Origin of the sequence: Streptosporangium sp. 'caverna', from assembly GCF_003203775.1 — a bacterium.
Taxonomy (GTDB): domain Bacteria; phylum Actinomycetota; class Actinomycetes; order Streptosporangiales; family Streptosporangiaceae; genus Streptosporangium; species Streptosporangium subroseum.
Genome location: NZ_CP029711.1, coordinates 856,824 through 914,494 on the forward strand (window position 1 = coordinate 856,824; position 57,671 = coordinate 914,494).

Sequence of the window (57,671 nt, forward strand, 5' to 3'; positions counted from 1 at the left end):
ACCTCGCCCTGCTCGCGCCGGAGTCGGCGCACTACTCGCTCACCCGCGCCGCCGCGATCCTCGGCCTGGGGGAGCGCGCGGTCATGCCGCTGGACGTGGACGGGCTGGGCAGGATCGACGTCGCGAGGCTGCCCGACGCCCTGGACCGCGTGCGCCGGGCGGGACGGCGGCCGATGGCCCTGGTGGCGAACGCCGGCTCGACCGGGACCGGGCTCCACGACGACCTGCGCGGGATCGGCGGGTTCTGCGCGGACAACGGCGTCTGGTTCCACGTGGACGGCGCTCACGGAGCCTCGGCGCTGCTGTCGGAGAAGCACCGGCACCTGCTCGACGGGATCGAGCTCGCCGACTCGCTGATCTGGGACGCGCACAAGATGCTGCGGACCTCCAGCCTGGCGGCGGCGGTCCTGACCAGGCGCGAGGGAGACCTGGACGCGGCCTTCCGGCAGCGGGCGAGCTACCTGTTCTACGGCGACCAGGGCTTCGACCTGATCGGCAGGACCGTGGAGTGCAGCAAGGCCGAGCTGGGTCTGAAGATCTTCCTCAACCTGGCCTGGCGGGGCGAGCGGGGCCTGGGCGACCACGTCGCGCGGCAGTACGCCACCGCGCACCGCTTCTGGGAGCTGGCTCGCGAACGACCCGGTTTCGAATGCCCGTACGAGCCGGAGAGCAACATCGTCTGCTTCCGGTACGGCACCGGCGACCAGGCCGGGATCCGCGAGCGCCTGATGGAGGACGGCGCGTTCCCCGTGGCCTCCACCGAGATCGGCGGCATCCGCCACCTGCGGGTCACCGTCATGGCTCCGGCCACGGACGACAAGACGCTGGAGGCCCTCCTCGACCGGATCGCGGATCGTGAACGCCCGGCCCGCAGGTGACGATCAACGGCACTTCCATCATCCAGATCAAGCTTGTCTGGTTTATGCCTATATATGTTTTTTAGTCCCTTTCTAGGGTATGTAGCCGCCGATTCAAGAGCGAGACATTCTCCGGCGTTCTCAGGCGGGCGAATGCCGACGCTCCCGCCCCGCACGGCCGATCGGCCGTAGCCGGGTGGTCGGCCTCAGGGCTGGGTGCTCGGGTGAGGAGTGATGAACGTGAATAGCAAAGCGCAGATGGCCCTGGCCGTCGCCGCGGGCTACGCCCTCGGCCGGCGTCAGAAGCTGCGGTTGGCCCTCGCGCTGGCGGTGGCCGGGGCGACAGGCCGGTTGGGATCTCGCCATCGCAGCCTGCTGCAGCAGGGGATCAAGGTGCTCGGTTCCTCTCCGGAGCTGGAGAAGATCACTAGCGGGGTTCGCGACGGCCTGATGGAGGCCGGCAAGGCCGCGGCCGTGGCGGCGGCGAGCAAGCAGATCAACTCGCTGAGCAACAGGCTCTCCGACCGCGCCGAGTCGCTGCGGAACCCCAGCCGGTCCGATGACGACGCGGAAGAGGAAGAGGCGGAAGGCGGGCGGGCGAACGGCAAGGCCAAGCCTCGGAAGGCGGCGAGCAAGTCTCGCAGCGCGGAACGGCCCAAGAGCACGAAGAAGCCCGCCGTCTCCGACGAGGACGAGGAGCCGTTGGACGACGAGGAGGATCTCCCCGACGAAGAGCCGCCGGCCCGGCGGGTGAAGGCCCGCAGCGGCGTGCGGCGCAAGAGCGCGGCCTCGTCCAGTTCCCGCGAGGAGGATTCGCAGGACGACGAGGAGCCGTTGGACGACGAGGAGGACCTCTCCGACGAAGAGCCGCCCGCCCGGCGGGCGAAGGCCCGTAGCGGCGTGCGGCGCGAGAGCGCGTCATCATCCACCCGGCCGGTTCGCCGGGTGCGGAGGTGAGTCGAATGACAGAGAAGCCGGAGAACGGGCCGGTCAATGGCCCGATAAAGGTAATCGTCCAGGAGTTGCCCCTGGACCAGCTCACCGAAGGGCTCCAGGACCTGGGCGCGGCCCTGGCCGAGCGGGCCCTGTCCTCGGTGACCGACAAGGTCGAGGGACTGACCGGCCGGCTGACCGACTACGTCGACGGCGACGGTTCGGGCCTGGTGAGCGCGCTGACAGGCGGCGGAGGCCTGGCGGGCCTGGCGGGCGCCTTGAAAGGCGGCGGAGGCCTGATGGACGCCCTGAAGGGCGGTTCGGGCCTGGTGAGCCAGCTTTCGGGATCGGAGGGGCTCATGGGCCGGGTGAAGGGGGTCGCCAAGCTGGCGAAAGGCTTCACGGGGCTGAAGTCCGCGCTGGGCGGCCAGGACGGAAAGGGCGGGAAGGGGGGCAAGGGCGGGAAGGTGAAGCTCATCAACATCGTCGAATCCCTCGACGTCGGTGCCCCGAGACGGGTCGTCTACAACCAGTGGACCCAGTTCCAGGACTTCCCGAGCTTCACGAAGAAGGTCAACAGCGTCGACCAGCAGACCGACGAGAAGGTCACGTGGAAGGCGCAGGTCTTCTGGTCGCATCGGACCTGGGAGTCGACGATCATCGAGCAGCTGCCGGACCAGCGGATCATCTGGCGGTCCAAGGGAGCCAAGGGCTACGTCGACGGTGCGGTGACCTTCCACGAGGTGACTCCTGATCTCACCCGCGTCCTGCTCGTGCTGGAGTACCACCCGCAGGGGCTGTTCGAGCGCACCGGCAACATCTGGCGTGCGCAGGGACGGAGGGCGCGTCTGGAGTTCAAGCACTTCCGGCGTCATGTCATGTCGCACGCCATCCTGCACCCCGATGACATCGAGGGCTGGCGCGGCGAGATACGCGACAGCAAGGTCGTCAAGGATCACGAGACCGCCCTCCGCGAGGAGAAGGAGCGTCAGGACCAGGAGGAGTCCCGGGAGCCCGAGGACGAGCTGGAAGAGGAAGAACTGCAGGACGAGGAGCCCGAGGAGGAAGAGCCGAGGGACGAGGAACGGGACGAGGACGAAGAGGAGCCCGAGGACGAGGAAGAGCTGGAGGAGGAGCGGGACGAGGACGAGCCCGAGGAAGAGGAGGAGCCCCGAGACGGGGAGCAGGACGAGGACGAGGAAGAGCCCGAAAGGCCGCAGCGGCGCGTGCGCCCGGTGCGGCGCCGGCGCGAGGACGCGGACGAGAGGCGTCGGCGTGACGACTCGGAGGAGAAGTCGCCTCCTCGCCGTCCTGCCCGCCGTACGGCCGCCGGCCGCAGCGCCTGACCCAGCGACCAACGGGCCCGCCGAATGAGAACTGGAGGACAGAGAGCCGATGACCATAGTGCAGCCTTCGGGGGGCGGAGCGGCAGGCCGCTCGTCGTCCTCGTCGTCGGGCCTGGCCGACGTCATCGACACGATTCTCGACAAGGGTCTCGTGATCGATGCCTTCGTCAGGGTCTCGCTCGTCGGCATCGAACTCCTGACGATCGACGTGCGTATCGTCGTGGCCAGCGTCGACACCTACCTGCGATTCGCGGAGGCCGCGAATCGCCTGGACCTCTCACAGACCGGCCAGAAGGGTCTTCCTGATCTCATCCAGGACATGACGGAGGGTGGGAGCAGGAAGAAGGTCAAGGGCGCGACCCAGGGAGCCCTGGACGCGGCGGGAGAGAAACTCCGTGATTTCATCGGCGGGTCCGACGAGGAGGAAGAGGAGTCGGTACCTCGCCGGAGGCGAAGGGGGGAGGACTGAGATGTCCAGCTCTACGGATAGGTCGAGGGCCGCCGGTCCCGAGCAGGCCGATCGGTCCGCGGTGAGCACCGGCTCCTACGTCTACGGAATCGTGCCGGTGGACGTCGAGCTCGACGACGCCCGCGGGGTGGGGGAGCCGCCCGGGCGGGTCAAGCTGATACGACACGGCGAGATCGCCGCCCTGGTGAGCGACGTCGCCACCAATCGCCCGCTGGGCAAGCCGCAGGACCTCATGGCGCATCAGCGACTGCTGGACTCCGCCGCGGCCGAGGTCCCCGTGCTCCCGCTCCGCTTCGGGGCGGTGATGACCGATGACGAATCGGTCGTCGACGAGCTGCTGACCCCTCACCACGACGCGTTCCTCGCCGGGCTGAAGGAGCTGGAGGGTCGGGCGGAGTACGTCATCAAGGGCCGCTACGCCGAGCGGGCGATCCTCGCAGAGGTGCTCGGGGAGAACGCCGAGGCCGCGAGGCTGCGCCAGGAGATCGCCGGTAAGCCGGAGGACGCGACGTGGGACGCGCGGATCCGGCTCGGAGAGGTGATCAACCAATCGGTCGAGGCCAAGCGCGACGCCGACACGCGCGCGATGGTCGAGGCCCTCGCTCCACTGTGCGTCGCCATCGCCGTGCGTGAGGCGACCCACGAGCAGGACGCCGTGCACCTGGCCGCCCTCGTGGAGACCGACCGGCAGGACGAGCTCGAACAGGCCCTGGACGAGTTCGCCCGTCGATGGGAGGGGCGGGTCGACCTGCGCCTGATCGGCCCGCTGGCGGCGTACGACTTCGTCATGACGCCACAGCAGGAGCAGGAGGGGGAATGACAGATGGACCTGATGAGTCTGACCTTCGGACTGCCGCTCATGCCGCTCCGCGGGCTCATCCGGCTCGCCGAGCTCATACAGGAACAGGTCGAGCTTGAGACCCGCAGCCCCGCGGCCGTCCGGCGCCACCTGGACGCGGTGGAGGAGGCCAGAGCGAGCGGTGAGATCTCCGATGAAGAGGCTGACCGGCAGGTGGAGCAGATCCTCGGCCAGATGATCGACCAGCCGGGCCCGCCAGGGTGACCATGCGGAGCCCGGACGGACCCGCCAGGGTGGCCACGCGGGACTCGGCCGGGCCCGCCGAGGTGATCATGCGGGTCCTGGCCAGGTTCGCCGGTGTGATCGTGCGCGGTTCGGCCGAGCCCGCCAGGGTGATCGTGCGGACCTCGGCCAGGCCTGTCGAGATGGTCGTACGGGCTTCGGCCGGGCCCGTCAGGGTGATCGCGAGGGTTTCGGCCGGATCCGCCGGATCTGCCGGAGTGATCGTGCGGGAAGGAAGCCGAGAGAGGAGATGATCTCGTGCCTGCCAAGCGCAGATCGACGGATGAGCGCGCCACAGGCGCGAACGTCTCCGATGATCTCTACGAGGAGATCGACGACGAGCCTTTCGACGAGGACGAAGAAGAATACGAAGACGAGGATGAGGTCGAGACGCCGAGGGCCAAGAGGTCCCGCGCCCTGTCGGCGATGTCGGCCGGCGAGTTCGGACAGCGTCACATCGCCGCTCTGACCGGGAGGCAGAGCGAGGGAGTCACGCAGGTGCAGCCGGCGGAAGACGGCTGGCTGGTCCAGGTGGAGGTCGTCGAAGACCGCCGGGTCCCGTCCTCGGGCGACATCCTGGCGCTCTACGAGGCCGAGATGGACATGGAGGGCAATCTCCTGTCCTACCGCAGGCTGCGGCGCTACAGGCGCGGCAGAGGCGACAGCAGTGAGGCGTCGTGAGATGACCAATCCAGCACGTTTCGGCCCCGGAACCTCTCCGGCCTACGGCGGGGGAGGCTCCGGGGGGCAGCGGTCGGGGTCGGGGTCGGCGAACCTCGGCGACATCCTGGAGCGGGTGCTCGACAGGGGCGTGGTGATCGCGGGAGACATCCGCGTGAACCTTCTGGACATCGAGCTGCTCACCATCAAGCTGCGACTGGTGATCGCCTCGGTGGACACGGCACGGGAGCTCGGCATCGACTGGTGGGAGCACGATCCGTGGCTCAGCTCCAAGAACCAGGACCTGATCGAGGAGAACCGCCGGCTCCGTCACCGGCTTGCCACTGTGGAGGGAGACGACGCCGTGGAAGAAGGCCACACCGTGCGGGAAGACCATGCCGTACGGGGAAACCACAGGGAGTATCGATCCCTCGATCCGGCGGAGGAGCGCGGGAGGAGACGCTCGTCCGGAGCGGAGAGACACCGTGACTGACTCGGGCACGTACGTCTACGCGGTCGCATGCGACGCGGGCCACGCCCGCCCGGCGAATCTGGTGGGTGTGGCCGGGGCGCCCGTGCACGCGATCACGCATGTCGGTCTCGTCGCGTACGTGAGCACCGTGTCGCTGGAACAGTTCGGAGAGGAGCCGCTCCGCCGCTCCCTGGAGGACCTGGACTGGGTCGGGGAGATGGCCCGCGCTCACCACCGCGTCGTGGAGGCGGTGGCGGAGAGGGTTCCGACGGCCCCGGTCCGCCTCGCGACCGTCTACAGCAGCGAGGAGCAGGTGCGCGATCTGCTGGAGCGGTGGCACGACGACTTCACGGAGGTGCTCTCCCACGTGTCCGGGCGCAGGGAGTGGGGAGTGAAGGCGTACGTGGATCCCGCCGCGGCCGCATCCGCACCCGCGCCGGCCGCGAACGGGGGTGGCGAGGGCGCCGCGGAGACGGCCAGGCCCGGGACCGCCTACCTGAAACGCCGCCAGGCGAACCTGCGCAACCGCGAGCAGAGGTGGCGCCAGGCGACGGCACGGGCCGAGCACATCCACGCGGCCCTGTCGGCCGTCGCCGTCGCGAGCCGGCTGCACCGGCCCCAGGACCCGCAGCTGTCCGGCCGGGACGAGTGGATGGTGCTCAACGGCGCCTACCTCGTCGACGAGGGCAGGGGCGAGGAGTTCGCGGCCGCCCTGGACGCCCTCCGCGGGCAGGACGTCGACCTGGAACTCACCGGCCCGTGGGCTCCCTACTCCTTCATCGCCCTGGAGTTCGACAGGGCAGATCTGGAGGTTTCCGGTGACGTATGAGACCTCGCGAGGTTCCGCACTGGCCGCCGAGGGTCGCCTTCCCGCCGAGCGCGTGGCCCTCGTCGACCTGCTGGACCGCCTGCTGGCGGGCGGAGTCGTCGTGAGCGGAGATCTTGTCCTCTCCATCGCCGACATCGACCTCGTACGGATCTCCCTGCGCGCGCTGATCATGTCCGTGCGGGGGGAGTCCGACACGCCAGACCAGGGAGACCGGTATGCGCCGACCTGGAAGTGAGCCGATCGTGAAGATCACCGGGCCGCTGGAGGACGCCCTGGAGATCGCCGAGCCGTCGGAGGACGCGGAGCGGCCGAACCGCTGGCGCCTCGGAACCGACCCCGAGACGGCCGAGCGCGATCTGTCCCGCCTCGTGCTGACCCTCGTCGAGCTCGTACGCCAGCTGGTGGAGCGTCAGTGCGTGCGGCGGATGGACCAGGGAGACCTGTCCGACGAGCAGGTCGAGACGCTGGGCCTGACGTTGATGCGCCTGGAAGACGCCATGAACGAACTGTGCGAGCGTTTCGGGCTGTCCCCCTCCGACCTCAACCTCGACCTCGGGCCGCTCGGCACCCTCCTGCCGTCCGACTGAGCTCCCTCCCCGCTGTCCGGCGCGCTAGGGGCAGGACGGAGCTCGATGCGTGAACCTGTAGGCCTACATCGGGCTAGTACCCGGTGTAGGCCTCAGCGATGGTGAGTAGGACACATATGGGCTCCCCCGACGTGATCAGCGATGAGAGGGACGACGCGTCAGTGATCGCGCAGTCCCTCGACGACCCCCGATGTTTCGGTGAACTGTTTCGCCGGCACGCCCCACCGTTGCACCGCTATGCCGCCCGTCGCCTCGGCAGCGATCTCGCCGACGACATCGTGGCGGAAACGTTCCACCTGGCCTTCCGGAAACGGGACGGCTACGACCCCGCTCGGGGCGACGCTCTGCCGTGGCTGTGGCGCATCGCCACCAACCTGATACGCCGCCATTACCGCTCGGAGGTGCGTCTGTACCGCGCGTTGGCCCGCACCGGCGTGGACCCGGTGCTGGAGAACCACGCCGACAGCGTCGCCGAGCGGGTCACCGCGGCCGCGGTGACCTCCCATCTGGCGGCCGCGCTGGCGGGCCTGCGCAAAGGAGATCGTGACGTCCTGCTGCTGACCGCCTGGGGCGAGCTCAGCTACCGACAGATCGCCGACGTACTGGAGATCCCCGTGGGCACCGTGCGCTCACGGCTGAACCGAGCCCGCACCAAGGTTCGAAACGCGCTTGGGGGAACCGCAGATGAATGAGAACGAACCACTGGAGGAGATGAGATCGCAGATCCCCCTGCGGGATCCCGATGAGCTGGCCCGAGCCATCGGCTGGCAGCCGGGGGAGCCGCGCGAAACGCAACGATCTCGTCGGGCATGGCGGGGGCTTCTTTTTCCGTCCGGCGCCGCGTCCGCGAGGATGACGCGGCGGCTGATCGCCGGCGCGGTGGTGACGGCGGGGTTCGTGACGGCCGCCGTGATCGGCCCGAGTCTGATGGCAGGCGGTATGGGCGGTGTGACGTCTTACGCCAGCTCGGCCATCGAGATCAAGCAGGAGGACGGTGAGTGGGTGGCCCGGATCAAGGATCCACTCGCCGAGTACGAGACGTATGCCAAGGCGTTCAGTGCTGTGGGGCTGAAGGTCCAACTGGAGCTCGTGCCGGTCTCACCAAGCCAGGTCGGAGACCTGGTCCTGACGCAAGAGGGCGGCATCAAACCGGCCGGAACGTTCGAAGGCGGACTCGAGCCGGAAGGCTGCAAGATCGGCGAGAAAGGTTGCCATCTGGCGTTTCGCGTCCCCATCGGCTTCGAAGGAGAGGTACGGGCCCAGCTGGGTAGGGCGGCGGAGCCCGGTGAGAGCTACCAGTCGGTCGGCCGTGCCGCCGCCGGGGGCGAGATGCTCGAGGGCTTCGAGGTGCACCACCAAGACCGTACGGTTGCCGAGGTGCTCGACGAGATGCACAAGCGCGGCCTGCGGGCCGTCTACCAGCTGGTGAAGAGCGATCCCAACGCCTCGGTGGCCGGTGACATCGACGGAAGGCTGGGCGTCTTCAGCCTGTCATACGAACCCATTTCCGCCGATGCGGTCGGCTCGGACTGGCTCGTATGGGAGGCACAGCCGCAGAGCGCGGGTGTGATCAGATTGGTGGTCACGCCGGAACCGCTGAAGCCCGTCGTCCCGGGGCCTCTCATCGGGGACGGCGCCCCCGGGTCCTGATCGGACGCGGCCCACCACAGGGTGCGGCTTGGGGTGCGTAGCCGCACGCGCCCCAAGCCTGTGAAGACGTCGTGGTGGAGTCCGGTGGTTTCGAGGTCGGCGTTCTGTCCTCCTTTTCAGATCGTCGTCGAGGCCGGCTGGACCGCCGCCCGGTACGGCGGGAGTTTCGACGCATGCCGAGTCGTTTTGGGTCTTGTAGGGGTCAGGGGCCGGGGTTACGATCCGCATAATTAATAGGAAACTTTCCTTTAGGAAAGAGTGTCCACATGCGCCGATTAGCCTCTGTACTGCTGATTCTCGCCATGGCGATGGCCATGGCCGCTCCGGCTGACGCCGCAACCCGTCTGACTGCGGCCTTTACCCTCACCGGAGGCCAGGGCAAGTTCGTGGTGAGCAACCCCGGCGCCACCCCGGTCACCGGCTGGTCGATCCAGTTCGACCTACCGGCCGGGGTCACCGTCAGCAACGCCCAGAACGCCACGACCACGCAGAGCGGCACGCGGGTCAAGCTCACCCCCGCCTTCTACATCAACACCGTGCGGGCGAACGGGAACACCGAGCCGTACAGTCCCACGGTCACCCTCAGCTCGCCGGTCCAGCCGACGAGCTGCTTGATCAACAACGCCAACTGCGACGGCAGCGGCGACCCGCCGCCGCCGGACGCGCCGGTGACCGCGACGTACGCGGGCAGCGGCACGCAGGGGAAGTTCGTGATCGCCAACAACACCGACACCGCGCTCGCGGGCTGGTCGATCCAGTTCGACCTGCCGGCCGGAGTCACCGCGAGCAACGCCCAGAACGGCTCGCTCAGCCAGAGCGGGCGTCAGGTCACGCTGAGCCCGGCCCACTACAACACGACGGTGGCGGCGCGCGGGACCACCGAGCCCTACAGCCCCACGTTCACGCTCAGCGCGTCCGCCGAGCCCGCGAACTGCCGGATCAACGACGTGAGGTGTGACGGTGCGGCGGACTCGCCGCCCGCCGCACCGGGGAACCTGCGCTCACCGGTCAAGACCACCAAAACCGTCTCGCTGGCCTGGGACGCCGCGACCGCGGGAAGCCTCCCGATCGTCGGCTACCAGGTCTACAACGGCGCGGGCCTCGCCGCGACGGTCACCGGCACGGGCGTGACCGTAACCGGCCTGACCTCGAACACCGGATACACGTTCACCGTCAGGGCCAAGGACCGCAAGGGAACCCTGTCCCCGGCCTCCGCCCCGCTCACGGTGACAACCAGCAACGCCGGTGACGACACCCAGCCGCCGACCGTACCGGCGAACCTGCGCAGCACCGGCAAAACCTCGGCGAGCGTCTCGCTGGCCTGGGACCCGTCGACCGACAACAAGGGCGTCGCCGGCTACGACGTCTACGCGGGAACGACCCTGAAGGCGACGGTGCCCGGCACCTCGGCCACGGTGAACGGGCTGTCGCCGTCCACCGAGTACACCTTCACCGTGAGGGCCCGCGACCTGTACGACAACACGTCGGCGCCCGGCAACGCGCTGAAGGTGAGCACCGCCGACATCATCGGCAGCGGATACGCCAGGATCGGCTACTTCGTCCAGTGGGGCATCTACGGCCGCCAGTACTTCGTGCGCAACCTCGACACGACCGGCGCCGCGGCGAAGCTGACCCACCTCAACTACGCCTTCGGCAACATCGACCCGGTGAACCTGACCTGTCTCCAGGGCGTCACCAAGGGCACCACCGCCAACCCCCAGGACCCAAACCAGGGAGACGGCTCGGGTGACGCGGACGCCGACTACGGCAGGCCGATGAGCGCCTCGCAGTCGGTGGACGGCGTCGCCGACACCGGCTGGGAGAAGCTGCGCGGCAACTACAACCAGCTCCGCAAGCTCAAGGCGAAGTACCCCAACCTGAAGGTGCTGATCTCGCTCGGGGGCTGGACCTATTCGAAGTACTTCTCCGATGTGGCGGCCACCGACGCGTCCCGGCGCAAGTTCGTGAGTTCCTGCATCGACACGTACATCAAGGGAAACCTGCCGCTGTACAACGCCGCGGGCGGGCCGGGCAGCGCCGCCGGGATCTTCGACGGCATCGACCTGGACTGGGAGTGGCCGGGCTCCGAGGGCCACCCGGGCAACCACATCGGCCCGAACGACAAGGCGAACAACACGCTGCTGATCGCCGAGTTCCGCAGGCAGCTCGACGCGCTGACCGAGGAGACCGGCAAGCGCTACCAGCTCACCGCCTTCACCCCGGCCGACCCGGCCAAGATCTCCTCGGGCTGGGACCTGCCCGAGGTCGCCAAGTCCCTGGACGTCTTCAACGTCCAGGGCTACGACTTCCACGGCTCGGGCAGCGACAACTCGTGGGAGCCGAACCGGGCTGGGCACCAGGCCAACCTGTACGCCGACACCGACGACCCCTACTCCTTCCACTTCAGCGTCGAGAACGCGGTCAACACCTACCTGCAGGCCGGAGTGAACCCGCGCAAGATCACCATCGGTCTCGCGTACTACGGCCGCGGCTGGCAGGGCGTCGCCGACGGCGGGAAGTCCGGGGAGTGGCAGTCGGCCACCGGCGCCGCGCCGGGCCAGTTCCCCGATGAGGCGGGCACCCGCGGCTACAGCAACCTGGTGGCCGGCGTGCCGGGATGCACGGTGCGGCACGACGAGCAGTCGGTGGCGACCTACTGCTTCACCGGCAACGGCGGCCAGTGGTGGAGCTTCGACGACGCGTGGTCGATCGCTCGCAAGACCGCCTGGCTGAAGAGCAAGGGCCTGCTCGGCGCGATGATCTGGGAGATGTCCGGTGACCCCGGCTCCCTGACCACCGCCCTGGACGCCGGACTGAAGTGATCCCCTCCCCGGCGGAGGGACCGGATTCCCCCGCCGGGGCGCAGGGCCGAGCCGTACGGCCGTAGCCCCGCCCGGCACCGAGACCTGTCGTGGCCCGCCTCCGTCCCCGGGGCGGGCCACGACAGCCTTTTTCTGTCTGATCGTCAGGAACTCGTCCTGATATAGCGTCACGTTCATGACCGAACTCGACAGCCGCCTCCGCGCGGTGTGTGATCTCTCCGTCGCAGACGTCCGTGAGATGGCCGGCAGGCACGAATACGACGGCATGATCCAGGATCTCTCGCCGGAAGGCGTCCGCTCGGGACTGGCCGCCCTGGGCGAGGGGCCGCTGCCCGACGACTCCTACGACGCGGCGCACCTGCAGATCTTCGAGGAGACCGTACGGGTCCAGTTCGGCGAGCTGGAGCTGTATCGCCGCAGCCCGCTCGATCACCTGAACAATCTCGATCTCGCCACCTACGACCGCGACTACGCCCCCGAGGCCGAGCGGACCGCCGCCAAACACACCCACCTCGCGCTCTGGCCCGAGGCCGTGGACCACGCGATCGCCTCGCTCGACAGGCTCAGCGCCCCGGTGGCGACCGCGCTGCTCGGGGCCGTACGCGGCCTGGCCACCGGGGTGCCGGCGGGCGCGGACGAGCACGCGCGCGAGGCGGCGCTGAAGGCTCACGCACGCCTGGTGGAGCACGTCGAGGAGGCCTCGCGTTCCGGCGACCCGGACGCGTCCCTCGGCGCGGAAGGGCTGGCCCGGCTCATGGGCGCGGGCGACGGCCTCCCCGTTGACCTGGGCAAACTCGCCGAGCGCGCCGACGCCGAACGCGACCGGCTGATGGCCCGGCTGACGGAGTCCTGCGCCAGGCTGGGATTCGCCGGACGGCCGCCGCTGGACGTCGCGCGCGAGCTGGTCCGGCAGCACCCCGGCATCGACGGCGTGATCGACGCGGCCAGGGCGGGCACCGAGAGGGCGATCGCGTTCACCCGCGAGAAGGACCTGGTCCCCTACCACGACGGTGAGTGCCTGGTCGGCATCGCGCCCGAGTCCCGGCGGTGGAGCATGGCGATGATGAGCTGGGCCGCGCCCGGCGAGCCGGACGCCCCCTCGTGGTACCACATCACCCCGCCCGACCCCTCCTGGCCCGAGCGCGACATCGAGGAGTGGCTGGAGGTCTTCAGCGAGACCACGCTGCCCGCGATCAACGTGCACGAGGTCGCCCCCGGGCACTTCTCCCACGGCCGTGCCCTGCGCCACGCCCGTTCCGACGTGCGGCGGACGCTGATGTCGATGGCCTTCGCCGAGGGCTGGGCGCACTACGGCGAGGAGCTCTGCGTCGAGGAGGGCTTCGCGCCCGAGGACCCGCGCTTCGAGATCGGTGTGTGGCTGGAGGCGCTGATCAGGGTGACCCGGCTGGCCTGCGCGATCGGCGTGCACACCGGCGCGATGACCGTCGAGGAGGGCGCCCGCCGCTTCGAGGCCGACACCCAGATCGCCGGTCCCGCGGCGCTGTCGGAGGCGGCGCGGGCCACCTTCGACCCGACCTACGGCCGCTACACCTGGGGAAAGCTGGAGATCCTCCGCCTGCGGGAGCAGGCCAGGGCCGAGTGGGGCTCCGGATTCACCCTCAAGCGCTTCCACACGGCCATGCTCGACCTGGGATCTCCGCCCCTCGGCCTGCTCGACCGCGCGCTCTGACGGGAGCCCCGGGATAGGATGATCTTGAGATTGTTTCCGTGGGTCACCGCCGGGACGGTGACCCACGGAGCGATTGCATGGGTTTTACCCGAGCCGGCGGTCTGAGGAGAACTCTCCGATCGCTGGGGGCGACCAGCGGGGTCCTGTGTTCCGGCATCGGCCCGTAGGCCGGTCGACCCGGCGAGGCGGTGCCTCCGGTGCCTTTAATGTCTCTGATGTCTCTGGTGTCGAATCCTGTTTGTCCTCGACTGGTGGTTGGCTTCGCGTTAGCTTGGTGGCCAACCGAGCGCTGGGTACGGTTACGGCTGGAGGCAGTGGGATGCGCGAACTGTCGGGAAAGATCGCAGTCGTTACCGGTGCGGCCAGTGGGATAGGCCGGGCACTCGCCCTGCGGCTGGCCGCGGAGGGCATGGCCCTGATGCTCGCCGACGTGGACCCCGGAGGTCTGGCGGAGACCGCCTCCCTGCTCGACGGGGTCTCCGACGGGGGCAAGATCCTCACTCAGATCACCGACGTCTCCGATGCGGCGGCCGTACAGCACCTGGCGGACCGGACCTTCGGCGAGTTCGGCGCGGTCCACGTCCTCTGCAACAACGCCGGAGTGCTGCAGGCCGGCCGGATGTGGACGAGCGAGCCCGAGGACTTCGCCTGGATGCTCGGCGTGAACCTCTGGGGCACGCTCCACGGAATCCGCGCCTTCGTGCCCCGCATGATCGCTCAGGACACCGAGGGCCACATCGTCAACACGGTCTCGGTGGCGGGGCTGTTCGCCATACCGTTCGCCGGCGCCTACTCGGTCTCGAAGTACGCCGCGCTCGCCGCCTCGCAGGCCCTCGCCCAGGATCTGGCGCTGGCCGGATCAAAGCTCCGGGTGACGGCGCTGTGCCCCGGCTGGGTCAAGACCGGCATCGGCCACTCCGACAGGGTCCGGCCGGAGAACCTGACGGTCGCGGAGCGCGCCGAGGACGAGGTGGCCGCGGCCGGCGTCGTCGACAACCTGGTGGAAGGCGGGATGGATCCCGCGGAGGTCGCGCTGGCCGCGGTGAAGGGGATCCGGGAGGAGCGTTTCCTGGTCTTCACCCACGCCGGGTACGAGGAGGGCCTGCGCGAGCAGGCCGAGGCGCTGATCGCGGGAGGACTGCCCTCGTTTCCCCTCCACGAGTAGCCGGTGGCGGGAGGGCCGCCCCCATTTCCCCTGCGAGGCGCTGATCGCGAGAGGGCTGTCCTCATTTCCCCGCACGAGTGGTTGATCGCGAGAAGACCGCCCCCGTTTTCCCTCCACGAGTGAGCGCGTTGACGAGCGCCGATAGACTGGACCCACCGCTTGAGTTTCCCTGGGGGTCTTTGGTGTCTGAGTTCGACACGGTCCTGGTCGTCGATTTCGGTGCGCAGTACGCGCAACTGATCGCGCGACGGGTGCGTGAATGCCACGTCTACTCCGAGGTCGTCCCGTCGACGATGCCGGTCGAGGAGATGATGGCCAAGAACCCCAAGGCCATCATCCTGTCCGGCGGTCCCTCGTCGGTCTACGCCGAGGGCGCCCCGGCCGCGCCCGCAGGCCTGTTCGAGACCGGGGTGCCGACCTTCGGCATCTGCTACGGCTTCCAGGTCATGGCTCAGGCGCTCGGCGGCGAGGTGGCCAGGACCGGCACCGCGGAGTTCGGCGGGACCCGGCTCGACGTGACCCAGGAGGGCGTGCTCTTCGCCGGGCTGCCCGCCGAGCAGTCGGTCTGGATGTCCCACGGAGACAGCGTCGCCGCCGCCCCCGAGGGCTTCGTCGTCACCGCCGCGACCGCCGGAACGCCGGTGGCCGCGTTCGAGCACCCCGAGATCGGCCTGTACGGCGTGCAGTTCCACCCCGAGGTCCTCCACTCGGACCACGGCCAGGCCGTGCTGAAGCACTTCCTCGACGCCGCGGGCTGCCGCCCCTCCTGGACGATGCTCAACATCGTCGAGGACGCGGTCGAGGCGGTCCGCGCACAGATCGGCCCCGAGGGCCGCGCCATCTGCGGGCTCTCCGGCGGGGTGGACTCCGCGGTCGCCGCGGCCATGGTGCAGCGGGCCATCGGCGACCGGCTGACCTGTGTCTTCGTCGATCATGGGTTGCTTCGCAAGGGCGAGGCCGAGCAGGTCGAGCGCGACTTCGTGGCCGTCACGGGCGTGAAGCTCCGCGTGGTCAACGCCCAGGAGCGTTTCCTCAAGGCGCTGAACGGGGTCAGCGACCCCGAGGAGAAGCGCAAGATCATCGGACGCGAGTTCATCCGGGTCTTCGAGGACGAGCAGCGGGCCATCCTCGCCGACGGCCCCGTCGACTTCCTCGTCCAGGGCACTCTTTACCCCGACGTGGTCGAGTCCGGCGGCGGCACCGGCACCGCCAACATCAAGTCGCACCACAACGTCGGCGGCCTCCCCGACGACCTGCAGTTCTCGCTGGTGGAGCCGTTGCGCGCGCTGTTCAAGGACGAGGTCCGCCGTGCCGGCGAGGAGCTGGGCCTGCCCGCCGCGATGGTCTGGCGCCAGCCGTTCCCCGGCCCCGGCCTGGGCATCCGCATCGTCGGCGCGGTCACCCACGACCGCCTGGAGATCCTCCGCGAGGCCGACGCCATCGCCCGCGAGGAGCTCTCCCGCGCCGGTCTCGACCGGGAGATCTGGCAGTGCCCGGTCGTCCTGCTCGCCGACGTCCGGTCGGTGGGCGTCCAGGGCGACGGCCGCACCTACGGCCACCCGATCGTCCTGCGCCCGGTCTCCAGCGAGGACGCCATGACCGCCGACTGGTCCCGCGTCCCCTACGACGTGCTCGCGCGGATCTCCACCCGCATCACCAACGAGGTCCGCGAGGTCAACCGCGTGGTGCTCGACGTGACCAGCAAGCCCCCGGGCACCATCGAGTGGGAGTGACGCGAGGGGCGCACGAGGCCATCGTGTAGCGCGGCGTGTTTTTGGTGCGGGCGGTGAGCTCTGGGGCTCCGGGGTCTTTCGGGTCTTCACGCTCTGGAAGGAGCCGCCTTCCTCATCTCACGTCGCCAGGGCGGCGCGAATTCCTGGGCCGCCCACCGGACCACTTCAGAGCCGACGGTTCGAAGCCGTCGGCGCTGAAGCCGTGGATCATGTCCCTCACCCGGCCCGCGCCGGTGAGCGGGGTGATTCGCGGGCCGTTTCCGAGTTGAAAGCCACTGCCATGACCCAGATCCCCGCTGACCCGACGGTCCTTCACCCGTTCCCCGACCAGCCGCGCGTGGTGCTGCTGAAACCGCTGGTGACCTCCGCACTCATCGAGGTCGGGGAGTACTCCTACTACGACGACCCGGACGAGCCGACCGCGTTCGAGACCCGCAACGTGCTCTACCACTACGGGCCGGAGAAGCTGATCATCGGCAAGTTCTGCGCGCTGGGCACCGGGGTCCGGTTCATCATGAACGGCGCCAACCACCGCATGGACGGCCCCTCCACCTTCCCCTTCCCCATCCTGGGCGGATCCTGGGCCGAACACTTCGACCTGCTCACCGGCCTGCCCGGCCGAGGTGACACCGTCGTCGGCAACGACGTCTGGTTCGGCTACAACACCATGGTGATGCCCGGCGTCCGGATCGGACACGGCGCGATCATCGCCTCGGGCGCCGTAGTCGTCGATGACGTCCCCGACTACGGCATCGTCGGCGGCAACCCGGCCAAACTCATCCGTACCCGCTACGACAACGGCGACATCGCCCGCCTTCTGGAGCTGGCCTGGTGGGACTGGCCTGCCGAACACATCACCGAGCATCTCCGGGTCATCATGTCGGGCACCATCGACGACCTCGAAAAACTCGCACCGCGAGCCTGACCCACAGCCGTCACCAACCGCTGCCTCACATCGGAGCGGGGCAAACCTCGTCTGATACAGGCGCTGACCGGGGTCAACCAGAAGCCGGCCCTCGCCGCCGCGGATCGAGACGGCCCGCGGTGAGGACGGCGAGCCGTTACTGCGGCAACGGATCATCAATGGTCACTAAAACCGTGTCTCATGTGGGAGTGACCGGTCGTTCGGTGCGTCATCGAGTGGATCCTGTCCGCGCTGTCTACAGTTGCGTTCTCGCCTCCTCAACCTGGCGCATGACGGCCTGGGCACCGCTGGCGTCGGCGATTGAGCCCGCCTCGTCGACCAGCGCCAAGGCGTGATCACGGCGGCCCTGTGCGGCTGTGACGTAGGCCAGCCCGACCAGGTTCGCGGCAACACCGGGCAATAGCCCGATTTCTCGTCGAAGCCGCGTCGACTCCTCCAAACGCTCACGCGCAGCGTCCAGCCGGCCGGCGAGGTGGTCCGCATATCCCAGATGCCGAAGCGCGTACGACATCGTGAGCTTGTCGCCGACCTGCGCCGCAAGTTCATATGACCGTTCGAGAAGGGGAACCGCGGTGTCGTTGTCCCGCATGGACATCTGGTGGTAGGTGCCGGCCCAGAACAGCGCCTCGCCTTCGCCTCGTACGTCGCCGAGCCCCTGGTAGAGCTCGGTGGCGCGCTGGAACAAGGCCAGTTCGTCGGGATTTTCGGTTCGCCGCTCATGAGAACGAGCCTGCATGATCCGGCCGCGTGCCAAGGCGAGATCGGCCTCGACCATGTTCAACTCCCGCTCCGCTGCGTCCAGCGCATCGGCATCGCCAACGAAGACGGCCCGTTGGCAAGCCAGCCTGGCCCGTTCGATTCGATCTTCTGTACTCATCGTCTTCCCATCCACCCATATGCGTCTGCGTGGCCCACTGCCGCACAACGCATTATTGGGTGGCCGGCTGCTGCGAGAACACCGATCCCTGGCGCGAGAAGTGGTCTGACGGGTTGTGTTATGCGGGTTCGGGCACGGATTGGACGGTTGCCGGCGACGACTCCTCGACCATCGGCGGCTTGAGGAAACCGGTCCCCCAGGCGACCGCGATGGCGACCACGGAGAAGATCAGACCGGTGATCACGGTGGCGGAAGCGCCGTAGTCGTCGATCGCGATATCACCGGCGAACGCGCCGAACGCGATGCCGACGTTGGCCGCGGAGACGGGCAAAGACTGCGCGAGCCGGCCACCGGGGCCGGCTATGCCTTCAACGCGTCGGTGATCATGAAATAAAGTGCCGTTGCGAGGGCGTTTCAGGTCGTTCGTCGCACATCGATGCTGAGCGCCCTCGCCCTATTTCCGTAGGGATCCCTTGGACTCCTTCATCTGGAGGATGTCCGGTCTCAGGCGTCCTACTTCCACTCGATGATCTGGAGGTAGTTCCCGTCGGGGTCGGCGAACGTGCCGAACCTGCCCTTCTCCCGGTCCTCGACCGAGATCCACTCCACGCCGGCCGCCTCCAGCTGGGCCTCCACGGCGTCGAAGTCGTCGACGTGGAAGTTGATGATCGTGCGACCCGGTTCACTGTTCTTCGCCTCGACGTCGTCGCGCCCGTCGATGACCAGCAGGAAGCCGCCCAGGTCGATCGCGCCCTCGCCGGTGGACTCCGGCGCCAGCGCCTTGATGTACCAGGCCCGCAGCTCGGCGGGACGGGTCGTGCCGAGCAGCATGCTTCCGAGCTTCAGCGTTGTCATGTCGAATCTCCTTGTTGTGTGATCGCAGGTCGCGGCAGAGGCCATCGCCACGCGTCCCGCGTGCTACTTGAAATCGCGTTCCGCTGCCTCGGCGGCGCGCTTGACGGCCGCCAGTCGACGGTCCCAGTCGGCCGCGAGCGAGGACATCCACCGCGTGGTGGCGTCCAGGCCGGCGGGCCGCAGCGAATACCTCACCTCGCGTCCGACCCGGCTGCCGACGACGAGTCCGGCGGCGTCCAGGACGGCGAGGTGCTTGACGATCGCCTGCCGGGAGACGGGGAGCTGCCCGGCGAGCGTCGTCGCGGTGGCCGCGCCCAGCGCGGCGAGGAGGTCGAGCAGCCGACGACGGGTGGGATCGGCGAGCGCGACGAGAACGCTGCTGACCTCCTCGACCGCGTCATCGGATTCCGCGCTCACACAGCCGACTCTTCGACGCGCTTCTTCGCCGCGTCGAGGACCTGCGGCCAGCCGCTGGAAAGGTCCTCGATCGTCCTGGCGCGCACCTCCTCGGACACGGCCAGCGCGGCGAAGCCGCTCTCGACCACGGTGAGGCGGGTCTTGTCACCCTCGGCGGACAGCGTGAACTCCACGAGGGTGCTGTTGCCCTCGGTGAGCTCCTGGCCGGGGGAGGCGGGGGCCCAGCGGTACGCGACGTACGACGGCGGCTCGACCTTCACCACGCGCACCGGGAAGTCGCCGTTCTCTGGGTTCTTGGCCATCGTCGACTCGCCCTCGACGGCGGTGGTGCCCTTGATGCTCTCCGGGTCGGCCACCCAGAAGCCGGGTGCGGACACCAGCGACCAGACGCGTTCGACCGAGGCGTCGATCAGGGTGTCGCGCTCGATCCGGTCTTCGTTCACGAGGAAACTCCTTCACATGCCGACATTAACGTGCAACCTGATTGTTGCACGTCGATCGACCATCGTGCAACTAGTAGGTTGCACGACGGTCGGGGACGCCGGAGATTGTCGAGCTCTGACCCGATCACCGACGCGAAGGTGCCCCCCGGAGACCTGCTCCGGGGGGCACGGGTTTTTTGTGTCGGATCTCCGAGAGGCATGAGCTTGCGTCTGTCAGCCTCGGAGCCCGCGGGATCGTGTCTGTCAGGCCGTGTGCCGTGACGTCACGGCCTTGGGATCGCGGTCAGGGCGCCGCGATGGTGTAGGTCGATCCTGCCTGGGTGGCGAAGGTGATGACGTTGCCGCTGACGGTGGGGGTCACGGTCCCGCCTCCGACCCGGTTGATCACGACGGTCTGACCCGGCCACGGGTTCTGCAGCTTGACGGTCTTGCCCGCCTCGCTCGTGATGTCGACGTAGGTGACGCGTCCGCTCTGGAAGGAGCTGGAGATCACCAGTGCGTCCTTCTCCCGGAGCTTGACGAAGCTCGCGTTCTTGTTCGTCGGCCACACCGGGAACAGGCGCACGATGCCGTCGTCGCTCTGCAGGAGCAGGTTGTTGACGGCCTCCGTCGCTCCGCCCTTCTCCAGACCGTGGAAGTTGTCGCGGATGCGCAGGTTGGCGGCCATCTTCGTGGTGATCTGGTTCTTGAGCTGGTCGATCAGGCTCTGCGCCGGGTAGCCCACCCGGGCCGCCTGGGTGAAGACCTTGGGGAAGCTGTTGTCCTGGCCCCAGGAGTTCATCACGTTCAGCGTGTTGATGGCGATCTGGCGGTCGGCGGCCGGGGAGTTGATGCCCAGCACCTCTCCCGGGTGGATGAACTCCAGGTTGACCGTGTTGTCGCCGGGGTGGATGTTGCGGGTGTCGTTACCCGTGATCGTTCCCGGGTCGGCGAGCGCGTAGACGGTCTGCCCGTTGTAGACGGTCGTCGGAGTCGCCGGCAGGTGCTGCAGGATCTGCGTCCACGTCGCCCTGTCCGCGGTGTCGACCCCCAGGTCGGTGCTCGCGTCGATGAGGCCCGTGAGGAGATACTTCAGCAGCCCGACGTCGGGGCTTGAGTTCTTTCCCCAGAGACCCTCGTGCGGGCCGGTGAAGAGGTTGTACCGCTGCGCGGCCGCGTCCCACTCCAGGTAGTTCTTGAAGAAGGCGGCGACCTCCTTCATGAAGGGGTAGGACTTCGTGGACAGGAAGTTCCTGTCCTGGGTGTAGTCGTAGTAGGCGACGAACTGCGACGCGGTGAACAGGGAGTTGCCCACCTGCTGGTGGTAGTTGTCGTCGGCCGTCGACCCGAAGGGCCCGATTCCGACGGGGAAGAGCAGGCCGCTCGGCATTCCGCCGCTCGGGAACCGGCCGCTGATGTAGCTCGGATTGACGCGGGTGAGGTCCTGCTGCGCCCGCCGCCTCGCCTCGGGGACGTACGCGAGGATCAGGTCGTAGTAGGGCAGGGCGAGGTCCGCCCTGTTGCTGGAGTAGGCGCCGTAGAAGTTGGCCACGAAGTTGTAGTTCAGGTGCATGTCGCCGCTGAACTGGGGTGAGTCCGTGGTGGCCCAGATCCCGTAGAGGCCGGGCGCGGTCTTGCCCGCCCTGCTGGAGGAGCCGAGCAGGTAGAGGGAGCCGTAGTAGTACTTCTCGAGCACGTCGTCGTTGAGATCGACGTACGACTTGAGCCAGTACTGCTTCCACCACTCGACGTGCTGGGCGTAGAGGGTGTCGAGCGACGCGGGGGTCTGGCCGTCGACGATGGTCCGGGCGCCGGGGGCCGGGTCGGCGGGGTTCTGGCCGCCGCCGGCGACGCTCGTCACGATGCGGACGGTCTGGCCGGGCTGGAGGTCGAAGACCATTTTCGCGGTGGCCCCGCTCGCGGACGGGCTTCCCACGAGGTTCGCGCCGATCGCGCGGGTGGCCAGTGACGCCCGGGAGACCCAGCGCGAGCCCGTGGGGGTCGCCCGCGTGGCCCACGTGGTGGTGCCCGACACGCCCGAGGTGTTGGTGAAGCCCGACCGGGCGTCCTGGGAGCCCGACCAGGTCTGGGCCTGCAGCTGCGTCGCGGTGGAGCCGTTGGACGTTATCTGCGTCACCACGACGTTGTCGTTGGCCGCCGTCCAGGTCTTCATCGTGACGGGGACGCCGCCGATGGTCATCGTGGTGTCGACGTCGCCCTTGAGGATGTTCTGCTCCTCAAGGAACGGGCCCGACGTCGGCGGCGGTCCCGAGCTTCCCGGGCCGTAGAGCTCCAGCTGGCCGATGCGGGCGCGGGGGTTCTGCTGGGAGTCGGAGGTCGTGCCCTGGGTCGGTTCGCTGATGCTCAGCCGTACGTAGCGGGCGCTGACGGAGGTGATCGTCTTGTCGGTGACGTTGGCCGTGTTGTTGACGACGGTGTCGGCCGTGGCCCAGGTCGTGCCGTTGACGCTGGTCTCCAGCACGAAGTTCTTCGTGTTGTTGGCCGTCTCACCGGACCGCGCCGCGCCGTCGTGCCTGACCACGTAGCGGGCGATGGTCTTGGCCGATCCGAGGTCGAGCCTGATCGACTGGGGTTTTCCGACCTCGGAGACCCAGCCCTCGTAGCCGGCGGCCCACTGCCCGTTCACCGCCCGGCTCGCCGGGAAGCTGGGGTGCGAGCTGGACGCCGTCGCCGACGATCCCAGGGCGAGGTTCGCCGAGGGCGTGCTGCCGCCCGCGGGCGCGATCGTCACGCCGCCGAGCGCGACCAGGGAGGGCGACGGGTTGCCGGCCCAGAAGTTTCCCTTGGAGATGTAGAACGTCTTGAAGCCGTCACCGCCGCCGGAGGTGACGCCGATGTCGCCGTTGCCGAGGAGCGCGGTGTTGGGCATGCTCCGGCTGACGGCCTCGCTGTACGCCTGGTTGGTCCACTGACCCTTGATGCCGGTCAGCAGTTGCTGGACCTCGGTCCACTGTTGCGTCGGTGTGGGGGTTGCCGCCTGCGCCTGAGGCATCAGCGCGAGGTTCGTGACAACCGAGACGGTGAGGACAACGGACAGGGTCCGCAGGGGGTGCCATCGTCGTTTACCGATCACGACATGTCCTTTCTCGATGAGATCGGGGACGTCGCCCCGATCGAGCCGGGTGCCGGCCGGTTCCGGGTGGACCCGGCCGTTCCCCGGCGGATCCCGGAGGCCGGCCGGTCCCCGGTGGTTGCCGGGTGCGGGCCGACTCCGATGGATCCCGGGCGCCGGCCGGCCCCGGTGGGTCCCGGTGCCGGCCGACGCCCGATGCCGTCGTGTCCTGCGGTCGTACGATCGTGCGGTCTAGCGGGGTGGTGAGGTCTCACCGGGCGGCCCCGGGGGAGGGGAGGCCGGTGCGACGTTGAGGTTGGACAGCACTCCGACGCCGGGCACGTGCCCGGCGGCCGAGGCGACCGGGGCGCCGAGACCGGCGAACGTGGGGTCGACGTCGAACAGGGCGATGACCGACTCGGCGGTGGCCGCCCCGCCGATGGACTCGCGGTTGGAGACCCCTCGTTCCGCGACGCGTACGCGGACGGGATCGCCGTCGAGGACCTCCATCGCCTGTCCCCAGAGCGCGCCGGACGCCGACTGCGGGGTCAGCCTGAGCAGCGCGACGGCCAGGTCACGGCGGCCGAGCTTGGCGAACCCGTTCGCCGTCACCCCCGGCCACGCGCAGAACGCCCCTCCCGCGCCGTGGTCCGGGCGGTCGGAGAACGCGGCGATGGGATCGTCCGGCGACAGGGCCCTCATCCAGGTGCCCGTCAGAAGGTGCTCGGTGACGAACGTGACCATGTCGCGGCGCTGGGTCTCGCTGAGGTCGTCGTGCATGGCGGCGGCCACCAGACCGAAGTCCAGGGAGTGGCCGATGGTCTCGACGCCGTCCGGGTGGCGGATCGACCAGCGTCCGCCCTCGACGTAGAGGTCGAGCACCGCGTCGGCGAGCGTGCGGGCCTCCGCCTCCGCGCGGACGGCGTCGTCGTCGCGGCCGCGGAAACGGAGCAGGGCCGCCAGCGAGCGCATCATGGCCACGTAGGCGGCGTTGAACGAGGTGACGACGTTGATGTAGTTGGGGACGCATTCGAGGAGCCGCCAGGAGTCGTCGCCGAAATCGGCCAGGACACCCCCGGTCGCCTCCCTGCGCCTACCCTTCCAGCCGTAGGCGAGCCGCTCCAGGTGGTCGGCGACGGTCGCCTCACCCACCCGCTCGTCGAGGAACGCGAGGTCGCCGCTGACGCAGATGTAGTGCTCCACCAGCCGGAACAGCGAGCAGTCGTTGGCGGCGTAGTAGTTGCCGAGCGGGCCTCCGTTCCTGGCGTCGATGCCGAACGAGTCTCCGTAGGGGCCGCTCAGGACACGTCGGAGCCATGACTTGAGCCCGGCGGGTTCCAGGAGCGCGTACATGCGGCTCCACTCGGAGTGGTCCCAGTAGAAGGTCGTCGTGGGACCGAGCCGGGGCCCTCCGGTGAGGAAGATCGGCTCAGTCGGGCTCGCGTACAGGTTGCGCATGTACAGCACGGTCAGCGCGCCCATGTAGTAGGCCCGCGCGAGCTCCGGATCGTCGGCTCGCAGCGCGGGCAGATGCCCGCTGAAGTCGTCGTTTCCTGGGGTGAACATGTTGTCCCAGTGCCGGCGCATTCCCTGCTCGGTGCCGCGGAGGGCGTCGGTGAAGGCGCGGGCCGTACGGCCTGCCGCGGCGGTGACGTCGGCCCGGTCGGTCCCGTAGGCGCACACGACACCGATGGTGCGGGTCTCGCCGGGGCCGAGGGTGAGGGACCAGATCGCCTGCGCGCCGCTTCCGAGCTCTCGGATCTCGGTGGGCGCCGTGTCGAAGGCGTAGGCCGCCCGCGCCGGTGAGCGCAGGTCGGTGACCGCGACGGCGCCGTCGGCGATCGACGAGCTCCAGCGGCGCGACAGCGACCAGTGCCGGGTCGTCGCCACCTCGCGGCCGTCGAGGACGAGGGTGACCTGCCGGTCGCCGAGGACGACCGAGACCGCGTGCCACCGCCCGGCGGTCAGGGAGGGGGCGTCGGCGTGCTCCCGTTCGCCGGAGATGCCGAACCAGAGCCGGCCCCCCTCGACGCCGAGCTGGAGCGAGTCGGGGTGGTTGCCGTGGGTGAGGATGACGCCGTCGCCCTCCGGCGTGGACGGGCGGAACTCGAAGCTCAGCACGAGACCGTCGCGCAGCTCGAACTCGTCGCCCTCCAGCGTCCGCTGCGTCGACGGCTCCAGCTCGGCGTCGCCGGCGAAGACGAAGACCGGGTCGCCGCCGGACGCGGGGAGGCACCGGATGCCGCGGATCGTGCCGCCGGCCGCGTCATGCCGGGGGAGGACCTTGTCCTGGCTGAAGTGCGAAGGCAGCTCGTACTCCAGCAGCATGGCCGCGTCGGCCTCGTCCCGCTGGATTCCGGGGACCCTCGGCCGGCCCAGGCGCATCCGCCGCGGTCCCGCGCCGAGCAGGTAGGGGAGGTGCTCGCTCCGGGCACGGGTCGTGTCGCGGATCCGTTCCAGGGTGACGAAGTCGTGGTAGTCGCCCTCGGTCCACGGAACGTCGTAGAGCCAGCCCCAGCCCACCTCCGAATGGGACATCATCGCGAACAGGTCCTGGCTGACCGTGCAGGTCCAGGGGACGGCCCGCTCGTTGGTGACGTCGACCTGCCAGAGCAGCAGGTTCTCCGACAGGGCCATGCGCGTGTCCGACCGTACGGTCACCTCGGCGGAGCGATGCTCCCGCTGCACGCCCCAGGGCTTCCACCGGTAGCGCTGCGCGGCGAGTGCGACGCCGTCGAGGCGGAGAACGCCGGTGTGATAGCCGAGGGAGAACGGCGGGGCCGCCACCCAGGACAGCGACGTGAGGTCGTGGTTGACGTGGCCCTGGCCGCGCTGGTTGCGCAGGGACGGCAGGTGCGCGAGCTCGGAGGCGTCCATCCACTCGCCGGCGACGTCGTCCAGGTCGGGGACGCCCGCGGGCCGCCCCTCGGCGGAGGGGCGGGTGGAGGGCGCCTCGCTGAAAGTGTCCGTTTTCATGGTCACTTCGACGACCCGGAGGTGAGGCCGGCGATGAACTGCTTCTGCACGAACAGGTAACCCACCACCGGCACGATCGCGGCGAGGAACATGATGCCGAACAGCTGTCCGTAATCCACGGAATATTGACCAATCGTCAGGTACAGGCCGGTTGTAATGGTCTGACCCTGTAGCGGGCCGAGAATGAACAGCGGATTCAGGAAGTCGTTCCAGATCCACAGCGAGGAGAAGATCGCGACCGTCGCCGTGGCGGGCCGGACCAGGGGCATGACGATTCCCCACCAGATCCGCAGCCCGCTGGCGCCGTCGAGGCGGGCGGCCTCGATGATCTCGTTCGGAACGGCTCGCATGAAGCCCACGTACACGAAGACCGCGAAGGAGAGGTAGCCGCCGCCCAGGTTGGAGAGGATCAGCCCGGGATAGCTGTGGTCGAGGCCGAAGAACGTCAGGATCTGGATGGTGGGCAGCAGGATGACCTGCGGCGGGATCATCAGACCGGCGGCGAGCAGGGCGAGCACCGCCGCCCGCGCCTTCGTCTTCCTCCGGGAGATGTAGAAGCTGAACGCGGAGGCGAGGGGGATGAGCAGCGCCACCGAGAAGACGACGTCGATCAGGGAGTTCTGCAGGCCGAGCTGGATCAGGCCGTCGGGCCTGGCCAGCGCGGTGCTCAGGTTGTCGATCGTCGGCGGGATCGGCAGTGCTTCGGGGCTTTCGAGGATCTGCGACTGCGTCTTGAAGGCGTTGACGATCGTCAGGTAGATCGGGGCGACGAACAGCAGGGTCACGACACCCGCGATGACGAGGCGTGCCCGGGAGCGCAGCACGTCGTTGATGGCGGTCAAAAGTTCACCTCACGGCGGCGAAGGAGGCTCGTGACCGACAGGGCGATGGCCGCGGACATGGCGAGCACCAGCATCGCGACCGCCGAGGCGTACCCGAAGCGGTTGTCGGTGAAGGCGAGCTTCACGATGTAGAGCGCGGTGGATCGGGTGGAGTTCGCGGGGCCGCCTCCGGTGAGGACGGTGATGACGTCGTAGAGCTTCAGCACCGTGATCAGCGAGATCGTGACGCTGATGGTCATCCCGGGAGCGATCAGCGGGAACGTGATCCTGGCGAACCTCTGCCACGTGGTGGCGCCGTCGATGGCGGCCGAGTCGTACAGCTCCACCGGGACTCCCTGCAGGGCGGCGAGATACACGACGGTCGTGAAACCGGTGAGGATCCAGGTGACGACGACGCCGATGGACAGCAGCGCGAGGTTCGGGCTGCCGAGCCAGGCGATCGGCGCGTCGATCAGCCCGATGCGCTGCAGGATGACGTTCAACAGGCCCTGCTGGGTCAGGATCGTCTGCCACACGAAGCCGACGATCACTCCGGACAGCACCTGGGGCAGGAACGCGACCGTCCTCATGACCCGGTAGCTCAGGTTGGTGCGGTTCAGCATCATCGCGAACGCGATGCCGATGGCGTTGGCCGCGATCGTGACCCCCACCGCGAGGATGAGGGTGAAGCCGAGGCTGGCGTGGAGCTGATCGTCCTGGACCATCTCGACGTAGTTGTCCAGGCCCACGAAACCACTGGTGGCCCGCAACGGGTTCTCGTCGGTGAAACTGCTTTTGAGGCTGAGCAGGAGCGGTAGCACGAGGAAACACAGGTACAGGCCGAAAGCCACGGCGGCTAATCCGAAGAGTCCGTTGTCTCTGCTTGCTCGACTCTTCCGAGTCCGCATGTCACTTCCTTCAGGCCCGTGTCGAGGACTTCGAAGGGAGGTGCCTCAACACGGGTCGTCGTTCGTTTGCCGATGGGGACTACTTGGTGGCGGTGTCCCAGGCCGTGTCGAGTTTGGCCATCTCGCCCTTGACGTCCGCGCTGGTGAACAGCGCCTGGCTGGCGGCGTAGAGCTGGTCGTTGAGGCCCGGCGGCATCGCGTCGTCGTTGCTGGCCCATCCGATGGAGGCGACCTTGGTGTTCTCGTCGGTGACGTAGGCGAAGGAGTCCTTGAACACCTGGCTCACCGTGACCTTGTAGTCGTCGAGGGTCTTGCCCTTGAGCATCGGGAACGCGCCGTCGCCCTCGATGAGCGCCTTCAGGTTGGCCGGGGCCAGGGACCACGCCTGGGCGAACCTGGTCGCGCCGGCCAGGTCCTTGGTCTTCGAGCTGATCGCCATGGAGCCGCCGACGGCGAAGGGGATGACCACGGAGCCGTCATCGGTGGGGACGGGGAACGCGCCGAAGTTGTCGGCGTTGTCCTTCGGGACGGAGCCCAGGAACCAGCTGCCCATCATGTACATGGCGGCCTTGCCACCGGTGAACTGCGTGATCGAGTCGGCGTACTTCACGCCGAGCGCGCCCTTGTCGAAGTAGCCCTCGGTGACGAGCTTCCGATACTTCTCGACCGCCGTGACGACGTTGGCGTCCGTGAACTTGACCTTGCCCGCGTACCGCTCCTGCAGCCACTGGGGGTTCTTGCCCAGAACGTCCGCGCTCAGGATGCCGACCAGCGGCATGCTGGCCGCGAACGGGTCACCGCCGCCCAGCTCCATCGGGGTGATGCCGGCGGCCTTGAGCTTGGCGCACACCGTCAGGAAGTCGGCCCAGGTCTTGGGCGGCTCCACACCCGCCTTGGCGAAGAGCTCCTTGTTGTAGAAGACCTCCGGGATGATCTGGGAGTTCGTGGGCGGGATGTAGACCTTGCCCTTGAGCGCGTTTCCCTGGGGGAGCAGGAAGTTGGCGTCCACCCAGGTCTGGTCGTAGGGGACGAGCAGACCGGCGCCGGCGAAGGTGGACGGGGTGATCGACTGCAGAAGGTCCGGGAACTGGCCGGAGGCCTGCAGCTGCTTGGCGTAGCCGTCCCTGTCGGTGCTCGGGGACGTGATCCGGTTGATCTTCACCCCGGGGGCCTCTTTCGAGGCGGCCGCGATCGAGTCGTTCCAGAAGGTCGAGTTGAGGCTGGGCGTCTCGAACGTCATGTAGGTCAGGGTGCTGGTGCCGCTGCCGGTGTCGCCGCCACTGCCGGCGCTCGTACAGGCGGTGGTCAGGGCGAGGGCACCGACAACGCATGTGGCGAGCATGGTCTTACGTATCAAGATCGTCCTCCTTCGGTCGTGTCGCACGGTTGAGTTTTTCGTCGAGCATGGTCCGGCGAGCTGTATGCAGGCACCTTGCGATAACGTTATCCCGAGAATAGGAAGTTTCGCCGTTGTGTCAAGGGTGTTGCCCGGATCGAAACTTGACGGGCACGGGCACCGATATCCGGGTGGATAGGTTGGCGCCCGGGAAAAAGGGGAGGATCGCAGCGATGACCGAGCGCACGGTTGAGGGCACCGCAGGGCGACGCCGTGGCAAGCGGCCCACCATGCTGGATGTCGCCCGCACGGCCGGAGTCGCGCTGCGCACCGTGTCCCGGGTGGTCAACGACGATCCCACCGTGGGTGAAGACCTGGTCAAACGGGTGCGCGCGGCCATCGTCACCCTCGACTACGAGCCCGACGAGCGCGCCCAGCAGCTGCGCCGGGGCGTCAGCGGCACCATCGGCGCCGCGGTGCGCAACCTCGCGGACGCCCACCCGGTGCTCAGCGCCATCGACCAGGCGGCGCGGAAGGCCAAGCTCACCGTGCTGGCCATGTCGACCGAGGACGAGGAGCAGCGCGAGCGCGAGGCGGTCATGTCCATGTGCCGCAAGCGCGTGGACGGGATCATCATTGAACCCATAAGCGCCAACCACCAGTATCTGGCGCCCGAGATCGAGGCCGGAATGCCCGTGGTGGCCTTCGACCGGCCGACCGGCGGGGTTCCCGCGGACGCCGTCCTGTCGGACAACGCCGCGGGCATCGGCACGGCCTTCCGCCACCTCGTCCAGCACGGGCACAACCGCATCGCCTACATCGGCGACCACGAGCGCATCTTCACCGGCCGCGAGCGCGCCGCCTCCTTCCGCGCCTGCGTCACGGCCAACGGCGGCCCGCTGGAGGGCATGGTCCACGCAGGGGCCGTCGAGCCCGCGCGCATCGCCAGCGCTCTGACCACGGCATTCGACGGTCCCACGCCCGCGACCGCCCTCATCACCGGCAACGTCGCCACGACCGTGGAGGTCCTGCGCTACCTCGGCGCCGACGCCGGCCGGATCGCGATCGTCGCCTTCGACGACTTCCTGCTGGCCGACCTCCTGCGCCCCGCCCTGACCGTCATCGCCCAGAACAGCGCGACGATAGGGCGGACGGCCATAGAGCTGCTCCTGGCCCGCGCCGCCGATCCCACCCGGCCGGTCCAGAGCGTGACGGTCCCGGTCGAGCTCATCCCCCGGGGGTCGGGCGAGCTCCGGCCGTAGGCCGGTCGGGCGCCCCGCGCCTCACCCCGTCGCTTCACCCCCGCGGCCGTCTCGCCCCGTCCCGCCGGTCTGCCACCCGCCGCCTCGTCCCGCGGGTTCGCCGCCCGCTGAGCCGCTCCGGAATCGGCCCGTCGTGCGCGATTCCCTCTCGCCAACCGCGCGCCGGGCAATGTTTCTGTCATGTCACAGAAAGCCTTTGCCCAAGGACTACCGGCCCCCATCGCGATAACGTTATCTTCACGTAGGGCGACCCCGCGCCGACCCGGGTTCGCTCCGCCTTTCGAGGGAGAGCTCCGGTGGGAGACGTACTGATCGACTTTGATGTCCCCGGCGAGATGCGCGACGGCACCGTCCTGCGCGCCGACGTCTTCCGGCCGACCCGCGACGGTCCCTGGCCCGTGCTGCTCGTGCGCTCGCCCTACGGCAAGCAGGACCCGAACATCTTCAGGATCCTGGAGCCCCTGGCCGCGGTGCGCCGCGGATACATGGTCGTGCTCCAGGACACCCGCGGGCGCTCCGGCTCCGACGGAGACTGGGAGCCGCTGACGAACGAGCGGGCGGACGGGCACGACACCGTGCGCTGGGCGGCCGCGCTCCCCGGCTCGAACGGGCTCGTGGGCATGTACGGCCCCAGCTACCTGGGCAACGCGCAGTGGATGGCGGCGGCGGACGGGCCGCCGGAGTTGAGGGCCATCGCCCCGGGGTTCACCTGGTCGGAGCCCTTCGACGGCCTGTTCGGCCGCGGCGGGGCGATCGAGCTGGGCCTCAGCGCGAGCTGGTCCCTCTCCCAGGGCCCCGACCTCCTCGCCCGCAGGTGGAAGGACTCTCCCGCGGACCTCCATCGCGAGCTCACCGCCCTGGTCTCCGAGATCGACGCCCTGGCGACCCGGACGTACTGGGAGCTGCCGTCCGGCGCGTTTCCCGCGTTCGAGCGGACCGGGGTCCCGGACCTGGGCTACCAGCGGGCCCTCGCCGATCCGGAGGCGGCGGCCGGCTGCCGCGTCGCGGGCACCTACGACCGGGTCGACGTCCCCGTCTTCAACGTCGGCGGCTGGTTCGACGTCTTCCTGCAGGGAACCCTGGACAACCACATCGCGATGATCGCCGCGGGCAGGCCGTCGACCCTGCTGATCGGGCCGTGGTCGCACCAGGGGCAGTCGGGCCGGCAGGGCGAGGTCAACTTCGGGGTGGCGGCCGACGAGGCGAGCATCGACCTCCGGACCTCCCTGGGAGACCTGCGGCTCGACTGGCTGGACCGCCGGCTGAAGCCGGGCCGTCCCGCGGCTCCGGACGGCAGACCGGTGCGGATCTTCGTCACGGGGATCAACCGGTGGCGCGACGAGGACGCGTGGCCTCCGGCCCGGAGCGTGGACACCCCGATGTACCTGCGCGAGGACGGCGGGCTCTCGTTCGAGGCGCCGCGTGCCGGCGAACGACCGGACACCTACCGGTACGACCCCGCCGATCCGGTCATCACCCTCGGCGGCACCCTGCTGATGTCCGATGAGTTCCCTCCCGGCCCCTACGACCAGCGCCGCGTCGAAGAACGGCCGGACGTGCTCGTCTACACCGGCGAGCCGCTCGACGCCGACCTCGAGGTGACCGGCCGCGTCCGCGTCTCGCTGGTCGCTTCCTCCACCGCGCCCTCGACGGACTGGGTGGCCCGGCTCTGCGACGTCGGCGTCGACTCCGTGTCGCGCAACCTCGCGGACGGGATCATCCGTGTCTCCGGCGTGCCGGGCGAGCCCGCGGAACACGAGATCGATCTGTGGTCGATCGGTCATGTGTTCTTCGAAGGCCATCGGATCCGGGTCCAGATCACGTCGAGCAACTTCCCGAGATGGGACCGCAACCTCAACACCGGCGAACCGGCCGAGGCGGCGACCGTCATGAGCGTCGCGGACCAGACGGTGTTCCACGACGCGGTCAGGGCATCAAAGATCGTCCTGCCGGTCGTGCCGCCCGAGGACCCCGCTCGCTGACGGCATCGCCCCCGGTTCACCGGTGCCGCCGCCCGTCGCGTAAAGTAGTCGAGGTATCGCGTAGAGCAACAGGTGAATGCTCTTTCTTCGCCGCCTTGCTCGCCTTCCCGGCCGGACCGTCGCCCGACCGGGGAGGCGAGGTGGGGAGTCGTACTGGTGAAAGGTAATCGTTCATCCAGTTTCGTTATGTGTGGGGCGGTAAGTTGGGGCGGGTGTCCACGTCAGCGATCGATGTCAGGTCCCCCATGACCACACCCCGCACCCGGCTGGCATGGCTGGACGCGCTGCGCGGGCTCGGTGCCATCGCGGTGCTGCTGGAGCACATGCTGCCCTGGCTCCTGCCCGCCCTCCCACGGCAGTACGTGTTCAACGTGGGGATGTACGGCGTCCTGGTGTTCTTCCTGGTCAGCGGCTACATCATCCCGGTCTCGCTGGAGGGGCGCGGCGACGTGCGGGCCTTCTGGATCAGCAGGCTGTTCCGGCTCTATCCGGTGTATCTCCTGGTCACGGTCTTCGTCCTGGTGATGGCCTTCTGGATACCGGTCCGCAACCAGGTGCCCCGGGACCTGTCGGCCGTGTCCGCGCACATCACGATGCTGCTGGACGTGGTGCACGTCGGCGGCCTGGCGGACACCATGTGGACGCTCTCCTACGAGATGGTCTTCTACCTCGTGGTCACCGCGCTGTTCATCGGCGGGCTGCACCGCCGGAGCGGGACCCTCGCCATCGGGTTCGGCGGCGTGGCCGTCGTCGCGGGGCTGGTGCTGTCGGCGCCGCTGCTCAAGGGCCCCTGGCCCGCCACCGTGTCATGCGTGATCTTCGTGGTGGGCGTGGTGTGCCTGGTCAGCGGCCGGTTCCGGGTCCCCGCCGCCTATGTCCTCGCCGCGACGGCCCTGGTCCTGCTGCTTTTCGCGGGCTTCGTGCCGTGGCTGGGCGCGGCGATCCTCGCGGTGATGTTCATCGGGACCGCGATCCGCCGCTGGGAGCAGGGGACGGGCGGGCTCTGGCCCGTCGCCGTCGCGACCGTGCTCGTGGCGCTGTCCCCGGTGTGGTCGATCCAGGCGGGCTGGTGGTGGGTCCAGCCGGCCGCGTGGTTCATCACGATGGCCCTCGCCGGCGGGACGTTCGCGGGCGCGATGGCCCTGCGCCACCGGACCCTGCCCCGTTTCCTCGTCTGGCTGGGCCTGATCAGCTACTCGGTCTACCTCCTGCACCACCCGCTGCTGAAGCTCACGTACGCCGTCGCCGGAGATGTGCGAGCCATGCAGCCGGTGGTGCAGGTGACGCTGTCGACAGGTTTTGTCGCGCTGGTGCTCGGTCTGAGCTGGCTCACCTACCGCTACCTGGAGCTTCCCATGCAGCGGCTGGGCAAGCGGCTGGCTCAGCCCGGGTTGTCGACCGGGGACTCCATGGACAGCTCCGGGTCCGTGGTGGGCGCGTCGACGAAGAGATCCTTGTCCAGCTCGGATCCCACCGGGTAGATGTCACCCGGCTCCAGACCCTTCGCGCCGCGCAGCGAGGAGACGGACACGACGTGGTAGCCCTGCTTCTGCAGCGCGACCAGGAGCTTCGGCATCACCTTGACGGTCTGCTCGACCCAGTCGTGCATGAGGATGACGCCGTCACGCTTGGCGTTCTTGAGCACCTCGTTGTAGATGGCCGTCTCGTTCTTGGTCGCCCAGTCGCGAGAGCCGCCGTTCCACAGCAGGATCGGCATCTTCATCTCGGTCGCGATCGCCTGCACCCGCGAGTCGAGCTCGCCGTACGGCGGGCGGATGATCGTCGGGTACTTCCCGGTGGCCTGCTTGACGATGGCCTGGGTCTTGTCCAGCTCCTCGCGGACCTTGTCCTCGGACAGGTCACGCAGGTGCGGGTGGGTGTAGCTGTGGTTGCCGATCTCGTGGCCCTCGACGACCATGCGCTTGGCGAAGGCCGGGCGCGACTTCACGTACTGACCTTCGAGAAGGAACGTCGCCTTGGACTTGTACTTCTTGAGGGTGTCGAGCAGTTTGTCGGCATACTTGCCGGGGCCGTCGTCGAAGGTCAGCGCGATGCACTTGACCTTCGCGCAGTCGACGGGCGCGACCGGGGCGGCGGACTTGGCCTTGTCCGTCGTCGTGGTCTTGGCCGTCGTGGTGGGCTTCGCGGTGGTGGTGGGCTTCGCAGTCGGGGTGGGCAGCTCCGCGCTCCACGCGGCTGTCGGTGTGGCGACCAGGGCGACCGCGGATACGGCGGCCATCAGCAATTGGGCTGGAGACTTCATGAGGGGGAGCTCCGGACGTTGCGGGTGATAACAGAGGGACAGAAGAAAGCATCGTATCCGGACACTTCGCCCAAGAGTCGGCTGTCCGGGCTTCTGCCAGCCGCCGTTCAGACTTCTGCCAGCCATTACTCAGGGTGGAATCTGCCCGAAAGTCAATAAAAGATCACAACGCGTGACGGCGGCCGCGACCGCGAGGATTCACCGTCGCGTCGGCCCGGCCGGTCGGGGCCAGGCGGCCCCCGTCCGATCGACTCTTTATGACACTTGGACTCATGGTGACGGAGAGTATCCGCTACGATCGCGGACCGTGAACGACTCGTCGGAACGGGGGGACGGCGATGACCGCGACCAACGGGCATGATCACTTCTTCTCCCCGACCGCGATCTTCCTCTTCGCAGGCCTGGGGTTGCGCATGATCGGTGGGGCGGTGGGTGCCCGGGTCGTCGTGGAGACCTCTGGCCCGCCCACCGCCTCGGCGGCGAGGTGTTCCTCGCCGCCGGCCCACCGCTCACCGGCGTCCATCTTCCGGTGTCCGCGCTGACGCCGTACGTCCAGGCCACACCTGACTGAATTGAGCGGTTCCATGAATACGCGTCCCGACGTCGACGTCGTGGTCACAGCCTTCGACTGCACGGAGACGGCTCTGGTCGAGACCGTGCGACATGTTCTCGACCAGTCACTGAACAACCTGCGGGTCCTTGTCGCGTTCGACGGTGAGGACGGCCGGCTCGCCGAGGCGCTCGCCCGGCTGACGGGGGAGGACCCGCGCGTCGTGCCGGTGCCGTACCTCTCGGACGAGGTGGGGCTCTCCGGCATGCGCGAGGCCGCCCTGAAGGTGTCGGTCGCGCCGGCGGTGATGTTCGTCAACGTGCTCAGCCTGCTGTACATGCACGCCTGCAAGAGCCTGCTCCTCGAAATCGAGGAGACCGGCGCGGACTTCGCGGTGGGGCAGGTCGGGCGCTGCCCGCCCAGGCGCAAGAAGATCAGATATCCCTCCGCCAGGTTGTTCTGCGACCGGATGACCATCGACGGGGTGGAGCGCAAACCGGCGTTCCTGACCGACGGCTTCGTGGAGAACAAGCTCTTCCGCCGCGATTTCATCAACGAGCACCAGCTGGCGTTCGACCGCGCCCTGCGGGACCCCGACCGGCTTTTCGCCATCGAGGCCTACCTGGCGAGCAAGCGGGTCGCGGTCGTGCCCTGGCCCGTCGTCCGGCAGACGGCGGAGATCGCCGGCACGAAGACGGGCAGGAACGGCCTCGACGCCTTCGCCGCGCGTCTCGCGGCGGAGCGGCGGGCGATGGCGTTCCTGAGAGGTGAGGGGCTCGGCCGGCTGGAGCCCCGTCTGATCCGGCGTTTCCTGCGGGCGGAGCTGGCTCCGATGCTGCGCCGCCTTCCCGGGCAGTCCGGCGAGTGGGTGACCGAGCTCCAGCAGATCACGGGTGACTACCTCGACGGTCTCCCGAAGAAGATGGTCCTGAAGCTGCCGATGATGCTCCGTATCTGTCTCCATCTGCTCCGGGAGGGGCAGGTGGAGGAGATCAGGGAGGCGGCGCGGCTGCTCCGCGTGTCCTCTCCGATCCCCCGCCGGGTCACGAAGATCGGCGATCGCGTCTACTGGGGCGTGCACGACCCCGCCGGTGACGCGCCCGCCGAGCTCGACATCTCCAGCCTGGAGCTCGATCGGAGACCGTTCTCCCGTGCCGCGATCAGGCATGAGATCGAGAGCGTGGAGCCCGGGGACCGGGGGGTGCGGATACGGGTGCGGACCTACGACCCCCTGGGCGTGCTGCCCGCGAAGGGGGCCTCCGGCGCGGTGGAGATCCGGGCGCCCGGCGGCGGACTGTGGCGGGTGCCGATCACTCTGCGACCGGCGGGCGAGCACTTCTGGAGCGAGTTCACGCTGAACCCGGGAAACGCGCCGCGTTCCCTGCGCGGCATCAACCGTACGACCGGGATCCGCCTGCTCATCCAGAAGAAGGGTGACTCGCACCAGGCGCCGCTGGTCGCCCCGGAACGGCCTCCCGTCCGCAGGGTCGTCTGTTCCCGGCGGCTGCTGCCCGATGCCGTGGTGACGCTCACCCGCATGACCACGACGAACAAGGTGGAGATCACCTGGACCTCCAGGAAGATCACCCATGCCTCGCGCCGCTGGAAGAAGTTGCGGACCGACATGGTGGGGCGGGTCAGCAACGGCAAGTCCAGGCTCGGCTTCTACCGGATCGTCATGAGGTTCGTCCCGCGGAGCAGGAAGCTGGTGCTGTTCGAGAGCTCGGAGGGCAGGGCCTACACCGGTAATCCCCGTTACATCTACGAGGAGGTCATGAGGCAGAAGATCCGCGTGCGCTGCGTGTGGTCATACTCCTCCAACCGCTCGCAGTTCCCGCCGGGCACACGCGTGGTGAAGCGGGGCGGCTGGAGGTTCATGTGGAGTCTCGCCCGGGCCGGTTACTGGGTGGAGAGCCACAACCTGCCCTACTGCTACGAGAAACGGCGCGGCACCCGCTACCTGCAGACCTGGCACGGGCAGACGTTGAAGACCATCGGGCTCAACACGCCGGGGCTCCGGGGGGACCAGTGGCCCGAGCGTCACCGATGGCAGCGGAGCGTCGATCGCTGGACGACGATCGTGGCTCCCTGCGAGGAGTACGAGCGGGTCTTCCGCGCGAGCACGGGTTTCTCCGGCGACGTCCTCCGGACCGGCTACCCCCGCAACGACGTCCTGGTGCGCTGCGCCGAGCCCGAGCAGCTCGCGGTGGCCAAGGAGGTCCGCGCCAAGCTCGGTGCCCGTCCCGGGCAGCGGGTGCTTCTCTACGCGCCCACGTTCCGTGATCGCACGAGAGGGGCCGGGACGTCGGTCCGGGTCGACCTGGACCAGCTCTCCGCGCGGCTGGGCGATGACTGGATCATCGCGCTGCGCGTTCACCCCTATACCCGGTACCAGCTTCCGCCGAGACTGCGCGGGTTCGTCGAGGACGTCACCGCCTACCCGGAGATCAACGATCTCATCCTGGCGTCCGACGCCCTGCTGACGGACTACTCGTCGGTGATGTTCGACTACGCGAACACCGGCAAGCCCATCCTGCTGTTCACCGACGACTACCACGAGTACGTGCAGAACGAGCGTGGCCTCAACCACCACCTGCCCGACATCGCGCCGGGGCCGATGCTGACGGAGACCTCCGAGCTGGCCGACGCCCTGGCGGACCTGTCCGCGACCGCCGCCCGGTATGCCGAGGCCTACGAGCGCTTCCGCAGGACCTGGTGCTCCTGGGAGGGCGGCGGAGCCGCCAAGGCAGTGGTGGACGTCTTCTTTTCCGACCTCAAGAACCTCAAGGGGTGACGAGTGTCCAAGGACATTTTCATTCTCGCGCCCAACATCGACAACCTCGGCGGCACCCAGCGGGTTTTTCACGTGCTGGCGCAGGGGTTCGGAGTCCGGGGCCACAGGGTCCGGCTGGTGGGCATCGAGCGGGTCCAGTCCCCGTTCGGTTTCGACGACGGCCTGGCGTACGAGAAGACGATTCTCTACCGGGAGAGACGAGGGCGTCGTGACACCCCGGCGGTGCTCCTCGCCGATGCGAGGAAGCTCCTCACCGAGCTGTTCGCGCAGGCGGAGAGCGGATACCTGATCCTCGGAACGCCCTGGAGCGTCAAATGGGCGTCGGCGGTGCCCGCACCGCACCTGTCCAGGATCGGTCAGTATCACTCCTCCTACGAGCATGCGAAGTTCTCCTCGCCCTCCCACCTGGAGCTCATCCGGCGGCTCTACCCCAACCTCGCCAAGTCGGTGTTCCTCAGCGAGGACGACGCCCGTTCCTTCAGCCGCCACCGGGTGCCGAACGCGCGGGCGATCGGCAACCCGCTGACCTTCGAACCCGAGTGCGTGGCGACCCCGGAGCGGAGCCGCAGGATCGTGACGGTCGGCAGGCTCGCCACCATCAAGCGCTACGACCTGCTCATCGCGGCGTTCGCCAGGGCGAGCGGCGAGGTTCCCGAGCGGTGGGAGCTTCACCTGGTGGGCGACGGTTACGAGGAGGAGCAACTCCGCGCGTGCGCGGCCGAGCACGGGGTCACCGACCGGGTCATCTTCCAGGGCCGGTGCAAGGACGTTCACTCGCACTACCGGGATGCCGCGATCTTCGCGCTCAGCAGCGAGCACGAGGGGCACCCGATGGCGCTGGCCGAGGCCGCCGCGCTCGGGCTGCCGACCGTCGCGTTCGGCGTCTCGGGCGGTGTCAAGAACCTTGTCGCCGACGGCGTCTCCGGGCTTCTGGCGCCCCCGGGGGACGTCGGAGCCTTCGCCGACGCGTTGGTGAGGTTGATGCGGGCACCGGAGCTGCGGGCGCGAATGGGCAGCACCGCCTGTGATCACGTGCGTAAGTTCTCCCTGGAGAAAATCCTCGACAAGTGGGACTCGCTCTTCGCGGAGATCCAGCGCTGACCTTTCCCATGCGTTTCCCCGGTGGAGGTCCGGCACCGGACTTCTTCGACGTGTAGCCCCGGTGAGGTCCGGTATCGACCCTCCGGACGTCATCCGGTCGTGGCCGGCGGGCCGTCCCGGTGAGACGGCGCCCTTCTCGGGATGATCTGCCGAATACAGCGAGAAGGCGACGGCCCGCGGTCACTACGGAGAGTATTCTCTCCGTCACGTTCTTTCTTCGGGGGGAGATCAATGGGACGCAAGCTGGTCACGCTGCGACGTATCGCCTCCGAGCGGCTGCCTTCCGCGTTCCGCGAGAGGTTCCGTGAGCGGTTCTGTGGGACCGAGGGCAGGAAACGGGTGTTCACCCGCGTCGCGAGGACGGCGTCGATCAGGTCGGCGGTCGCGGTCCGGCGGGGCGGAGGCGAGGGGGCCTCGGTGACGTACGCCGGTGTCCTCGACGGAGGCACCCTGAACCTCCAGGTCCGCCTCCCCTCCCGCGCCGGCCACGCGCCCGTGCGTGCGGTCAGGCTCGTGATCGGGCGAGGACATCGGCGGTGGCGGGGCGATCTCGACCTCGACGGCGACCTCGCCGGGGGCGCGATACGGCTGAGCGAGGACGGCGGCCCGCTGTCCCGGCTCGGCACGGGCCTCTGGCGAACCCGGATCGAGCTGACCCTCGCCGACGGCAGCGGCCTGGAGGCGCCCCTGCTCGGCCCGGTTGCGAACGTGTTGCCGGCGGGTCCGACCGTCGCGGCCCCACTCTGTCCCCTCACCGGCACGGTCTACACCGTCGACGCCGGTCTGACCGGGCACGTCACGATCTCAGCGTCGCGTCCCGCCCCGCAGGCACATGTCACCGGGGTGATCGCCGACTGGGACCGGGTGGTCGTCGAGGGGCGGCTCGGCGGAACCGTCCGGACCGCCGGCGCTGAGGTGCTGATGCGCCGCCTCGAAGGGAGAGGAGGGCGAGAGGCCTGCCACCGGCTTCCGGTGACGACGGACGGCGCGCTGTTCCGTTTCGAGGTGCCCGGCGACTCGCTGGCCGGAGCCGAGACGACCTGGGTCTTCGAGTTCGTCTCACCCCGGACCGGAACCCTCAGGGTCGGCCGCTCCCTGGATGATTTTCGCCACCCCCACCGCGTCGTTCACCATGAGAGGCGTCCTCTGGCGGCGTCCGAGAGATCCCTGCTCTACGTGCAGCCCGGATACTCCCCGGCGGGAAGACTCCAGCTCTCCTGCTCCCATTCGGAGGACCTACCGTGAAGATTGCCTATCTGCTGACCTGGGCGGACGCCATGGGAGGCACGGAGGCGGCGGTTCTCACCCTCGCCTCGCATCTCGCCGAACACCACGACGTCGAGGTGATCAGCGTCTTCCGCAGGGAGGCGGCGCCGTTCTGCGAGGTCTCGCCCAAGGTCCGCCTGCGCTACCTGGTGGATGAGAGGGGCCCGGTGCGGCGCCCCTGTCGCGAGACGACCATGGATGACGCCACCTGCGCCGCGCTCGCCGCGATGCCGAGCGAGCTCGTCGATCCCGCCTGGGAGGGCGCGTTCAACCGGTTGGCCGACGTGGAGGTGGAGCACGCGCTCCGCGGTCTCGACGCGGACGTCGTCGTGTCGTCCACGCCCGCACTGATGGCGCTTGCCGTCCGTCTCTGCCCGGAGCGCACGATCACCGTCCACCAGGACCATCGCTGCTCGGAGCTGAGAGGCCGGTCCGGCGAGCCGCTCCTGAGATTCGCCCCCCGGCTGGACGCGCTCGTCTCGCTGACCCACCGGACCCAGCTCTGGTGCGCGCAGTCCCTCAAGGACGCCGCGCCCCATCTCGCGACGATCCCGAACGCGCTGCCGAGCGGATACCGTCCGCGGTCCGGCCTGGACACCCGCACGATCGTCATCGCGGGCCGGCTGGTCGGTGAGAAGCGGATCGACCACGCCGTACGGGCCTTCGCCGGGATCGCCGGCCGGTTTCCCGGCTGGTCGCTACGGATCCTGGGAGACGGCCCCCTGACCGGCAGCCTGCGCCAACTGGTTCAGAGCCTCGATCTGGCGGACCGGATTCACCTGCTGGGCAGGTCTCCGCACATGGCGGAGGAGTGGTCGAAGGCGAGCATGTGCCTGCTCACGTCGACGAGCGAGGGCTTTCCGCTGGTGCTGACCGAGGCCCTCGCCGCTGGGGTCCCGGTGGTGGCCTACGACTGTCCCGGCGGAACGAGCGAGATCGTGCGGCACGGGGTCGACGGCTTCCTCGTGCCCGAGGGCGACATCGACTCGCTGGCCGTCGCGATGACCAAACTGATGGAGAGTCCCGGCACGCTGCGCGACTTCGGGACGGCGGCGCGGGAGATCGGTGCCCGGCTGTCGCCCGAGCGGATCACCGGAGCCTGGCTGGAGCTCTTCGAGAGGCTGGGCGCGGAGGGGGACGCGCGATCCGGGCGCAGAGCCGAGCGGATCGCCCGTCACGCCCTCCGGTCGGTCTCGGGTTTTGTGCCCGTCGCCTCCGCCGATCCGGAGCCGGGTGGAGGACCACAGCTGCGGGAGCTCGAAGCCGAGCTGATGAGGAAGGACCGGACCCTCACCCGCTCCGGCGCCCGTCTCTGCGTGATCCGCGACGACGTCACTCCCGAGGACGTCCTCCGGATGAACCTGGAGGCCGTGACGGAGGTCCTTCGCGACGCCGCCATCCCGTACGCGCTGGTCCGGGACACCGGGCCGCGCCATCGGATGGTCGTCGGGGAGGAACACCGGGCCGCGGTGCTCTCCGCGATCGCGCGAGAGTTCGACGGCAGGCCCGTCTACGCCCAGCCGCTCAAGCCGACGATGTGCGCTCCTCCGGTCACCCTGGCCGGACAGGTCGCCGGCTGGGGCGACGTCGGCGGTCTGCGGATCTACACGATCTACTCGGTCGCCTCGCGCGCCCTTCGCCACGGGTCGGCGTTCGGCTGTGACGTCGAGTTCTGGGCCCCGACCGCGGACGGAGGGCTGCGGGCCGTGCGCCCCACCCTTCTCGGCCGCGAACTGCCCCGCGAGGCGATGCGCCCGGCGAGACTCACGGTGGGAGAGCGGAGCCACCCCACGTACGAACCCTTCACGCGGCCCTTCGTGGACGACGTCACCTTTCCGATCGACGTCGTCTACACCTGGGTGGACGGCGCCGATCCGGGCTGGCGCGCCCGGCGGGACGAGACCATGACCGGCCGGAGCGCGACCGCGGAAGCGGTCACGAACACGTCCACGAACGCGGCCGACCGCGGCGACGGCCGCTACGCCAGTCGCGACGAGCTCCGCTACTCGCTGCGTTCGCTGGACATGTACGCGCCGTGGGTCCGTCACATCTGGATCGTCACCGACCAGCAGGTCCCCTCCTGGCTGGACACCTCTCATCCGAAGGTGACCGTCGTCGACCACAGGGAGATCTTCAGCGACGCCGGCGCGCTCCCCACGTTCAACTCGCACGCGATCGAGAGCCGGCTGCACGTGATTCCCGGGCTCTCGGAGAATTTCATCTACTTCAACGACGACTTTTTTGTCGGGCGCCCGCTGAGCCCGGACCTCTTTTTCCTGCCCAGCGGGATCCCCCTGTTCTTCCGGTCTCCGGCGACGGTTCTCCCGACGCCGATCCAGGAGGACGAAAAATCCTTCTACGCCGCCGCGAAGACGACGCGGGACATCATGGAACGGGAGTTCGGCTGCACGACGGCAAACACTTTCCTCCACGCGCCGTACGCACTGCGTAAAAGCGTGCTCTTCGAGCTCGCGGAGAGATTCGCCCCCGAGATCGCAGCCACGGGCCGGAGCCGGGTCCGCTCACGTGATGACGTCTCGGTGGTCTCATCGTTGCATCACTACCATGCCTTCCGCAGCGGGAAGGCCGTTCCCGGGGAGATATCCGTCGACTACATCGCCCTGGGGCAGCGCGATCACCTGCCCCGGCTGACACGGCTGCTGACCCTCCGCGATCGAGACGCCTTCTGCGTCAACGACGCCGACGAGAGTGACATGTCCGAGGAGGAGAAGCGCCGCGCGATCTCCATCTTTCTGGCGAGCTACTTCCCGGTCGCCAGTGAATTCGAGGTCGGCAGCCCGCGTAATCGGTCTCGTCGCTGAGCGGTCATATCGATTTCGCCATGGGGCGGGCCGTTTTGACGGAGGCCCGCCCAGGGTTGGGCAAAGAATCGGCCACGGAGGGGCAGGCTAGGTCATGGCGAATCCCCAAGAGAGGCATTCTGAGCGCGACTGAATGGACGCCCTCGACCGGAGGACTTTCTTTGAAAGCGCCACTGCTCAGTGTCGTCGTGCCGTTCTACAACGTGGTGGGTTACATCGAGGAGTGCCTGACCTCCCTCGCCGCGCAGACTCTCATGGACGTCGAATTCATCCTGATCGATGACGGCTCCATGGACGGCGGCGACGTGACGGCCAAGGAATTCGCGGCCCGGGACTCCCGGTTCCGGGTGCTGCGACAGGACAACCAGGGGCCGGGCCCGGCCAGGAACCTGGGGATCCGGCACGCGACCGGCCTCTATCTCGCCTTCGCCGACGGCGACGACGTCGTGCCGGAGACGGCCTACGAGCTCCTCGTCGGCTCGCTGGAGGAGACCGGATCCGACATCGCCTGCGGCGGGGTGCGCAGGATCACCCCCGAGGGGCTCGTCCCGTCCGCGATGTACGCCAAGTTGTTCAGGAAACCGGCACGGCGGACCCACATAGAGACCTTTCCCGAGCTGATCCGCGACCGGACGGTGTGGAACAAGGTCTACCGCCGCTCCTTCTGGGACGAGCACCGCCTGGAGTTCCCCAGCGGGTTCTACGAGGACGTGCCGGTCGCGATCGCCGCGCACGTCCTGGCGTCGAGCGTGGACATCCTGAACGAGGTGGTCTACCACTGGCGGCTGCGTGACACGGGCGACGCGTCGACCACCCAGCGCCGCATGGAGGTGGCCAACGTCGAGGAGCGGGTCGCGTCCCTGCGCGGGGTGCAGGGGTTCCTCGCCGAACGGTCGCCCCAGCTGAAGCGGGAGTTCGACGACATGGTCGTCTCCTGGGACCTGAAGTTCGTGAAGGACGCGCTGGAGGAGGCGGTGGAGGAGGGCACGCCGAACGACCTGGAGCGGCTCTTCGACGTCGTGGCCCCCTGCATCGACGCCCTCGACCCGTTGATGGTGTCCGCCCTGCCCGCCTCGCGGCGGTTGGAGCTGTATCTCCTGCACCAGCGGATGGCGCCCGAACTGCGCGAGGTCCGGAGATTCCGGCGGGAGGAGGAGGCGCGGGTCCTGCGCCGGGGGAGCAGGCCGCCCCGGTGGTACGCCGCCTACCCGTTTTTCGGGGACAGGTCCCGCGGCATTCCCGACCACCTCTACGACGTCACCCAGGAGCTGATCCTGCGGGTCCACACCGACCGGGTGCGCTGGTCGGGCGGGCGGCTCCTGGTCGAGGGGCAGGCCTCCATCAAGCGGCTCGACGAACGGCAGAGCCGGATCAAGGTGTGGATCGAGGGAAAGGGCAAGTCGGGGAAGGGCAAATCGCGGATCTCGCTGCCGGCCCGTCAGGACGGCGCCCGGTTCGTGGCCGAGGTCGAGGGGGTCGCTCCCGGCCGGTGGTCCGTGCACGCGGAGGTCTCGGCCAACGGGATGCGCCTGAGCAGCCTTCTCGGAGCGAGCCCCCGTCAGCTGCCCAAGGGCGGGCGTGCCGGGGTCCGGGCGGCGCTGGGCCGGGACGGCCGTCTGGTGGTCGTGGTCCAGTCCGATCTCTGAGTCACCGCCCACTCTTGGTCAAGAACCAGCATGGAGAATTCCAGGCGGTTGCAGAGAGTCACGAGTTGATGGCCGAATGTCGCCATGCTGGAAGGCATGAGGGCCTATTCGTTGAACGACGTTCACGCGACCCGGAAACGAAGAGACTCCTGGTGGACCGTTTTCCTGGTCGACCCGGTGGCGTGCAGGCTCACGCTGTTCGTCGCCAACCACACGGCGATCACACCCAACGGCCTCACCCGCCTGTCCCTGATCCTCGGGATGGTGTCCGCTGTCTGCTTCGGTTTCGGGCAGCTGGTCGCGGGGGCCCTGGTGTTCTACGTGAGTTTCGCGGTCGACTGCATGGACGGGAAGATCGCCCGGCTCAAGGGGACGGGGACCGCGTTCGGCCTCTGGCTCGACTACGTGGGCGACCGGGTCCGGGTGGTCTGCTGTGCCGCCGGCCTGGCATTCGGGCAGTACGTGACGACGGGGGACGTCGCCTACATCCTGCTCGGTGCCGGAGTGGCCGTACTGGACCTCTTCCGCTACGTGAACGCGCCGCAGATGAAGCGCGTGCGCGAGGTGGTCAAGGAGAACCGGCTTGAGCAGCTGGCGGCGGACGCCGAGGCCGCCGCGCTCACAGCGCTCCCGGAGAGCCGGGAGAGTCCGGAGAGCTTGGAGAGCCGGGAGAGCCTGGATCAGGAGATTCCGGAGTCGATCGAACGCGCGACACCCAGGGCGTCCAGGTCGACGAGGAGGGGCCGCCGGCTGGGACGGTTCTTCGCCCGCCATCGGGTGCGGAGTCATCTGATCAGCGGCATCGAGTTCCACGCCGCGGTGTTCGTCGTCGCTCCGCTGATCGGGGTGGCGGCGCTGCTACCCGTCTCGATCGTGGCGGGGGTCCTGCTTCTACTGAACGAGGTTTTTCTGATCTACCGAATGTGGCTGTTCACCCGGGTGGTGCCTGCTGCGCCGCACCCGCAGGAAGCGCCGCGCGTATCTGTTTGATCAAGCTCAACGGGGGTTCGTTGTCATGCAGTCCGACCGACCGATCTTTGTGATCGGATGCCCGCGCTCCGGCACCACCATGTTGCAGCTCATGCTGCACTCGCATCCGCGCATCGCGGTGCCTCCGGAGACGCGGTTTCTGGTGCCCGGCTACTACCGCAGGTTCTTCTTCGGGGACCTGCGCGAGCAGCACAACCGGCGCAGGCTTGGCCGATGGATAGTGAGCGACAAGGACACCAAGTTCAAGGAGCTCAAGCTCGACGGAGATCAGCTGATCGACGACATCGTCGCCGGACCGCCGACGCTGGGCTCGGCGTTCGGGATCTCCTTCCGCTCCTACGCCGAGCAGTACGGCAAGTCCCGCTGGGGTGACAAGCGGCCGAGCTACTACCACCACATCGACCTGCTGCTGAGGCTCTTCCCCGACGCCCAGTTCGTCCACCTGATCAGGGACGGGCGCGACTGCGTGGCGTCGCTGAAGGAGATGCCCTGGTACACCAAGGACGTCTTCCACGCGGTGACCAACTGGGCCGAGGCGATCGACTTCGGCCGTCACCACGCCAGGAAACTCCCCGCCGACAGCTACTACGAGCTGCGCTACGAGGACCTGACGGCCTACCCGGAGACCGAGCTCGGCAAGCTGTGCGACTTCCTCGGGGAGGACTACGACCCGGCGATGAGCGAGCCGTACCACGTGGCCCGGGTGGCCATCCCGCAGCACAAGGTCTGGCACAGCAACACCCACGGCGGCGTCACCACCGCCCGGTCGGGTTCGTGGAAGGCCAGGCTGGAGCCCTGGGAGATCTCGGTGTGCGAGACCGTGCTGGCCGACCGGCTGACCGCCAACGGCTATGAGCTGAGCGGCGCGCCCAAGGCGGAGAAGAGCCACGTCGCGGCGTGCGAGAAGGCGGCGTCCAAGCGTCGCTGGGCCCGCCGGCGCAAGGAGATCCGTGACCGCCTGAACCGGTTCCGCGAGCCGGGTCCCGTGGCCGCGCAGCTCACCACCAGGCAACTGGGCGAGCTGGCGAAGGTCTGATCATGAAATCGGATCGACCTATTTTCATCCTGGGCTGTCCCCGGTCGGGGACGACGATGCTGCAGCTCATGACGCACGCACACCCACGGATCGCGATTCCACCGGAGACCCGGTTCATGGTCTCCGCCTACCAGCGGCGACTCCAGTTCGGCAATCTCAACGACCCGGACCGCAGGCGCGAGCTGGCCGAATGGGTGGTCAACCGTACCCAGTCACGCTTCCACGAGCTGGGGCTGGACCGCGAGGAGGTGACCAAGCAGATCGTCGACGGACCGCCGACGCTCGGCTCGGCACTGGGCATCGTGCTGCGCGCGTATGCGATCAGGCACGACAAGCCGCGCTGGGGTGACAAGCGGCCGTCGTACTTCCAGTACACCGACGTGCTGCTGAGGCTCTTCCCCGACGCCCAGTTCGTCCACCTGATCAGGGACGGGCGCGACTGCGTGGCGTCGCTGAAGGAGATGCCCTGGTACACCGGGAGCGTCTACAGCGCGGTCTGCGCCTGGGCGGAGGCGATCGACTTCGCCCGGCACGGTGCGCCGAAGCTTCCCGAGGGCAGCTACCACGAGCTGCGCTACGAGGACCTGACCGCCGATCCCGAGTCTCATCTGCGCAGGCTGTGCGAGTTCCTCGGCGAGGACTTCGCCCCGGCCATGTGCGAGCCGAGCACGCTGGCCGGCATCGCCGTACCCGCGCACAAGACCTGGCACGCGCGTACGCACGACGAGGTGACCACCTCGCGGACGGGCACGTGGCGGGAACGGCTCGACCCCGGCGAGATCTCGCTGTGCGAGAGCGTCCTCGGGGACCGGCTGGAGACCTACGGCTACGAGCTCAGCGGGGCGCCGAAGATCGAGACCTCACGGATGGTCACCTACGAGAAAACCGCGGCCAAGCGGAAGCTGGCCAGGGTCAAGCGGGTGGCCTTCGACCGGTTGATGCGGCTCCGCGAGCCGAACCAGCTGGGTGCCCGGCTGACCTCCGGCCAGATCGTGCTGGCAGGGGTGCCGATGCCGCGCAACGAGCCCATCGCGGTCAACGGGTGACCTGCTCGAAAAGGGTCTCCCACCGGTCCAGAACCCGGTCCAGCCGGAACGCCTCGACGTGTGCGCGAGCGGCGGTGCCCAGCCGCCGCCGCTCCTCCGCCGAGGTCATCAGCGCGGCCAGCGCGGCCGCGAACGCCGTCACGTCGCCGGGGGGCACCAGCAGCCCGGTCTCCCGGTCGAGGACGAGCGAACGAACCCCGCCCGAGACGTCGAACGCCACCGTGGGCACACCGTAGGACGCCGCCTCGCCGATCACCAGCGGCAGCCCCTCGTGCTCACTGGAGAGCCCGAGCACCGACCCGTCCAGATATTCGCGCTCCATCCCGCTCGCGGCCACCGTTCCGCGGAACACCACCTGTCCGGCCACACCGCAGGCCAGCGCGTGCGCCCTGAGCCGCTCCAGCTCGGCGCCTTCACCGATCAGATGCAGCTCCCAGCCCGCGTCCACGCCGTTGGGAGGCACGTTGCAGGAGGCCGCGCCCTGGGGGTCCGCGCCGTCGGGAGGCACGCCACGGGAGACCGCTCCCTGGAGGTCCGTGCCGTCAGGGGCCGCGCTGTGAGAGGGCGCGCCCTGCAGGTCCGCGCCGTTGGGGAGCGCGTTGTGCGGGGCCGCGCCGTGAGAGGCCTCGCTGTGAGGGGCGGAGTCCTGAGGGGCGGAGCCCTGAGAGGCCGTCATCCGGCAGGCCTCCGCGAAGGCGGAGATCAGCCGGTCGAACCGCTTCACGCCCTCCAGCCTGCCGACCCCGAGCACCCGGCGGCGGGTCAGCCCGGCGGTCTGCGACGGCCAGGCGGGCAGCGGGTTCGGGATGGTCCAGGTGTTGGGCAGCAACGCGTGCTCGGAGAAGAGCCACGCGTCGTCCTCGCTGAGGAACACCGCCTTCTCCAGCCCGCCGTAGTGGCCCCGGACCGAGCGGAGGTGCCAGGACCCCCGTGCGTGCTCGTAGGAGCCGTGATACTGCCCGATCGGGAGCAGCCGCTCGGGCAGCAGCGGCTTGAGCCGGGTCACCACGCCGGGCGAGGAGAGCACCGCGAAGCCGGGTCCCACCTGGTGGAACAGCCCTTCGAGCATCCGGCGCTCGCGGCGCGCGCCCCGCTGGGAGACCTTGCCGATGGGCGTGTGGTGGATCACGTGACGGGTGTAGCCGGGCTGCTCCACGTAGCGGAACGGGATCTCGGCGCGGTGCAGCCCGATCACGTGCACGTCGTGTCCCCGGTCGGTCAGCCCCTGGGCCACGGTGTGCGTGACCCGCTGGATCCCGCCCAGCGTGTCGGCGTCCATACAGGCGAACACCACCGAACTCATCCGCGTCCCACTCATCCCGACCGCTCCAAATTCGTCCATGTCCCACTCACCACGGCCGCCCCAGGTCTGTCGGCGTCCCGTTCACCGCGACTGCTCCGGGTTTGTCGGCGTCCCGTTCTCCATGGCCGCTCCGGGTTCGTCGGCGTCCCGTTCACCGCGACTGCTCCGGGTTTGTCGGCGTCCCGTTCTCCATGGCCGCTCCGGGTTCGTCGGCGTCCCGTTCACCACGGCCGCCCCGGGTTCGCTCGCCCCGCTCACCACGGCCACTCCAGCAGGGGCAGCCGGATCGGGCGCCGCGTGGTGATGGGTGGCCAGACCTGCACGGGAACCTGTGCCTTGGTGGGTTCGAAGAAGGCGTCCACGACCTTCGCCGCGGCGTTCCCCTTCTCGTCGGAGCACCACATCCTGCGAAACTCGGCGTACTTCGCGGCGAACGACGCGGCCACGCCGTCCAGGTCGTTCAGCACGTGGATCAGTTCCTGGGTGGTGGTCAGACAGGGGCCGGGGGCGATCTCGGGCAGGTCGTAGTAGACCCCCCGTTCGACCCTCCGGTATTCGTCCCAGTCGTCGATCAGGAACAGCATCGGCCGGCCGGTGATCGCGTAGTCGCACATCAGGGACGAGTAGTCGGTCAGCAGCGCGTCCGAGGCGAGCATCAGGTCGTTGATCTCCGGGTACCACCCCGCCGGGCGGACGAAGTGGCGCAGGTGCTGCGGAACCCTGTAGCGCTCGACCGGGTGAGGGCGCAGGATCACCACCCACTCACCCGCCAGGGCCTCGGCCATCATGGTCAGGTCGGCCCTGACCGACCGCCCCGAGGACCTGGCCTGGTCCCGGTAGGTGGGTGCGTAGAGCAGAACCTTGGGCCCCCGCGGGATCTCCAGCAGGTCCTTCGCCCGCCGTACCGCCTCGTCGTCACCGTGGACGAGGACGTCGCACCGGGGCGAGCCGTACCGCAGGACGAGGCCCCTGTAGTCGTTGGCGGGCAGGAAGGTCCGCTCGAACTCGGCGCTCGGTGAGACCAGCGCGTCCCATCGCTCCACCGCGGCCCGCCACTGCGCTCGCGGCCCGGGGAAGTCGGCGCGCAGGTCGGGCGAGTTGAAGCCGGTCGACTTGATGCCCTGGCCGTGCCAGGTCTGCAGGTAGCGCGTCCCGGCCGGCTTGGGATAGGACAGCGGCATGCCGTGGCTGTCCACCCAGTAGCCCGCCCTGGCCATCGTCCAGATGTGGCGCCAGCTCATCCGCCGCACCAGCTTGGCGTCCGAGGGGAAGTTCCGCCGGGTTCTGGCGACCGACCAGACCATCTCCAGCGGCGTCCCGCGCCGCCTGAGCTCCTCGTAGAGGTAGCGCGGGCTGCCGGTGTATCCGGCGCCGACGTCGGACTCGAACAGCGCCAGGTTCTCGCGGGGCGACAGGAACCTGATCAGTCCCTTGTAGACGCGGAGCTTCACGTGCGGCCGGCCCAGGCGTTTCAGCAGCTTGACGTGGGTCCGCCAGAGCAGCCTGGGCATCTTCCAGACCGGGCCCTTCCGCCGCCACTGCACCCGCAGGAACGCGGCCTGCCCCTCCGCCCTGACCGTGACCTCGTGCCAGGGGACGACCGCCCTGACCGGGGCGGCGGCCGGGTCGACGAGCAGCTGGTCGGAGGTGACCCGGCCGTCGGCGCGGACGATCGCGATCCTCGGGTCGTAGCGGCCGTCGAAGCCCAGGCGGCCGTGCCGCAGCGTGGCGAGGTCGATCGTCGCCTCGCTCAGGTGACTGCCGTCGTCCTGTTCACGCGGCGTCAGCCGTACCTCATGGTTCTTGAGCCGCAGGAACGCGGACCAGCCCGGGTTGGCGGCGAGCACCCCGAACGGGTCGTAGGTCCTGATCGCCAGCGTGATCCGGGTGCCCTCGCCGGTGAAGGACGCCTCGTGGCGGAGCCTGGCCTCGGTGTAGGGCAGCTCGGCCATCCGGAGCGAGGTGATCTCCATCCCCTCGGCCGGGGCGGTGCCCCAGTAGGTCCGCCCGCCCTCCTGTACGGCGAAGCGTGGCGCGGCCCTCGGCCCGTTCAGGGACCGGGCGGCGACCAGGAGCTCGTCGGTCCGGCCGTCGAGGATGAGGCGGCAGCAGACCTGGACGACCGGATCCATCGACTCGAACGCCACCGGGTCCAGCTCCGCCAGGTAGGGACGGACCAGCGACACGAACTCCTCGGCCCATTCGACGTCGCGCGAGGGCAACGGGTTGAGATAGACCCGCAGGTCCTGGCGGACGAACCGGCGCTGCCGCTCGGGCACCAGGTGGGCGAGACCGTTGTCGCGCAGGATGGCGTCACTCAGCCGGGCCGCCCTGATCCGTTGCCGGACGTTGTCCATCTCCCTGATGCTGAGCGAGATCGACAGCCGCGAGTCGCCCTCCTCCACGGCTCGGTGCCAGAGGTAGACGACCCACGGGACCACGGCGAACCGCCGGGCGGCACAGTAGAGCTCGGCGGTGAAGACATGATCCTCGTAGTACAGATCGTCCCGAAACGGCAGCCGCCTGAGTAACTCGGCCCGGTAGAGCTTGTTGGTGCTGAAGGAGTCGAGGAACATCTCGGGCGCCTCGGCGATCCCCTCGACGGTCCTGCGTCTGGCGAACAGCTCGGGATAGTAGGGCCGTGTCTTGCCGTTCCACTCGTACAGCCGGGAGATCTGCCCGGTGACGAAGTCGGCGTCGGTCCGCTCGATCTCCAGCACCATGCTCTTGCAGGCGTGCCTGGGCAGCTCGTCGTCGCTGTCGAGAAACATGACGTACGGCGCGCGGGCCGCCTCGACCCCGTCGTTCCGTGGTGCCCCGCATCCGCCGCTGTTGACGTCCCGCCGCAGGTAGCGGATCCGATGGTCCTCCCGCTGGAGCTCCCGTACGACCCGTTCCGTGTCGTCGGTGCTCGCGTCGTCGACGATGACCACTTCCAGGTTCCGCAGCGACTGGCCGAGCACGGACCGTACGGCCCTGGGAAGCCGTGCGTCGTCGTTGTAACCGATAACGACCACGCTGCATTCTGGCGGATTGATCACATTTTGAGGTATTCCCCTGATTAAGAGGGGTGTTGTCCGGCTTGTTTAGTGATGACCGTGTTTTTGGTGTTGCGTGAACGAGAACGGTACGGCGCGATTCGGTCGATGTGGCGGCCCGCTCTGCTCAGGTATGCACCTGTTTCAACCCATACATGCCTCATGCCATGCATATGTCGTATTTCCGGTGTGTCACCATCGAAGTGTGCATCAGTCCATGTCACGCACGTTCTGGTCTACCGAGGACGTGGCTACCCCGGACGTGTTCGCATACTGGTCGGACGTCATCTGCGACACCCTCGTGCAGGTGGCGGCCCGTTCGACGAGCGAGGCGCCCTTCGCGGGCCGGATCGAGCACGCCGCCCTCGACGGTATCGGGCTGTCCACGGTGGTGTCCGGGGCACAGCAGGTGGTGCGTACGGACCGGATGATCGCCCGGGACCAGGAGGAGTTCCTGCTGGTCATCATCCAGACCGGAGGGCGGTCCCTGACCCGGCAGGACGGGCGGGCGGCCACGCTGCTGCCGGGGACGATGACCTTCCTGGACAGCACCCGGCCGTACACGCTGGAGTTCTCCGGGATCTTCTCCCAGCTCGTCGTCCGGATTCCGCGGAGGCTGCTGCCCGGCCGGGGGCTGACCGGCGCGACGGCGCTGGAGTTGGACGGCCGCGGGCCCGGCCGGCTCGTCTCCGACTTCCTCGTCGGTCTCGACCGGCAGCAGCGCGATGATCCGGCGGTGGCCGCCGTGCTGCTGCCGCACGCGGTGGGCCTGCTGGAGTCCGTCCTCGACTGGGCCACCCGCGGGAGTATCGCGCAGACGTCCGCCGCCGCGCTGGCCAGGGAGCGGATTCACCGGTTCGTCCGGGAGCGTATCCAGGACCCGGCGCTGGACGCGGCCACCGTGGCGGCGGGCTGCGGCCTGTCGCGCCGATCCCTGTTCCGGGCGCTCGCGGCCGACGAGGAGTCGCTCACCGAGCTGATCCGGCGCCTGCGCGTGACGCGTGCCCGGCGCCTGCTGCGCGACCGGCCGGATCTGCCGCTGGCGGTGGTCGCCGCGCAGTCCGGCTTCGGCGGTGCGGCGCAACTCCACCGGGCGTTCCGCTCCGTCGTCGGCATGACACCGGGGACGTACCGGGCGGCGGCCACGGACGGCGGGGCTTCGCCCGTGGTGGCCGGGCAGTGGGACTGACCTCCGGTACGACCGGTCGTCGGAGCGGTACCGTGCGGTGGCGACGAAGGATTCTCGCACGGTACCGCCGTTCTGGGCGGCGGCCTCAGACGCCGGAGGCGTCGTTCCCGGCCATCAACCGCCGCACGATCTCGATGAACCGAGGCGGCGGCGGGGGCTGCGGGCTGTCGATGAACTCGCCGGTCACCACGTCGTAGCGGGGGCCGGACGCCGGGTCGTACACGTGGTAGCCGTCCTCGCGCAGCCAGGCCACGTTCCGCTGAACGGCGGGCTTTCCCCACATCTCGCCGGTCATCACGGGGAAGAACGCGACCGGGTGGGTGGCGGCCAGCACCGTGGTGGTCAGCATGTTGGGTGCGGCGCCCGAGGCGATCACGGACAGGGTGTTCGCGGTGGCCGGGAGGATCACGGTCAGGTCGTGCCCGGCGGCCAGCGTGGCGTGGTTCTCCCGCGGCCAGGTGGCGGCCTCCTCCCCGGTGACGACGCGGTCCGCGAACAGGCCCACGGTGTGGGCGGGCAGGAAGGTCGTCGCGGTGCGCGTCATCAACACGGTGATCGAGCCCCGGAAGACGGAGCGCAGCGCACCGATGTACATCGGGAGCATGGCGACCGCCGCCGAGCCGGTCGCCCCGATGAGCAGCCGGCCCTCGAAGGAGGAGGGGGTGTCTTGGATGTCCATGTGAACAACCATGGAGAACCCGGAGGCCGCTGGAATGACCGGATGTGCCCAAATATGTGACGTCCCGTGCCACTGACGGAGGCCACCGACTGGCGGCGGCACCGCGCTCGCCGACAAGGTCACCGAGCGCTCCCGGATGTCGGCCCAGCGCCCCACCGGCCACGACCATCTGGACGACCACGACCACCCGCACTGACCCGCGTCCTGGCCGACCGCGAGTTCGGTACGGCTGAGCGCAGCTGAGCAGCAGCCGCATCATGGCTGAAAAAACATCAGCAGCGGCACCATGGCTGAAAAAACAGGGAAGGGTGGTGTGGTCGCCGGGCAATAAGGGGTGTCCTGTCCTTCCGGCAAGGGAGACCCTTGCAGATCGTTACTCCCGACACCGTCTCGGTCGTCGATCCCGAAAGGTTCGGCACCGTCTTCGACGCGTACTACGAGGAGATCCGCCGCTACATCGGGCGGCGGCTCGACCTCGACGTCGCCGAGGACCTCGCTTCCGAGACCTTCCTGATCGCGTTCCGCCAGCGCGGCCGGTTCGACCCCACGCGGGGCGCGGTCCGGCCCTGGCTGTACGGCATCGCCACCAACCTGATCGGCCGCCACCGCCGGGCCGAGCTGCGCCGCTACCGCGCCCTGGCCAGGACCGGCCCACCGCCCGACGAAGACGGTCATGATCAGCGGGTCGCCGAACGGGTCACGGCGGGGGTGACGGTCGGCCGGCTCTCGGGGGCGCTGGCGAGGCTGTCGAAGGGGGAGCGGGACGTGGTGCTGCTCGTGGCGTACGGCGGGCTGACCTATGACGAGGTCGCCGAGGCGCTCGGGGTCGCCTACGGCACCGTGGCCTCCCGGCTCAGCCGGGCCAGGGTCAAGCTGCACAAGTCGCTGGGAGTGGAGGTCTGATGAACGAGTTCAAGCTCATCGACGATGTGATGCCGGACGCCCCACCCTCCGATCCCTGGAAGACGGCCGAGGCCAGGGCCAGGGTGCTGAACGGCGGGCGCTCCAGGCGGCGGTTCGGCTGGACGGCCGCCGTGGTGGCGGCGGTTGCCACGGCCTCGGTCATCGTGTCGGTTGTGGTCGTGCCGCGTCTTGGGGCGCCCACCGTTTCCGCCGTGTCCGGTCCCCGGCAGGCACTGGACGCGGCGGCCGACCTGATGGCCAGACGTTCGGAGCCCGCGAGCGGTCGCTACTGGCGGGCGACGACGGAGATCACCACACAGGTGCAAGGCCCGCGCTACTCCGTGAACGAGCGTGTCCTCCAGACCCTGTGGCGAGGCGCGGGCCGACAGGTGATGAACGAGCGGCGACTCCTCGGCGTGCAGCCGGTCACTCCCGCCGACCGGGCCGCCTGGAAGCGCGCGGGCTCGCCGAAGCTGTGCGAGTCCGGCACGGAATGCGCAGGAGGCTTCATCAAGCCCAGTCAGACTGAGTACGTGCTGGATCTCCGGGAGAAGGCGACGCTGCTCCGGCATGGGCTGATCGGATTCGATCTGAAGGCCGCGGGGGTCATGAAGCTGCCCGGCGATCCCGCCGCGCTCAGGTCGGAACTGCTGAAGTCCTGGCCCGCCTACCGGAACGATCCGCAGAGTAGAAGTAAGGCTTTCCCGAGCATGTCCATGGACGAGTGGCTCTGGTCGGTGGGGACAAGTCTCCTGGAGGAGATGCCGACCTCCCCCGCGACGCGTGCCGCTCTCTACCGCATGCTCGCGGATCTTCCCGGTGCCCGGGTCCTCAGCCAGGGGGACGAGGTGACGGTGGCCCGGCCGTACCAGACCGGCTACGCGGAGGACCGTGTCGTGATCGATCGGGCCACCGGAACACTGTCGGCGATCCGGAAGGTGCTGGTGAGATCGGTTCCCCGGGACAAGGGCTCCGGTGTCGACCGGCCCGACCTACCCCTGGGGACGATCACCTACGAGGTCGCATTCGTGAAGGTGGGCTGGACCGACGACTCCTTCCAACTCCCCAGGGAATGCGCGTCAAATATCAATAAAACGGGCGGACGGTGCGTTCACTGACGTCGGCGGATCTCCTCGACGGAGAAACGGGTGGCGACGGCCCGGCCCCCGTTACGGGGCCAGGCCGGTGAGGTCAGCGGCGGCGCAGGGTCCGGCGGACCAGCCAGCCGATCAGGACGAGACCCGCCAGCGCGGCCACCACCGGGGCGACGCGTTTGAGCAGGGGGAGACCCGCGACCTCCAGGAGGTTGAGGGCCTCCTCGTCCGGCGAGAGGGAGGTGCGGGAGGTGCCCGCCGGGTGGGCCTCGCGGGAGACGGCCCTCTCCGTCGTGACGAACCCGTAGGACGAGGGCACCGCGGCGAGGTGGCGGACGGGCTCCTCCTTTTCGAGGATCTCCTCCTCGGTGACGTCGAGGCTCTCCGTGACCTCCGGGCCTTCCATGATCCTGGGGCCCTTCTCCGGGCTCTTCCCGGCCTGGCCTGAGGCCTCCGGCTCCGTCTCCGAGGCCTCCGAGCCGGTGCCCAGCAGCGTGGCCAGGTTGGCCGCGAACTTGTCGATCAGCTTGCCGCCGATCTCGGCCATCACCCCCCGGCCGAACTGGGCCGGGCGGCCGGTCACGTTGAAGGAGGTGTCGACGGTGACCCGGGTGTCCGTGCCCTCGGGGTGCAGCCGCGCGATGACCGTGGCCCCGGCCGTGCCCGAGCCCCTGTCCTCCTTGCCGGCGGCCTTGATGGTCAGGGAGTGGGCGTCCTTGTCCACGTCTTCGAACGTGGCCTCGCCCTGGTAGGTGACCGTGATCGGCCCGACCTTCACCTTCATCCGGCCGGTGAAGGAGTCGTCGCCCACCCTGTCAAGGGCCGCTCCCGGCAGGCAGGGCGCGACCCGCTCGACGTCGAGCAGCACCGACCACGCCTGCTCGACCGGCACCGGAACCGTGAACTCGTGCTCGAACCGCATCGCCATCGATCCGCTCCTTGTCGGTCGGCCGCTCCCGCGACATTCCGACCACGTACGGGAGCGCATCTACCAGTATGCCGCTATCGCAGGCGGGAAGCGGACCTCCCGCCTGCGGAAACGAGACTCAGCGGCCCGCGACCCCGATCGCCCTGTGGGTCAGCACCCGGGCCAGGTGGCGTCGGTAGTCGGGCTGGGCGTGCAGGTCCGACGGGGGCGAGGTGCCCTCGTCGGCCCCGGCGCAGGCGTCCCTGACCGGATCGTGCGCGCCGTTGGAACCGGCCGCCGCGATGCTCACGCCGCGTATCGCGGCCTCCACCGCCCGTGCTCGCACGGGTGTGGAGCCCATGTTGGTCAGCCCGATCCTGGCCTCCTCGATCGTCCCGTTGCTCCGCCGTACGGCGGCCGCCACGCCGACGATCGCCCATGACTGCGCGGTCCTGTGGAACTTCTCGTAGTGGAAGCCCCATCCGGGACCGAGCGCGGGCACCTTGACGCCGATCAGCACCTCGCCGGGTTCGAGCGCCGACTCCAGATAGTCGACGAAGAACTCGGCCGCCGGGATCTCCCGCTCGCCCTCGCCCGACCGGACGACGAACACGCAGTCCAGCGCCAGCGCGACGGCGGGCAGGTCCCCGGCGGGGTCGGCGTGGGCCATCGACCCGCCGAACGTGCCGCGGTGCCGTACGGCGGGATCGGCCACCGTGGCCGTCGCCAGCGCGACCAGCGGGATCCGCTCCCTGACCACACCGGAGCGCAGCACCTCGTCATGCGTGGTGAGCGCGCCGATGAACACGTGGTCGCCCCGATCCTCCACCCCGCGCAGCTCGGGCAGCCGCCCGAGATCCACCAGCGCGGACGGGTAGGCGAGCCGCAGCCGGAGC

Annotated in this window: 50 protein-coding genes (2 of these 50 cut by a window edge); 33 read left to right on the top strand and 17 right to left on the bottom strand. The window is 69.0% G+C overall.

Going from position 1 to position 57,671, the window contains the following annotated elements:
• The 19 genes from DKM19_RS04045 to DKM19_RS04135 all read left to right on the top strand — a co-directional run.
• Nucleotides 1-878, top strand: the 3' portion of a protein-coding gene (locus tag DKM19_RS04045) for a pyridoxal-dependent decarboxylase (RefSeq protein ID WP_162641283.1). The gene continues 550 nt to the left of window position 1, outside the view; only the last 878 of its 1,428 coding nucleotides appear in the window; the start codon falls outside the window, past its left edge; its stop codon occupies nucleotides 876-878.
• A 219-nt stretch (nucleotides 879-1,097) separates the two neighbouring features.
• Complete coding sequence (locus DKM19_RS04050) at nucleotides 1,098-1,814, top strand: hypothetical protein (protein WP_162641285.1); 717 nt, start codon at nucleotides 1,098-1,100, stop codon at nucleotides 1,812-1,814.
• Nucleotides 1,815-1,819: 5 nt separating this feature from the next.
• On the top strand, nucleotides 1,820-3,136 hold the full coding sequence (locus DKM19_RS04055; protein ID WP_110694532.1) for an SRPBCC family protein: 1,317 nt from the start codon (nucleotides 1,820-1,822) through the stop codon (nucleotides 3,134-3,136).
• A 49-nt stretch (nucleotides 3,137-3,185) separates the two neighbouring features.
• The gene (gene gvpJ, locus DKM19_RS04060) at nucleotides 3,186-3,605 is read left to right on the top strand and encodes a gas vesicle protein GvpJ (RefSeq protein WP_110694533.1); all 420 of its coding nucleotides are present in this window, start codon (nucleotides 3,186-3,188) and stop codon (nucleotides 3,603-3,605) included.
• Nucleotide 3,606: 1 nt separating this feature from the next.
• Nucleotides 3,607-4,425 (top strand): GvpL/GvpF family gas vesicle protein, encoded by an 819-nt coding sequence (locus DKM19_RS04065; RefSeq protein ID WP_110694534.1) that lies wholly within the window; start codon nucleotides 3,607-3,609, stop codon nucleotides 4,423-4,425.
• A gap of 3 nt (nucleotides 4,426-4,428) precedes the next feature.
• Nucleotides 4,429-4,668 (top strand): gas vesicle protein GvpG, encoded by a 240-nt coding sequence (locus DKM19_RS04070; protein ID WP_110694535.1) that lies wholly within the window; start codon nucleotides 4,429-4,431, stop codon nucleotides 4,666-4,668.
• Nucleotides 4,669-4,670: 2 nt separating this feature from the next.
• Nucleotides 4,671-4,940, top strand: a complete 270-nt coding sequence (locus tag DKM19_RS49280) for a hypothetical protein (RefSeq protein WP_162641286.1) — start codon at nucleotides 4,671-4,673, stop codon at nucleotides 4,938-4,940.
• Between the two features lie 4 nt (nucleotides 4,941-4,944).
• Entirely contained in the window at nucleotides 4,945-5,367 is a 423-nt protein-coding gene (gene gvpO, locus DKM19_RS04080) for a gas vesicle protein GvpO (RefSeq protein ID WP_110694536.1), read from the top strand.
• Between the two features lies 1 nt (nucleotide 5,368).
• Nucleotides 5,369-5,839, top strand: coding sequence for a gas vesicle protein (locus DKM19_RS04085; protein WP_110705469.1), 471 nt, complete (start codon nucleotides 5,369-5,371; stop codon nucleotides 5,837-5,839).
• A complete protein-coding gene (locus DKM19_RS04090; protein ID WP_239514068.1) occupies nucleotides 5,832-6,647 on the top strand; it encodes a GvpL/GvpF family gas vesicle protein in 816 nt (271 codons plus the stop codon). The genes DKM19_RS04085 and DKM19_RS04090 overlap by 8 nt, the downstream gene beginning before the upstream one ends.
• A complete protein-coding gene (locus DKM19_RS04095) occupies nucleotides 6,637-6,882 on the top strand; it encodes a gas vesicle protein (protein ID WP_110694538.1) in 246 nt (81 codons plus the stop codon). The genes DKM19_RS04090 and DKM19_RS04095 overlap by 11 nt, the downstream gene beginning before the upstream one ends.
• A complete protein-coding gene (locus DKM19_RS04100; RefSeq protein WP_110694539.1) occupies nucleotides 6,863-7,234 on the top strand; it encodes a gas vesicle protein K in 372 nt (123 codons plus the stop codon). Before DKM19_RS04095 ends, DKM19_RS04100 begins: the two co-directional genes overlap by 20 nt.
• 116 nt (nucleotides 7,235-7,350) lie before the next feature.
• Entirely contained in the window at nucleotides 7,351-7,926 is a 576-nt protein-coding gene (locus DKM19_RS04105) for an RNA polymerase sigma factor (RefSeq protein ID WP_110694540.1), read from the top strand.
• Nucleotides 7,919-8,884, top strand: coding sequence for a hypothetical protein (locus tag DKM19_RS04110; RefSeq protein ID WP_162641288.1), 966 nt, complete (start codon nucleotides 7,919-7,921; stop codon nucleotides 8,882-8,884). The genes DKM19_RS04105 and DKM19_RS04110 overlap by 8 nt, the downstream gene beginning before the upstream one ends.
• A 266-nt stretch (nucleotides 8,885-9,150) precedes the next feature.
• On the top strand, nucleotides 9,151-11,706 hold the full coding sequence (locus DKM19_RS04115) for a glycosyl hydrolase family 18 protein (protein WP_110694542.1): 2,556 nt from the start codon (nucleotides 9,151-9,153) through the stop codon (nucleotides 11,704-11,706).
• A 175-nt stretch (nucleotides 11,707-11,881) separates the two neighbouring features.
• The gene (locus DKM19_RS04120; RefSeq protein WP_110694543.1) at nucleotides 11,882-13,396 is read left to right on the top strand and encodes a DUF885 family protein; all 1,515 of its coding nucleotides are present in this window, start codon (nucleotides 11,882-11,884) and stop codon (nucleotides 13,394-13,396) included.
• 319 nt (nucleotides 13,397-13,715) lie between these two features.
• Complete coding sequence (locus tag DKM19_RS04125) at nucleotides 13,716-14,561, top strand: SDR family NAD(P)-dependent oxidoreductase (protein WP_110694544.1); 846 nt, start codon at nucleotides 13,716-13,718, stop codon at nucleotides 14,559-14,561.
• A gap of 146 nt (nucleotides 14,562-14,707) precedes the next feature.
• On the top strand, nucleotides 14,708-16,294 hold the full coding sequence (gene guaA / locus DKM19_RS04130) for a glutamine-hydrolyzing GMP synthase (protein WP_369990877.1): 1,587 nt from the start codon (nucleotides 14,708-14,710) through the stop codon (nucleotides 16,292-16,294).
• A 280-nt stretch (nucleotides 16,295-16,574) separates the two neighbouring features.
• Nucleotides 16,575-17,219 (top strand): CatB-related O-acetyltransferase, encoded by a 645-nt coding sequence (locus DKM19_RS04135; RefSeq protein ID WP_110694546.1) that lies wholly within the window; start codon nucleotides 16,575-16,577, stop codon nucleotides 17,217-17,219.
• A gap of 235 nt (nucleotides 17,220-17,454) precedes the next feature.
• Here the strand turns inward: DKM19_RS04135 and DKM19_RS04140 are convergent, their stop codons facing one another.
• From DKM19_RS04140 to DKM19_RS04185, 10 genes are all read right to left on the bottom strand, one after another.
• Nucleotides 17,455-18,096 (bottom strand): tetratricopeptide repeat protein, encoded by a 642-nt coding sequence (locus tag DKM19_RS04140; protein WP_110694547.1) that lies wholly within the window; start codon nucleotides 18,094-18,096, stop codon nucleotides 17,455-17,457.
• A gap of 118 nt (nucleotides 18,097-18,214) precedes the next feature.
• A complete protein-coding gene (locus DKM19_RS04145; RefSeq protein ID WP_110694548.1) occupies nucleotides 18,215-18,427 on the bottom strand; it encodes a hypothetical protein in 213 nt (70 codons plus the stop codon).
• A gap of 182 nt (nucleotides 18,428-18,609) precedes the next feature.
• On the bottom strand, nucleotides 18,610-18,951 hold the full coding sequence (locus DKM19_RS04150; RefSeq protein WP_110694549.1) for a VOC family protein: 342 nt from the start codon (nucleotides 18,949-18,951) through the stop codon (nucleotides 18,610-18,612).
• Nucleotides 18,952-19,014: 63 nt separating this feature from the next.
• A complete protein-coding gene (locus tag DKM19_RS04155; RefSeq protein WP_110694550.1) occupies nucleotides 19,015-19,368 on the bottom strand; it encodes a helix-turn-helix transcriptional regulator in 354 nt (117 codons plus the stop codon).
• Nucleotides 19,365-19,811, bottom strand: coding sequence for an SRPBCC domain-containing protein (locus DKM19_RS04160; RefSeq protein ID WP_110694551.1), 447 nt, complete (start codon nucleotides 19,809-19,811; stop codon nucleotides 19,365-19,367). Before DKM19_RS04160 ends, DKM19_RS04155 begins: the two co-directional genes overlap by 4 nt.
• A 283-nt stretch (nucleotides 19,812-20,094) precedes the next feature.
• Nucleotides 20,095-22,884: a discoidin domain-containing protein gene (locus tag DKM19_RS04165; RefSeq protein ID WP_110694552.1), complete on the bottom strand. Its 2,790-nt coding sequence runs from the start codon at nucleotides 22,882-22,884 to the stop codon at nucleotides 20,095-20,097.
• Nucleotides 22,885-23,115: 231 nt separating this feature from the next.
• A complete protein-coding gene (locus DKM19_RS04170) occupies nucleotides 23,116-25,839 on the bottom strand; it encodes a laminin G domain-containing protein (RefSeq protein ID WP_110694553.1) in 2,724 nt (907 codons plus the stop codon).
• 2 nt (nucleotides 25,840-25,841) lie between these two features.
• Nucleotides 25,842-26,681, bottom strand: coding sequence for a carbohydrate ABC transporter permease (locus tag DKM19_RS04175; RefSeq protein ID WP_110694554.1), 840 nt, complete (start codon nucleotides 26,679-26,681; stop codon nucleotides 25,842-25,844).
• Complete coding sequence (locus DKM19_RS04180) at nucleotides 26,678-27,511, bottom strand: carbohydrate ABC transporter permease (RefSeq protein ID WP_204358646.1); 834 nt, start codon at nucleotides 27,509-27,511, stop codon at nucleotides 26,678-26,680. The genes DKM19_RS04175 and DKM19_RS04180 overlap by 4 nt, the downstream gene beginning before the upstream one ends.
• Before the next feature lie 136 nt (nucleotides 27,512-27,647).
• Entirely contained in the window at nucleotides 27,648-28,925 is a 1,278-nt protein-coding gene (locus DKM19_RS04185; protein ID WP_204358647.1) for an ABC transporter substrate-binding protein, read from the bottom strand.
• 212 nt (nucleotides 28,926-29,137) lie between these two features.
• Between DKM19_RS04185 and DKM19_RS04190 the strand changes: the two genes are divergently transcribed.
• From DKM19_RS04190 to DKM19_RS04200, 3 genes are all read left to right on the top strand, one after another.
• Complete coding sequence (locus DKM19_RS04190) at nucleotides 29,138-30,166, top strand: LacI family DNA-binding transcriptional regulator (protein WP_204358648.1); 1,029 nt, start codon at nucleotides 29,138-29,140, stop codon at nucleotides 30,164-30,166.
• Nucleotides 30,167-30,462: 296 nt separating this feature from the next.
• Complete coding sequence (locus DKM19_RS04195; RefSeq protein WP_110694557.1) at nucleotides 30,463-32,148, top strand: CocE/NonD family hydrolase; 1,686 nt, start codon at nucleotides 30,463-30,465, stop codon at nucleotides 32,146-32,148.
• Between the two features lie 245 nt (nucleotides 32,149-32,393).
• Complete coding sequence (locus DKM19_RS04200; protein WP_110694558.1) at nucleotides 32,394-33,629, top strand: acyltransferase; 1,236 nt, start codon at nucleotides 32,394-32,396, stop codon at nucleotides 33,627-33,629.
• Here the strand turns inward: DKM19_RS04200 and DKM19_RS04205 are convergent.
• Both DKM19_RS04205 and DKM19_RS49285 read right to left on the bottom strand, forming a co-directional pair.
• A complete protein-coding gene (locus DKM19_RS04205; RefSeq protein ID WP_110694559.1) occupies nucleotides 33,530-34,411 on the bottom strand; it encodes a polysaccharide deacetylase family protein in 882 nt (293 codons plus the stop codon). The two genes, DKM19_RS04200 and DKM19_RS04205, sit on opposite strands and share 100 nt — an antisense overlap.
• A 361-nt stretch (nucleotides 34,412-34,772) precedes the next feature.
• Nucleotides 34,773-34,934 carry a hypothetical protein gene (locus DKM19_RS49285; RefSeq protein WP_162641289.1) on the bottom strand — a complete coding sequence of 54 codons (162 nt, stop codon included), beginning with the start codon at nucleotides 34,932-34,934 and terminating at the stop codon, nucleotides 34,773-34,775.
• A gap of 61 nt (nucleotides 34,935-34,995) precedes the next feature.
• On the opposite strand from DKM19_RS49285, the gene DKM19_RS04210 reads away from it, so the two are divergent.
• The 8 genes from DKM19_RS04210 (at nucleotide 34,996) to DKM19_RS04245 (ending at nucleotide 47,662) form a co-directional block, all read left to right on the top strand.
• Nucleotides 34,996-37,755, top strand: coding sequence for a CDP-glycerol glycerophosphotransferase family protein (locus tag DKM19_RS04210; protein ID WP_110694560.1), 2,760 nt, complete (start codon nucleotides 34,996-34,998; stop codon nucleotides 37,753-37,755).
• Between the two features lie 3 nt (nucleotides 37,756-37,758).
• The gene (locus DKM19_RS04215) at nucleotides 37,759-38,856 is read left to right on the top strand and encodes a glycosyltransferase (RefSeq protein ID WP_204358649.1); all 1,098 of its coding nucleotides are present in this window, start codon (nucleotides 37,759-37,761) and stop codon (nucleotides 38,854-38,856) included.
• A gap of 231 nt (nucleotides 38,857-39,087) precedes the next feature.
• Nucleotides 39,088-40,101: a hypothetical protein gene (locus DKM19_RS04220; protein ID WP_110694561.1), complete on the top strand. Its 1,014-nt coding sequence runs from the start codon at nucleotides 39,088-39,090 to the stop codon at nucleotides 40,099-40,101.
• Nucleotides 40,098-42,944, top strand: a complete 2,847-nt coding sequence (locus tag DKM19_RS04225; protein WP_110694562.1) for a stealth conserved region 3 domain-containing protein — start codon at nucleotides 40,098-40,100, stop codon at nucleotides 42,942-42,944. Before DKM19_RS04220 ends, DKM19_RS04225 begins: the two co-directional genes overlap by 4 nt.
• Before the next feature lie 161 nt (nucleotides 42,945-43,105).
• Nucleotides 43,106-44,590, top strand: a complete 1,485-nt coding sequence (locus DKM19_RS04230) for a glycosyltransferase family 2 protein (RefSeq protein ID WP_162641291.1) — start codon at nucleotides 43,106-43,108, stop codon at nucleotides 44,588-44,590.
• A 96-nt stretch (nucleotides 44,591-44,686) separates the two neighbouring features.
• Nucleotides 44,687-45,580 carry a CDP-alcohol phosphatidyltransferase family protein gene (locus DKM19_RS04235; RefSeq protein ID WP_239514069.1) on the top strand — a complete coding sequence of 298 codons (894 nt, stop codon included), beginning with the start codon at nucleotides 44,687-44,689 and terminating at the stop codon, nucleotides 45,578-45,580.
• Nucleotides 45,581-45,605: 25 nt separating this feature from the next.
• Nucleotides 45,606-46,616, top strand: coding sequence for a sulfotransferase (locus DKM19_RS04240; protein ID WP_110694565.1), 1,011 nt, complete (start codon nucleotides 45,606-45,608; stop codon nucleotides 46,614-46,616).
• A 2-nt stretch (nucleotides 46,617-46,618) separates the two neighbouring features.
• On the top strand, nucleotides 46,619-47,662 hold the full coding sequence (locus DKM19_RS04245; protein WP_089209347.1) for a sulfotransferase: 1,044 nt from the start codon (nucleotides 46,619-46,621) through the stop codon (nucleotides 47,660-47,662).
• Here the strand turns inward: DKM19_RS04245 and DKM19_RS51500 are convergent.
• Nucleotides 47,652-49,004 carry a glycosyltransferase gene (locus DKM19_RS51500; protein WP_239514070.1) on the bottom strand — a complete coding sequence of 451 codons (1,353 nt, stop codon included), beginning with the start codon at nucleotides 49,002-49,004 and terminating at the stop codon, nucleotides 47,652-47,654. The two genes, DKM19_RS04245 and DKM19_RS51500, sit on opposite strands and share 11 nt — an antisense overlap.
• Before the next feature lie 215 nt (nucleotides 49,005-49,219).
• On the bottom strand, nucleotides 49,220-52,006 hold the full coding sequence (locus DKM19_RS04260) for a CDP-glycerol glycerophosphotransferase family protein (protein ID WP_110694566.1): 2,787 nt from the start codon (nucleotides 52,004-52,006) through the stop codon (nucleotides 49,220-49,222).
• Between the two features lie 214 nt (nucleotides 52,007-52,220).
• Between DKM19_RS04260 and DKM19_RS04265 the strand changes: the two genes are divergently transcribed.
• Nucleotides 52,221-53,192 carry a helix-turn-helix domain-containing protein gene (locus DKM19_RS04265; protein WP_204358650.1) on the top strand — a complete coding sequence of 324 codons (972 nt, stop codon included), beginning with the start codon at nucleotides 52,221-52,223 and terminating at the stop codon, nucleotides 53,190-53,192.
• Nucleotides 53,193-53,277: 85 nt separating this feature from the next.
• Here the strand turns inward: DKM19_RS04265 and DKM19_RS04270 are convergent, their stop codons facing one another.
• Entirely contained in the window at nucleotides 53,278-53,871 is a 594-nt protein-coding gene (locus DKM19_RS04270) for a flavoprotein (RefSeq protein ID WP_110694568.1), read from the bottom strand.
• A gap of 363 nt (nucleotides 53,872-54,234) precedes the next feature.
• Here DKM19_RS04270 and DKM19_RS04275 point away from each other — a divergent pair, with 363 nt between their 5' ends.
• Nucleotides 54,235-54,774 carry an RNA polymerase sigma factor gene (locus tag DKM19_RS04275; protein WP_239514072.1) on the top strand — a complete coding sequence of 180 codons (540 nt, stop codon included), beginning with the start codon at nucleotides 54,235-54,237 and terminating at the stop codon, nucleotides 54,772-54,774.
• Nucleotides 54,774-55,892, top strand: a complete 1,119-nt coding sequence (locus DKM19_RS04280) for a hypothetical protein (protein ID WP_110694569.1) — start codon at nucleotides 54,774-54,776, stop codon at nucleotides 55,890-55,892. The genes DKM19_RS04275 and DKM19_RS04280 overlap by 1 nt, the downstream gene beginning before the upstream one ends.
• Nucleotides 55,893-55,965: 73 nt before the next feature.
• Here the strand turns inward: DKM19_RS04280 and DKM19_RS04285 are convergent, their stop codons facing one another.
• Together DKM19_RS04285 and DKM19_RS04290 are read right to left on the bottom strand one after the other, a co-directional pair.
• Nucleotides 55,966-56,796: an SRPBCC family protein gene (locus DKM19_RS04285; protein WP_110694570.1), complete on the bottom strand. Its 831-nt coding sequence runs from the start codon at nucleotides 56,794-56,796 to the stop codon at nucleotides 55,966-55,968.
• Nucleotides 56,797-56,914: 118 nt separating this feature from the next.
• A protein-coding gene (locus DKM19_RS04290) for a xanthine dehydrogenase family protein subunit M (RefSeq protein ID WP_110694571.1) crosses the window boundary here: on the bottom strand, nucleotides 56,915-57,671 show its 3' portion. The gene runs 128 nt beyond the window's last position; only the last 757 of its 885 coding nucleotides appear in the window; its start codon lies beyond the right edge, outside the window — the gene reads right to left on this strand; the stop codon is at nucleotides 56,915-56,917.

Excerpts from the sequence above, each read along its gene's own strand:
- DKM19_RS04055 (WP_110694532.1), top strand. The coding sequence starts at position 1,820 with ATGACAGAGAAGCCGGAGAACGGGCCGGTCAATGGCCCGATAAAGGTA.
- gvpJ (WP_110694533.1), top strand. The coding sequence starts at position 3,186 with ATGACCATAGTGCAGCCTTCGGGGGGCGGAGCGGCAGGCCGCTCGTCG.
- DKM19_RS04065 (WP_110694534.1), top strand. The coding sequence starts at position 3,607 with ATGTCCAGCTCTACGGATAGGTCGAGGGCCGCCGGTCCCGAGCAGGCC.
- DKM19_RS04070 (WP_110694535.1), top strand. The coding sequence starts at position 4,429 with ATGGACCTGATGAGTCTGACCTTCGGACTGCCGCTCATGCCGCTCCGC.
- DKM19_RS49280 (WP_162641286.1), top strand. The coding sequence starts at position 4,671 with ATGCGGAGCCCGGACGGACCCGCCAGGGTGGCCACGCGGGACTCGGCC.
- DKM19_RS04085 (WP_110705469.1), top strand. The coding sequence starts at position 5,369 with ATGACCAATCCAGCACGTTTCGGCCCCGGAACCTCTCCGGCCTACGGC.
- DKM19_RS04100 (WP_110694539.1), top strand. The coding sequence starts at position 6,863 with ATGCGCCGACCTGGAAGTGAGCCGATCGTGAAGATCACCGGGCCGCTG.
- DKM19_RS04105 (WP_110694540.1), top strand. The coding sequence starts at position 7,351 with ATGGGCTCCCCCGACGTGATCAGCGATGAGAGGGACGACGCGTCAGTG.
- DKM19_RS04110 (WP_162641288.1), top strand. The coding sequence starts at position 7,919 with ATGAATGAGAACGAACCACTGGAGGAGATGAGATCGCAGATCCCCCTG.
- DKM19_RS04115 (WP_110694542.1), top strand. The coding sequence starts at position 9,151 with ATGCGCCGATTAGCCTCTGTACTGCTGATTCTCGCCATGGCGATGGCC.
- DKM19_RS04120 (WP_110694543.1), top strand. The coding sequence starts at position 11,882 with ATGACCGAACTCGACAGCCGCCTCCGCGCGGTGTGTGATCTCTCCGTC.
- DKM19_RS04125 (WP_110694544.1), top strand. The coding sequence starts at position 13,716 with ATGCGCGAACTGTCGGGAAAGATCGCAGTCGTTACCGGTGCGGCCAGT.
- DKM19_RS04135 (WP_110694546.1), top strand. The coding sequence starts at position 16,575 with ATGACCCAGATCCCCGCTGACCCGACGGTCCTTCACCCGTTCCCCGAC.
- DKM19_RS04140 (WP_110694547.1), bottom strand. The coding sequence starts at position 18,096 with ATGAGTACAGAAGATCGAATCGAACGGGCCAGGCTGGCTTGCCAACGG.
- DKM19_RS04150 (WP_110694549.1), bottom strand. The coding sequence starts at position 18,951 with ATGACAACGCTGAAGCTCGGAAGCATGCTGCTCGGCACGACCCGTCCC.
- DKM19_RS04170 (WP_110694553.1), bottom strand. The coding sequence starts at position 25,839 with ATGAAAACGGACACTTTCAGCGAGGCGCCCTCCACCCGCCCCTCCGCC.
- DKM19_RS04190 (WP_204358648.1), top strand. The coding sequence starts at position 29,138 with ATGACCGAGCGCACGGTTGAGGGCACCGCAGGGCGACGCCGTGGCAAG.
- DKM19_RS04200 (WP_110694558.1), top strand. The coding sequence starts at position 32,394 with ATGACCACACCCCGCACCCGGCTGGCATGGCTGGACGCGCTGCGCGGG.
- DKM19_RS04205 (WP_110694559.1), bottom strand. The coding sequence starts at position 34,411 with ATGAAGTCTCCAGCCCAATTGCTGATGGCCGCCGTATCCGCGGTCGCC.
- DKM19_RS49285 (WP_162641289.1), bottom strand. The coding sequence starts at position 34,934 with ATGGACGCCGGTGAGCGGTGGGCCGGCGGCGAGGAACACCTCGCCGCC.
- DKM19_RS04210 (WP_110694560.1), top strand. The coding sequence starts at position 34,996 with ATGAATACGCGTCCCGACGTCGACGTCGTGGTCACAGCCTTCGACTGC.
- DKM19_RS04220 (WP_110694561.1), top strand. The coding sequence starts at position 39,088 with ATGGGACGCAAGCTGGTCACGCTGCGACGTATCGCCTCCGAGCGGCTG.
- DKM19_RS04235 (WP_239514069.1), top strand. The coding sequence starts at position 44,687 with ATGAGGGCCTATTCGTTGAACGACGTTCACGCGACCCGGAAACGAAGA.
- DKM19_RS04240 (WP_110694565.1), top strand. The coding sequence starts at position 45,606 with ATGCAGTCCGACCGACCGATCTTTGTGATCGGATGCCCGCGCTCCGGC.
- DKM19_RS04245 (WP_089209347.1), top strand. The coding sequence starts at position 46,619 with ATGAAATCGGATCGACCTATTTTCATCCTGGGCTGTCCCCGGTCGGGG.
- DKM19_RS51500 (WP_239514070.1), bottom strand. The coding sequence starts at position 49,004 with ATGGACGAATTTGGAGCGGTCGGGATGAGTGGGACGCGGATGAGTTCG.
- DKM19_RS04265 (WP_204358650.1), top strand. The coding sequence starts at position 52,221 with ATGTCACGCACGTTCTGGTCTACCGAGGACGTGGCTACCCCGGACGTG.
- DKM19_RS04270 (WP_110694568.1), bottom strand. The coding sequence starts at position 53,871 with ATGGACATCCAAGACACCCCCTCCTCCTTCGAGGGCCGGCTGCTCATC.
- DKM19_RS04280 (WP_110694569.1), top strand. The coding sequence starts at position 54,774 with ATGAACGAGTTCAAGCTCATCGACGATGTGATGCCGGACGCCCCACCC.
- DKM19_RS04285 (WP_110694570.1), bottom strand. The coding sequence starts at position 56,796 with ATGGCGATGCGGTTCGAGCACGAGTTCACGGTTCCGGTGCCGGTCGAG.